Origin of the sequence: Halorientalis brevis (genome assembly GCF_042678165.1) — an archaeon.
Lineage (GTDB): Archaea > Halobacteriota > Halobacteria > Halobacteriales > Haloarculaceae > Halorientalis > Halorientalis brevis.
In genome coordinates this window covers 125806-183241 of sequence record NZ_JBHUDJ010000002.1, presented here as the reverse complement: position 1 = coordinate 183241, position 57436 = coordinate 125806, and the positions used below count along the sequence as shown (strand labels likewise).

General features: G+C 60.7%; 53 protein-coding genes, 1 tRNA gene and 1 pseudogene (1 of these 55 cut by a window edge). 37 read left to right on the top strand and 18 right to left on the bottom strand.

Annotated features, from left to right (window positions below; translation table 11 throughout):
- The 4 genes from ACFR9U_RS04630 to ACFR9U_RS04615 form a co-directional block, all read left to right on the top strand.
- On the top strand, nt 1-5890 hold the 3' portion of the coding sequence (locus tag ACFR9U_RS04630; protein WP_247376246.1) for a hypothetical protein. 203 nt of this gene lie to the left of the window's left edge; 5890 of the gene's 6093 nt are visible here — the last part of the coding sequence; its start codon lies beyond the left edge, outside the window; its stop codon occupies nt 5888-5890.
- Nucleotides 5891-5898: 8 nt separating this feature from the next.
- A complete protein-coding gene (locus tag ACFR9U_RS04625; RefSeq protein ID WP_247376249.1) occupies nt 5899-6657 on the top strand; it encodes an immunity 49 family protein in 759 nt (252 codons plus the stop codon).
- Nucleotides 6658-7114: 457 nt separating this feature from the next.
- Nucleotides 7115-7438, top strand: coding sequence for a hypothetical protein (locus ACFR9U_RS04620; protein WP_247376252.1), 324 nt, complete (start codon nt 7115-7117; stop codon nt 7436-7438).
- A gap of 291 nt (nt 7439-7729) precedes the next feature.
- Nucleotides 7730-8431, top strand: coding sequence for a hypothetical protein (locus ACFR9U_RS04615; protein WP_247376254.1), 702 nt, complete (start codon nt 7730-7732; stop codon nt 8429-8431).
- Between the two features lie 377 nt (nt 8432-8808).
- Here ACFR9U_RS04615 and ACFR9U_RS04610 read toward each other — a convergent pair whose 3' ends face one another.
- Nucleotides 8809-9063 carry a hypothetical protein gene (locus ACFR9U_RS04610; protein WP_247376257.1) on the bottom strand — a complete coding sequence of 85 codons (255 nt, stop codon included), beginning with the start codon at nt 9061-9063 and terminating at the stop codon, nt 8809-8811.
- Nucleotides 9060-9395, bottom strand: a complete 336-nt coding sequence (locus ACFR9U_RS04605; protein ID WP_247376260.1) for a hypothetical protein — start codon at nt 9393-9395, stop codon at nt 9060-9062. The genes ACFR9U_RS04610 and ACFR9U_RS04605 overlap by 4 nt, the downstream gene beginning before the upstream one ends.
- A 151-nt stretch (nt 9396-9546) precedes the next feature.
- On the opposite strand from ACFR9U_RS04605, the gene ACFR9U_RS04600 reads away from it, so the two are divergent.
- From ACFR9U_RS04600 to ACFR9U_RS04590, 3 genes are all read left to right on the top strand, one after another.
- Nucleotides 9547-9780: a helix-turn-helix domain-containing protein gene (locus tag ACFR9U_RS04600; RefSeq protein WP_379813862.1), complete on the top strand. Its 234-nt coding sequence runs from the start codon at nt 9547-9549 to the stop codon at nt 9778-9780.
- Between the two features lie 629 nt (nt 9781-10409).
- Nucleotides 10410-11207, top strand: a complete 798-nt coding sequence (locus ACFR9U_RS04595) for a hypothetical protein (protein WP_247376263.1) — start codon at nt 10410-10412, stop codon at nt 11205-11207.
- 453 nt (nt 11208-11660) lie between these two features.
- Nucleotides 11661-12437, top strand: a complete 777-nt coding sequence (locus tag ACFR9U_RS04590; protein WP_247376266.1) for an Imm49 family immunity protein — start codon at nt 11661-11663, stop codon at nt 12435-12437.
- Nucleotides 12438-12631: 194 nt separating this feature from the next.
- Here ACFR9U_RS04590 and ACFR9U_RS04585 read toward each other — a convergent pair whose 3' ends face one another.
- Complete coding sequence (locus ACFR9U_RS04585; RefSeq protein WP_247376268.1) at nt 12632-13480, bottom strand: hypothetical protein; 849 nt, start codon at nt 13478-13480, stop codon at nt 12632-12634.
- 524 nt (nt 13481-14004) lie between these two features.
- Here ACFR9U_RS04585 and ACFR9U_RS04580 point away from each other — a divergent pair.
- Both ACFR9U_RS04580 and ACFR9U_RS04575 read left to right on the top strand, forming a co-directional pair.
- Nucleotides 14005-14410 (top strand): annotated as a pseudogene (locus ACFR9U_RS04580) (tyrosine-type recombinase/integrase); the annotation flags it as partial.
- Between the two features lie 62 nt (nt 14411-14472).
- Nucleotides 14473-15156, top strand: coding sequence for a hypothetical protein (locus tag ACFR9U_RS04575; RefSeq protein WP_247376272.1), 684 nt, complete (start codon nt 14473-14475; stop codon nt 15154-15156).
- Here ACFR9U_RS04575 and ACFR9U_RS04570 read toward each other — a convergent pair whose 3' ends face one another.
- Nucleotides 15157-15510, bottom strand: a complete 354-nt coding sequence (locus ACFR9U_RS04570) for a hypothetical protein (protein ID WP_379813859.1) — start codon at nt 15508-15510, stop codon at nt 15157-15159.
- A 194-nt stretch (nt 15511-15704) separates the two neighbouring features.
- Here ACFR9U_RS04570 and ACFR9U_RS04565 point away from each other — a divergent pair, with 194 nt between their 5' ends.
- Entirely contained in the window at nt 15705-16688 is a 984-nt protein-coding gene (locus ACFR9U_RS04565; protein WP_247376277.1) for a hypothetical protein, read from the top strand.
- Nucleotides 16689-16692: 4 nt separating this feature from the next.
- Here ACFR9U_RS04565 and ACFR9U_RS04560 read toward each other — a convergent pair whose 3' ends face one another.
- On the bottom strand, nt 16693-17721 hold the full coding sequence (locus ACFR9U_RS04560; RefSeq protein ID WP_247376280.1) for a hypothetical protein: 1029 nt from the start codon (nt 17719-17721) through the stop codon (nt 16693-16695).
- A 133-nt stretch (nt 17722-17854) separates the two neighbouring features.
- Between ACFR9U_RS04560 and ACFR9U_RS04555 the strand changes: the two genes are divergently transcribed.
- Nucleotides 17855-18838 (top strand): hypothetical protein, encoded by a 984-nt coding sequence (locus ACFR9U_RS04555; protein ID WP_247376283.1) that lies wholly within the window; start codon nt 17855-17857, stop codon nt 18836-18838.
- Nucleotides 18839-19860: 1022 nt separating this feature from the next.
- Here the strand turns inward: ACFR9U_RS04555 and ACFR9U_RS04550 are convergent.
- From ACFR9U_RS04550 to ACFR9U_RS04540, 3 genes are all read right to left on the bottom strand, one after another.
- Nucleotides 19861-20400: a hypothetical protein gene (locus ACFR9U_RS04550; protein ID WP_247376286.1), complete on the bottom strand. Its 540-nt coding sequence runs from the start codon at nt 20398-20400 to the stop codon at nt 19861-19863.
- A 172-nt stretch (nt 20401-20572) separates the two neighbouring features.
- Entirely contained in the window at nt 20573-20836 is a 264-nt protein-coding gene (locus tag ACFR9U_RS04545; protein WP_247376288.1) for a HalOD1 output domain-containing protein, read from the bottom strand.
- A gap of 381 nt (nt 20837-21217) precedes the next feature.
- The gene (locus ACFR9U_RS04540; RefSeq protein WP_247376291.1) at nt 21218-25039 is read right to left on the bottom strand and encodes a hypothetical protein; all 3822 of its coding nucleotides are present in this window, start codon (nt 25037-25039) and stop codon (nt 21218-21220) included.
- 289 nt (nt 25040-25328) lie between these two features.
- On the opposite strand from ACFR9U_RS04540, the gene ACFR9U_RS04535 reads away from it, so the two are divergent.
- The gene (locus tag ACFR9U_RS04535) at nt 25329-26054 is read left to right on the top strand and encodes a competence/damage-inducible protein A (protein WP_247376292.1); all 726 of its coding nucleotides are present in this window, start codon (nt 25329-25331) and stop codon (nt 26052-26054) included.
- Here the strand turns inward: ACFR9U_RS04535 and ACFR9U_RS04530 are convergent.
- A complete protein-coding gene (locus ACFR9U_RS04530) occupies nt 26051-27250 on the bottom strand; it encodes a CBS domain-containing protein (protein ID WP_247376295.1) in 1200 nt (399 codons plus the stop codon). The two genes, ACFR9U_RS04535 and ACFR9U_RS04530, sit on opposite strands and share 4 nt — an antisense overlap.
- Before the next feature lie 96 nt (nt 27251-27346).
- Between ACFR9U_RS04530 and ACFR9U_RS04525 the strand changes: the two genes are divergently transcribed.
- Nucleotides 27347-27736 (top strand): cupin domain-containing protein, encoded by a 390-nt coding sequence (locus ACFR9U_RS04525; RefSeq protein ID WP_247376298.1) that lies wholly within the window; start codon nt 27347-27349, stop codon nt 27734-27736.
- On the opposite strand, the gene ACFR9U_RS04520 is transcribed toward ACFR9U_RS04525, so the two are convergent.
- On the bottom strand, nt 27715-28356 hold the full coding sequence (locus tag ACFR9U_RS04520; RefSeq protein WP_247376300.1) for a DUF7979 domain-containing protein: 642 nt from the start codon (nt 28354-28356) through the stop codon (nt 27715-27717). The two genes, ACFR9U_RS04525 and ACFR9U_RS04520, sit on opposite strands and share 22 nt — an antisense overlap.
- A gap of 138 nt (nt 28357-28494) precedes the next feature.
- Nucleotides 28495-28698, bottom strand: a complete 204-nt coding sequence (locus tag ACFR9U_RS04515; RefSeq protein ID WP_379813854.1) for a hypothetical protein — start codon at nt 28696-28698, stop codon at nt 28495-28497.
- 166 nt (nt 28699-28864) lie between these two features.
- On the opposite strand from ACFR9U_RS04515, the gene ACFR9U_RS04510 reads away from it, so the two are divergent.
- From ACFR9U_RS04510 to ACFR9U_RS04485, 6 genes are all read left to right on the top strand, one after another.
- The gene (locus tag ACFR9U_RS04510; protein WP_379814037.1) at nt 28865-29182 is read left to right on the top strand and encodes a cupin domain-containing protein; all 318 of its coding nucleotides are present in this window, start codon (nt 28865-28867) and stop codon (nt 29180-29182) included.
- A 36-nt stretch (nt 29183-29218) separates the two neighbouring features.
- Nucleotides 29219-29347 (top strand): hypothetical protein, encoded by a 129-nt coding sequence (locus ACFR9U_RS04505; RefSeq protein WP_282594174.1) that lies wholly within the window; start codon nt 29219-29221, stop codon nt 29345-29347.
- Between the two features lie 75 nt (nt 29348-29422).
- Complete coding sequence (locus ACFR9U_RS04500) at nt 29423-31477, top strand: DEAD/DEAH box helicase (RefSeq protein ID WP_247376302.1); 2055 nt, start codon at nt 29423-29425, stop codon at nt 31475-31477.
- 48 nt (nt 31478-31525) lie between these two features.
- Entirely contained in the window at nt 31526-33562 is a 2037-nt protein-coding gene (locus ACFR9U_RS04495; RefSeq protein WP_247376305.1) for a hypothetical protein, read from the top strand.
- Nucleotides 33563-33844: 282 nt separating this feature from the next.
- On the top strand, nt 33845-35461 hold the full coding sequence (locus tag ACFR9U_RS04490) for a BCCT family transporter (RefSeq protein WP_282594176.1): 1617 nt from the start codon (nt 33845-33847) through the stop codon (nt 35459-35461).
- Between the two features lie 166 nt (nt 35462-35627).
- A tRNA-Pro gene (locus ACFR9U_RS04485) sits at nt 35628-35700 on the top strand.
- A gap of 344 nt (nt 35701-36044) precedes the next feature.
- Here the strand turns inward: ACFR9U_RS04485 and ACFR9U_RS04480 are convergent.
- Together ACFR9U_RS04480 and ACFR9U_RS04475 are read right to left on the bottom strand one after the other, a co-directional pair.
- Nucleotides 36045-36308: a HalOD1 output domain-containing protein gene (locus ACFR9U_RS04480; RefSeq protein WP_247376310.1), complete on the bottom strand. Its 264-nt coding sequence runs from the start codon at nt 36306-36308 to the stop codon at nt 36045-36047.
- Between the two features lie 283 nt (nt 36309-36591).
- Entirely contained in the window at nt 36592-37734 is a 1143-nt protein-coding gene (locus tag ACFR9U_RS04475; protein WP_247376313.1) for a hypothetical protein, read from the bottom strand.
- Between the two features lie 163 nt (nt 37735-37897).
- Here ACFR9U_RS04475 and ACFR9U_RS04470 point away from each other — a divergent pair, with 163 nt between their 5' ends.
- From ACFR9U_RS04470 to ACFR9U_RS04440, 7 genes are all read left to right on the top strand, one after another.
- Nucleotides 37898-41410, top strand: a complete 3513-nt coding sequence (locus ACFR9U_RS04470) for an LAGLIDADG family homing endonuclease (RefSeq protein WP_247376316.1) — start codon at nt 37898-37900, stop codon at nt 41408-41410.
- Nucleotides 41410-41712, top strand: a complete 303-nt coding sequence (locus tag ACFR9U_RS04465) for a DUF7854 family protein (protein ID WP_247376318.1) — start codon at nt 41410-41412, stop codon at nt 41710-41712. Before ACFR9U_RS04470 ends, ACFR9U_RS04465 begins: the two co-directional genes overlap by 1 nt.
- A 68-nt stretch (nt 41713-41780) precedes the next feature.
- Entirely contained in the window at nt 41781-42374 is a 594-nt protein-coding gene (locus ACFR9U_RS04460; protein WP_247376320.1) for a DUF7504 family protein, read from the top strand.
- A 68-nt stretch (nt 42375-42442) separates the two neighbouring features.
- Nucleotides 42443-42781: a DUF7855 family protein gene (locus ACFR9U_RS04455; RefSeq protein ID WP_247376322.1), complete on the top strand. Its 339-nt coding sequence runs from the start codon at nt 42443-42445 to the stop codon at nt 42779-42781.
- Entirely contained in the window at nt 42778-43593 is an 816-nt protein-coding gene (locus ACFR9U_RS04450) for a DUF7856 family protein (RefSeq protein WP_247376325.1), read from the top strand. Before ACFR9U_RS04455 ends, ACFR9U_RS04450 begins: the two co-directional genes overlap by 4 nt.
- Nucleotides 43594-43623: 30 nt before the next feature.
- The gene (locus tag ACFR9U_RS04445) at nt 43624-44472 is read left to right on the top strand and encodes a DUF7857 domain-containing protein (RefSeq protein ID WP_247376328.1); all 849 of its coding nucleotides are present in this window, start codon (nt 43624-43626) and stop codon (nt 44470-44472) included.
- Entirely contained in the window at nt 44469-45137 is a 669-nt protein-coding gene (locus tag ACFR9U_RS04440; RefSeq protein WP_247376331.1) for a MinD/ParA family ATP-binding protein, read from the top strand. Before ACFR9U_RS04445 ends, ACFR9U_RS04440 begins: the two co-directional genes overlap by 4 nt.
- Here the strand turns inward: ACFR9U_RS04440 and ACFR9U_RS04435 are convergent.
- Together ACFR9U_RS04435 and ACFR9U_RS04430 are read right to left on the bottom strand one after the other, a co-directional pair.
- A complete protein-coding gene (locus ACFR9U_RS04435) occupies nt 45113-45976 on the bottom strand; it encodes a transcription initiation factor IIB (protein ID WP_247376334.1) in 864 nt (287 codons plus the stop codon). The genes ACFR9U_RS04440 and ACFR9U_RS04435 overlap by 25 nt on opposite strands.
- Nucleotides 45977-46136: 160 nt before the next feature.
- Nucleotides 46137-46907: a hypothetical protein gene (locus tag ACFR9U_RS04430; protein WP_379813847.1), complete on the bottom strand. Its 771-nt coding sequence runs from the start codon at nt 46905-46907 to the stop codon at nt 46137-46139.
- Between the two features lie 119 nt (nt 46908-47026).
- Between ACFR9U_RS04430 and ACFR9U_RS04425 the strand changes: the two genes are divergently transcribed.
- The 4 genes from ACFR9U_RS04425 (at nt 47027) to ACFR9U_RS04410 (ending at nt 50008) form a co-directional block, all read left to right on the top strand.
- Nucleotides 47027-47536 carry a DUF7858 family protein gene (locus ACFR9U_RS04425; protein ID WP_247376339.1) on the top strand — a complete coding sequence of 170 codons (510 nt, stop codon included), beginning with the start codon at nt 47027-47029 and terminating at the stop codon, nt 47534-47536.
- 296 nt (nt 47537-47832) lie between these two features.
- Nucleotides 47833-48288 carry a pyridoxamine 5'-phosphate oxidase family protein gene (locus ACFR9U_RS04420; RefSeq protein ID WP_247376341.1) on the top strand — a complete coding sequence of 152 codons (456 nt, stop codon included), beginning with the start codon at nt 47833-47835 and terminating at the stop codon, nt 48286-48288.
- Nucleotides 48289-48338: 50 nt separating this feature from the next.
- A complete protein-coding gene (locus tag ACFR9U_RS04415; protein WP_247376344.1) occupies nt 48339-49289 on the top strand; it encodes an NAD(P)H-binding protein in 951 nt (316 codons plus the stop codon).
- Complete coding sequence (locus ACFR9U_RS04410; protein ID WP_247376347.1) at nt 49286-50008, top strand: DUF7530 family protein; 723 nt, start codon at nt 49286-49288, stop codon at nt 50006-50008. Before ACFR9U_RS04415 ends, ACFR9U_RS04410 begins: the two co-directional genes overlap by 4 nt.
- Here the strand turns inward: ACFR9U_RS04410 and ACFR9U_RS04405 are convergent.
- The 3 genes from ACFR9U_RS04405 to ACFR9U_RS04395 form a co-directional block, all read right to left on the bottom strand.
- On the bottom strand, nt 49995-50168 hold the full coding sequence (locus ACFR9U_RS04405; protein ID WP_247376349.1) for a DUF5786 family protein: 174 nt from the start codon (nt 50166-50168) through the stop codon (nt 49995-49997). The two genes, ACFR9U_RS04410 and ACFR9U_RS04405, sit on opposite strands and share 14 nt — an antisense overlap.
- A 300-nt stretch (nt 50169-50468) precedes the next feature.
- Nucleotides 50469-50756: a DUF5789 family protein gene (locus ACFR9U_RS04400; RefSeq protein ID WP_247376352.1), complete on the bottom strand. Its 288-nt coding sequence runs from the start codon at nt 50754-50756 to the stop codon at nt 50469-50471.
- A gap of 116 nt (nt 50757-50872) precedes the next feature.
- On the bottom strand, nt 50873-51775 hold the full coding sequence (locus ACFR9U_RS04395; RefSeq protein WP_247376355.1) for an ArsR/SmtB family transcription factor: 903 nt from the start codon (nt 51773-51775) through the stop codon (nt 50873-50875).
- A gap of 132 nt (nt 51776-51907) precedes the next feature.
- On the opposite strand from ACFR9U_RS04395, the gene ACFR9U_RS04390 reads away from it, so the two are divergent.
- From ACFR9U_RS04390 to ACFR9U_RS04360, 7 genes are all read left to right on the top strand, one after another.
- The gene (locus ACFR9U_RS04390; protein ID WP_282594180.1) at nt 51908-52039 is read left to right on the top strand and encodes a DUF7859 family protein; all 132 of its coding nucleotides are present in this window, start codon (nt 51908-51910) and stop codon (nt 52037-52039) included.
- Nucleotides 52040-52112: 73 nt separating this feature from the next.
- A complete protein-coding gene (locus ACFR9U_RS04385) occupies nt 52113-53216 on the top strand; it encodes an aminopeptidase (RefSeq protein WP_247376358.1) in 1104 nt (367 codons plus the stop codon).
- Nucleotides 53217-53419: 203 nt separating this feature from the next.
- On the top strand, nt 53420-53593 hold the full coding sequence (gene rpl18a, locus ACFR9U_RS04380; protein ID WP_247376361.1) for a 50S ribosomal protein L18Ae: 174 nt from the start codon (nt 53420-53422) through the stop codon (nt 53591-53593).
- Nucleotides 53590-54060, top strand: a complete 471-nt coding sequence (pfdA, locus tag ACFR9U_RS04375; RefSeq protein ID WP_247376364.1) for a prefoldin subunit alpha — start codon at nt 53590-53592, stop codon at nt 54058-54060. Before rpl18a ends, pfdA begins: the two co-directional genes overlap by 4 nt.
- A gap of 10 nt (nt 54061-54070) precedes the next feature.
- On the top strand, nt 54071-55228 hold the full coding sequence (gene ftsY, locus ACFR9U_RS04370; protein ID WP_247376367.1) for a signal recognition particle-docking protein FtsY: 1158 nt from the start codon (nt 54071-54073) through the stop codon (nt 55226-55228).
- Nucleotides 55229-55329: 101 nt separating this feature from the next.
- Nucleotides 55330-55746 carry a hypothetical protein gene (locus ACFR9U_RS04365; RefSeq protein ID WP_247376369.1) on the top strand — a complete coding sequence of 139 codons (417 nt, stop codon included), beginning with the start codon at nt 55330-55332 and terminating at the stop codon, nt 55744-55746.
- 220 nt (nt 55747-55966) lie between these two features.
- Complete coding sequence (locus ACFR9U_RS04360) at nt 55967-57367, top strand: signal recognition particle protein Srp54 (protein WP_247376371.1); 1401 nt, start codon at nt 55967-55969, stop codon at nt 57365-57367.
- The last annotated feature ends 69 nt before the right edge of the window (nt 57368-57436 follow it).

Below are 57436 nucleotides of genomic sequence, written 5' to 3'. Positions count from 1 at the left end.
CACACCAATAGACCCGGGATACATTGGTCCAGACCTATTCAACGGGGAGACGACGCCGAGTGGGACTACCCCCTACGAGCATCTCACGCAGGCTCAGACAGTCATACAATCAATTAACTCGAGCGACCGACAGGATGTAGATCGCGCGCTCGAACGGGCATTAAACCGGCTTAACGACAGCAGCGATGGGTTCCACGGTGAGTGGCGACGGACAGAGAAGAAGCATTTCCTCAGGGATGCACAGGCAGTAACGTCGTTGGCGCATGTGAGTAAGCGCTCATCTGCCGAGCAACAGGTTAGCAACGCGACCGCGATGATTCTAGCGGCAGATCGAGCCAGTGCACGCGTTGCAATCCGTGACGTCGAGCGAACATTCCAGCTCTCGGATGTCGAGGTTTCGCCAAAAGCATCGAACGCACTTGCGGCTGCTCAGCGTGCAGAACAACGGGCAAATGAGACACTTGCGAAAGCGTCGAACAAACACTCGAAACAGCAATTGCGGTCACGGGCACAAGCCGTGCGAGCATACGGACAGGCCTGGCACCACGCACAGCGGGCACTGACCGCAACTGCTCGGACCACACCACCGAACGTGACGATCCGAACCAGGGCAGATATTCCAAGCGAAGAACCAGGGATTCACCGGAATATCCTCGGGACAGTCGAGTCTGTCCGGCCAGTCGAAAATGTCTCAGTCCGTATCGATGGGGGTGATCCGGTTACAGTCCCCGTCAATGGGACTGCAGCCCCAGGTGCGAACGCGACGTTCGGATTCGAAGTAGATGTCCCCTCGAACCAGACCAACATCACAGTGTCCGCTCGCATGCCTCTCCGGTCGGACACGACGACCACCGCCAAAAATACTGAGCGCAAACCTTCCCCCGGAAAACAACGTGCAGGCGACCGAAAAAAGAGCGCTGGTAAAACGAAGTCCAATGGTCCACAGCAGAAGGGAAACCCTGCACGTGAGAAACAGCAATCCAGGGAAAGAGGTTCTGGAGCCAACGAAAACAGTGGCTCCGGTGGTGACGTGGTCGGCCGTGATACTCTCCTGCTGGATGGCGACTACCTTCCGGGCGAATATGAGCGAACAGTCACCAAGACCGATCCATTAGACCCCGATAGTAACTCTACAGCCACCGATAATGACGAAAGCGACAACGGAATCGTTGATGGGTACGAAGACTTTGACGATGACGGGTTAACGACTGTTCGTGAATATACCCGCAAAACCGACCCACTGGAAATCGATACCGATGGGGACGGACTCCCTGATGTTGCTGAGATAAAATATGACCAGCTGGATCCAACAGATCCGGATTCAAACGACAACCAGCGCCTCGACAGCGCTGAAGATTACGATGGAGACAACCTAACGACTGCCAGAGAGATCACCTTCGGAAGTAATCCATTCAAATCTGACACAGATGGTGATGGACTCAACGATTCACGGGAACGGCAGTTGGAGACAGACCCGACAGCCAAGGATACGGACGAAGACGGACTCACGGATCCAGAGGAGGTCGAACTCGGGACTGATCCAACCGATCCTGACACCGACGGTGACGGAGTCATCGATGGAGATGAGACGTTTACAACGACGACAACTAATGAGACATACGATATTTCAGTCGCAGTAACGGGTCCGGGCCAGCAGGCAGCGGCAGTAGAAATTCGAAACGGAACACGTCTTGGGTTTGAAAGTGGACCAGTGAGTGACGCTCGGGTCACTCCGATTGTGGACCTGACTACGACCCGGGAATTCGAACAAGCAGAGCTCACGTTCGAGTATTCCGACTCGTCTGTGGGCAATGAGTCTGCGTTGACCGTCTACCGCTACAATGAGACGGTCCAGTACTTTGAACCGGTTCCGACAACCGTTGACCAGGCGAATGATACGGTGACGGCCACGACGTCACACTTCTCGCGATACACAGTAATGAACGCGACGGCGTGGCAGAACTATACCGAGTTGCAGACTGCCGGTGAGATACCAGGAACGAATGGCTCCGCTGACAGCCCCGAACCTATCGTCTTCCAGAACCAGTCGTCGTTCACTTGCCAACAATCGTGTGACTTCCAGAATGAAACGACACTCATTCTGGGTGGTGTCCCAAGTGCTCGAAAGATCATCGTTGAACAGAACAACCGTTCGATCGAGGCTGTCCCTTTGAGTAACGGGCAACGAATCGAGACGTTCTACGACTATGCCAACGCGCAGATCAACTCACCTCTCCCGATTGCAGAAAGCGATAAGAGTCAACTGTTCTTCTGGTCTGGACCTGATGGACTGAGCCTTGTTTTGCTCCATGATAAGCCTTATGACGGGTCTGGGGGTGCCGTCACGATGACATTTGATGACCTCCCCACCAGTCAAGGCAGTTGGGTGGTCAAGGACGACCCCGGTGACTTTACCTCGGAGACGCGATTTGATTGGGCCTGGAACTACAAACGGACTGACGGTGGTGTCTTCCGTGGCGGACTGCCGAACCAGACCATATCTATCTCGCCTGCATTCAACGACGCTGCAAGTCAAAGCCCTCTTTCATCAGGTGAACTCACCACGTGGCAGGTGTTAACCGGGCAGGCGACCGACCCGCGTTCGATTTCGCTGGATATGGATGAGCCAGTGACGATTCACATCCCTGAATCACCGAACACTGGTGACAATCCAAACAATACGACAGGTGATACGGGCCAAGCTTCGTGGGAGTACTCACTTACGGACTCGACTGATCAACTTGCGATCTTCTATCAGACAGAACAGACGGACGTCAATCCAAACGCGACAGTAATTGCAACCGATGCGAACGGCAACACTGTCACTAAATCGCTCTCGATCGGGACTGTCGGTACAGTCCGCGAATACCTCAATGTCTCGGAACTAAGCGGTGACACAGCGACAATATCGATCGCTGCGACTGGCGTTAATCTCCGGTCACAGGTTGTTCCCCAGACGGTATCAGCCCCCACATCTAACGACTCCGACAATGATGGAATTCCAGACCGTGTCGAACAACGGCTGGGAACTGATCCGAATGACGCAGACACAGATGGCGACGGGTTGGATGACGGTCTCGAAGTCGGTGGGTTCCATACTATAAATGGGATTATCACCACCAATCCGACCGAAAACGATACCGATGGCGATGGTCTCACCGACGGCCAAGAGGTCACACAGTACTGTAATGATGGCCGACTCAGCTCCCAATACGGAATCTCGGCTGATTGTCCAGACTACCTCCCGGACGATCACTACCTCCTCTCAGGTGACCCACGGAAACCACATTCCGACCGCGACCGGCTGAGCGATGCCGAAGAAGTTGCTGACGCAAGCATCAATATCACCACAACGCCGGAGGCGACGCGCGATTACGTCACTGCCGTCCAGAACGATGAGAGTGGTTACGACCACTTGACTGAGAAGCCACTGGCTGAACTCTCCAATCCAATGGAAGCTCATTCAGATGAGGACGGGATCATCGACCATGAAGAGGTCCGGCGGGGGACATCACCGAAACATACGGATACTGACGGTGATGGAATCGACGATGCCGTCGAACTCGAAGAGGGTTCGGGTGCTACCCTGTACGATGCTGACCCGCCAGAAATCCAATTCAGGTCAGTCACGGTTGAGGAGATCTGTACCGTCGATGTCGATGTCGACGTGGAGTTGAGCTGGGACCCAGTCGATATCGATGGAACAGGGTCCTGTGATGATGAATGGGCGCCCGAGTACGTCGTGGACTACGGAGTCTACGACAATGCCGGACTCCAGCGGATCGAACTCCGGAAGAATGGCAACGAGTTCGAATCGACGTCCGATAGCGATTACAACCTCGATGAGGATTACGAGTCAATCGACAAATTCCGGTTCAATCCAGCACTGAACCTTGAAGACAGTTTACTCGGCGAGAAGGTCACTGTCTACGCCAAAGACGAAAACGGAAACGACCGAGCACAAGAGTTCGTCGGCCGGAACGTCTTCGCTGACACTGCCGGTCTCATCGAACGGGGGACAGATCTGCCACAGGCCACATCGACCAATATCTACACATCACTCGGTCTCACGAGTGGGCTGAGTTACGGCACGGGCCAGTCTATCGATGGACTTGCAACCTTGGCTCAGGAGCCAGGTCAGGTGATCAATGGCTTCAGTCAACTCATCGACATCGCACAGAACGAAACCCTTCGGAACCAGGTGCCTGGTGCCATCGTCGGGTCGGTCCAGCATTCCCAGCGTGCACAGAACCCACTTTCAGCTGGGTCGTTCAACAACGCCTCGTTCGCAGGCGGCTGGTACGTTGGCTACATTGGTGCCTTCGTCGTCGAAGAGGCAGCACTCTCAAAAGGGGCTGGACTCATCGGAAATGCGGCGCGGACGTCGACGACGATTTCGCGCGGGCTTGATGCGGCCGGCGGCTTCAAAGTCCTCGCCAAAGCAAAAGCGACTGGGCTGGCTCGTAGAGCGACCGTCGGGAGCCTCAAACGCGCAAATGACGTCCTCCCGACGCAATTCGCTCGCGGCAGAGCCGGCCGAGCACTCGGGACACTGGACACGGTGAAATCTCGCGCCACTATCGAGGCAATTGACCGCATCCCGAGTGAGCGGCTCCGAACCATCCGAGATGCCGCTGGCGAACGGTCGACGGTGCAGTTTGCAGCCCGCTACGGCAAAAGCGGAGCGAAAGTCGTCAAGAGCATCGGACAGACACCGGCCCGGACGCTCGTTCGCATCCAGGACGACCTTCGATATCAGCGGATGGTCGTCAAGGCGTACAAGAACGATCCTGACGTGACCAAAGCGGACATCGGCCGCTCGATGCGCCGCTACCGGACTTTTGACGGTGCAACCAAAGCACGCTACACGACGCTTGTGGCTGACGGTGGCCCGCGGTCGCTGAAAGCCTTCCGCGAGTTCTCCGATGCGGACCTTCAGCGGTTCCTCGATGCCGATGCGACGGTGGCGGACCAGCGGCTCTTCATCCAGGTCGCTGGTGAGGATACAGCCGACATTGCGAACTCGCTCGACGATACCACGCTGAATGCATACCTAGATCGGCAGTTAGTAACTGGCCGGTCGTCGGGTTCACTTGTCCCGGACGGTGGAATTGATTATCCACTCGCAGCACAGCTCTGGTCGGGAGGGATGGCCCGGAGGGTCGCTGATGCCGATGTGCCGATGGGCTCGCTGAAAACGAACTTCGATGAACTCCGTGATGTCGATGTCGGTGACGGAACAGCTACATTCGATATCACGAATGAAGGCGTGCCAGCGACTGTTCGCTATCCAGATGATGGTCGAGTGTATCTCGACCAAGCGATCGAAGCAGAGGCGCCAGGATTGTTGGACGAATATGGTATCTCGTCACTTGACGAGGCGTCCTCATTGGGGCCCAATCAATTGACGAACCTGAAAGGGGATATTGGTGAAGAGGTAATCGCTCCTCGTATCGCTCGTGAGAAGGGATACGAAGTGGTCGATGTCCCCTTCGAGTCAGGAACAAGCGAGACTGGATTTGACGTCGTGGCTCGTGATCCAAATTCAGACTCAGATGAGCTTATCATCATTGAAGCGAAATACAAGACCTCTAGTGCATCCCAAACGGTGACTAAGGATGGTTGGTTATCCAGCACGGAAACGAAAGGTCACCAGATGGATGATGAGTGGATCGACACTACGATCGACGAGTTGGATGCTGCTGCCGAAACCAGTAAGCAAAGTCAGTTCGTAAATGAACTTGAAGATTCACCACTTCGGAAGGAGCTGGTTGCGGTGCAAGATCGGCCAAAGAATGGATTTACCGTTGACGGTGGATTAAAAGATATAGGGCTTGATATCGACGACGTTGATATAATAAAGCTTGGTCAGATACTGGATCAACCGTAGTAAAGAGAATGGAAATAGATACAACTGAGATTTCCGATGAACTACAGCGACTGAAGGACCGCGTCCAGAAACATCAATCTGAACTTAGCGATTCGAATGTTCCCCCAAAGCGAGTTTACAGAGTTAATGGATTTATCGCCCGTAAAGCACAGCGGATAGCTATATTTCAGATAATCCTCGGAGATCTCTCGCAGGCTAACCAATGGTTCAAACGAGCTGTAGAACATCATATATCGAGATATAAAGCGTATGAAGAATATGCGATTGAATCACATTCTCAATCCCATTGGGATAGTGAGCCAACTGTATTACGTGAGGGGTTTTACTCGGCACTTCTTTCGGGTGATGAAGGAGTGATCCAGGAAATAGTAACCGTCTCGTCGATGATGGATCCCGAGTACCCCAATCACCATCGAGACTTGTTGCATGAGTATTACTATGTGAAAGCGCTGGCGGCATTACTCCAGGATGAAGACGCTCGGCAATACATCGCAAACATGCGGGCATTCATAGAGGATCTCAATCCCGATCTCGTACAGTACTTCGAGCCGTTAGCGATCGCTCTCGAAGGAATCGCTACCCACGATACAGAGCAACTGCATGAGGCCATTGAGCAATTAGTTGAATACCATGCTGCTGATATCGCTGATCAGCCCAGTTCAGCACAGGAGTATGTTTGTCTCCCAGCACTCGCGCTGAGTAAATTGGCCGAAAGACACGGACTGGAAGTCGATATTGAAAGTGAATACATCCCGCAGGAACTTTGAGGAGAGCTCAGTCAGACCCTGTGGCCTGCAGGAAACAGTATGACTCGTCTGAAGTTCAGGACGATTTTCACATGGCAACATGGATGGGTGAACAATTCACGACTGGAAAATCCAACTCCTAAGAACCGAAACACCCGATACATGGTTCCTCGGGAGTGTCCTGTACTGTCTGGTCGCCCAGGGTACCCGGTACAATGCTGGAAAGTACCCCGGAAGATACATCATTTCGCCGGAGGGTTTCGCCGACGAAATCAACGTCCGAGAAGGGGAAATTGACGAGCGGATAGAGAAATTGGGAACGATACTTGAACAGTATGATCGATTCGATTCGGCGAGTACACAGATTGGAGTGGGACTCACCAGGAGAGAGACCAACGAGCCACTCCCGTTTACACTGACTCTGAACCCGACAGACCCCGGTGGCTGTCGGTTAGAAATTGAAACACACAGTTCAGATGTGCAGGAACCGGAGCGGTTCCAACGGGTTGTCGATTTAGCAACCGTTCTCTTCGACCGGTTCAAGTTCGATTTCGGCGCATACAGAAGTGAACACGCGGATCCGATTCCGTCACGGGTGAACGAGATCGGTCCTGACGATGCCAGTCTCGTCACGTACTATTCCTCAGCGATGGTCGACGAAATCGGCCGGGACAAACTCCGCACTGCGCCGGCCGTCGCTATCGAGGAACTGGACTCTGGCGGGGTAATGGTACTTGCCGGTGAGGATATCAACTCGTTCGACGGCGTTGACGATCTTCGAGGATACCTACGCGAGCGCTGAGCCAGCACCAACCACCACTCAATTCATTCTGACTTGAACCCACTCGTTGAGTTCCTCGTGATGAACTCGCGTGATTCGTGTCGGGAATCACTCGAAGTACGGCTTCGGAGAGCTACGAGTGAAGTCAGTCACCGCAGATTAAAGGTAACTCAGCAAATATATAGAACATCTGAAGCCAAAGCACAGACATATGAACAATGACCGGTGCCGATCCCTCAGCGTCCCTGTCGGTCAACCTTAATAAAGTAGATTATATTGTCAACAACTGACAATCAGAAATACTCAAAACACATGTCCAAAGAACCAGTCTCAATCTATTACCTCTACCGAGAAAATCGGGACGACATCGTTGGGGAAACCATTCGCGCGCTTCTCGATAACGGCTGTCGGGCCAACAGTGATGGTGCAACTCACGGCTGGCGAGTGACCGCAAGCCGAGATTGGGACCACGTCGACTCAATCGAAGAGGTGATCGACCTCTTAGATTCCGCAGACAGTGGCCGCTGTGAGGTATGGGCAGAACGCATGCCGATCGAGGTGTCCATCGACATCGAGACGAGTCGTGTGCCAACTGGGTTCCGGCATGTCGCACTCTCGGTATCCAATCTCTATTTCAAGGAGACCAGTCACGATGACGACCGAACCCGTGATGAGTATCTGGGTCGGTTCTTGCAGCTCTCGAATGCTGTCCACCGTCGTACCGAACCGTTCTGCGGATACGGCTTCTACAGAAGTCCACGTATCGAACGGTATGTTCCGACAGAAGAGCAGGTCATTACTGGTGACATCGACTACCCGTGCTGGGCGAACTATTTCTCCCGACGAACAGTCGACAGTATCGGCCGGGAAACTATCCTTTCGGCACCCGTCCACCGAACCGAAACGCTCCACGATGACAGTATCCTTCTCGTCGTCAATCAGTACCCCTATCAGTTCCCCGGGGCGGATCAAGACGCCGTAGTTGACCATTTGGGCCTCTCTCTCCCCACGTAGATCAGGAGTCGGGATTACGTGCGAGCTTGACCAATTTCTGTCTCAAGTACCACCAAGGCCATGAGCGGACAGGTCTCAAAGCGTGTGAATACCGTAGAATCCGTCATTGACTGCTGTCGGCCACTCGTCGTCTTCAGTGTCTGTGAGAACGTGCAATTATGATAATGTATTATAGTATGACATGGACTTGTTTGACCGGAATACTGACTCAGAGGACGAATCGGGGTATCATGACCAGAATGCCCGATCTCGTTCGGAACTTCGTAACAGCCCACGCATTGTGTAGTTCTTGTCTGACTCCACTTACAGCAGATACCATACAGGGATAGTGACCAACTGACGGCTGTCCCGCACCGAAAAATTGGATTCGAGTTCCGCTACTGGTCGACGACGGCGAGCCCGTGCCACCAGTCGCCGCGCGGGCCTGCGTGCCTGAGCGTTAAGCTGTATTCCCCGAAGATCCCACTGACGACGGCGGGGATGCCGTCAGTGCGGAGCGTCACCTCCACGGTCCAGCGGTCGGTGGGGTCGACGCTCGGTGCGACCACGTCGACGCCGATCACCGCGGGGACGGTTTCGAGTGCGTTCACTGCATTGTGTGCTTGGTGACGGGCCTCGACGCGGCAGCTCATGCCGTGGCCTCCTGGGCGGCGTCCTTCGCCAGGTTGTAGCGAATGTCCGCCGCCTGGGCCTTCGCGGCTTGGTGGCGGTCGTGCGCTGGTGTTTCTGCGTTCCACCACTCGTCGATCCAGCCGCACTTCTCCTCGCGGACGTAGTCGATCCAGTGCTGGACGGCCGGGCGAGCGAGTTCTTCGGTGTGGACGACGTCGCCGTCGACGGTGACGGACAGCGTGGCCCGGACGGGGTCCCAGCGGTGGCACCGACCGCGTTGGTCGTAGCCGATCACCGCTGCGTGATTCGAAACGGCGGTACGCTTTTCAGAATCGTTGTCGTAGTCGGTCATGGTTTCTAGCACAGAAACCCGGCTCGCCTGCTGGAACAGGCGGGCACTTTTCCGCGAAAATCGCCCTACAGAGCCGGGTTTCCGTATCTCTAACATGGACCCATAACCCCATAAATTTTTGCCACGCGGAAACTAAACAAGAGGTTGAGTCATGGACTCCGCGCATGGAAATCAGAAGGTATCGGACAGCCGGATAATAGAAGCAGCTGCCAAAACTGAGGGGCCGTTCTTCACCGCTGGCGAGGTTGCAGACGAACTTCCAGTAACTCGTACCGGTCTCTCAAACCGTCTAAAGAGCCTCCAGGAAGAAGGGCGAGTAGATCGGAAAAAGAGAGGAAACTGGGTCGGGTGGTGGCTGACGGAGGACTACTCCGACTCTCGATGAGTTGCTACGCGTTCGCGGCCAGACTCAGTTATCCAAAAGATGCGAGTTCCCGCGACCTTCTTCGAGGCAAGGTCCCCCTTTTCAGCTAGGTCTTGCAGGCGGTTGTGGACGCCTTGGCGTGACAGGTCAAGGGGATCAGTAAGCTCTGTCGGATGTAGAACGGGATCTGGAGTTAAAACAAACTCTCGTAGAATATCAACGTCGGTGACCGTTGGTTTCCGACCTGGCGATCCCATTTGAGGGAACATCTATTCCCATCCCCTAACTGTTCCCCGGTTGATAACAAGCTCCGGGCGGAATCCAGTTTCCGCGTGGCAAGTAATAAGTGCTGTGCGGAAAGTATTCTAGGACACGCCTCTATCGCGCCTACGATACTCGGTGAAATCGTCACCGACCTGTACTGGCAGGTCGGCGCGATGAGGCTTCCAACGAGCAGAAGCCATGTCAGCCTTCGACACCGAGGGGCTTGAAACCTCTCACCGTCAGTTAGAATCATCTCTCGACCATCGCTGGAACCCATTAACCAACATTTCCCCCAGTGATCTGGGCCTGTTGGTTAGATGTGTTCCATCACTCCTCCCCATTCCTCGTGCGTGTAGGGGCATCAGGCTCGCCGGCTCGGAGGTAGCATGACAGCTCCTTCTTCTGCCGACAGTCCCCGAGACAGCCCCGGTCTTGACGGGACCGACGCACCCGCTGGCGACCAGTCTTCCCTCACCAAGCGGCTGCTCGCCGAGTGCCAGCAACTCCGCGAGACCGTCGAAGACCAACAAGAGATCATCGAGAAGCAACAGCAGACGATCACCGACCAGGTCAGCCGGATCAACGCTCTAGAGGATCGCGTCGACGACCTCGAGGACGACAGCGAGAAGACCCGGGACATCGCCCGGAGTGCCAGCGCCAAGGCCGAGCAGGTCGCCGCCGACACGGACCAGCAAGAAGACGCCGAACAACTCCCCCAGGGCGTCGACCCCTCCTCGTCGCCGCTGGATTTCTTCGCAAACTGCCAGCAGTCCAAGGTCAAGGAGCTGTTCGTCGAGCAGTCCAATCGCGCGAACACCTACCGGGCGATCTGTGTGGCGAAACGCTGGCCGGAGTTTGCCCAGCGACGCACCGATGGGAGTGGCATCTTCTTCACTCGGGACCACCTCGAAACAGCCCTCACGGCGCACCTCGGGAAGCAGCCCCACCGGCAGACGATCCATCGCGTGTGGGACCAGTTGGTGGAGTTAGGTGGTGACGACGTCCGGGTGAAACGCCGGCAGGTCGGCCGGAAACAGGAGCCGAAGGAACTGCTGACGATGGACATGGACACCGCGGAGGGCCTGCTGGACAGCCAGTATCTCGGGTTGGATTTGCTGGAGGCAACGGGCGGGAAAACACGGACGGGTGGCGTCACGCCCGTTGTGACGGAGGTGACCGGCTGAGTCCGTGATGAGCTCGGCGTAGGACCGTCGCGATGACGGTCCGCTGAGGGTGGATGCAGTCAGACGCTCCCGCTGGCCGCAGACGCGTTGGTGTGCCTAGCTGCAGGACTATGCGGGACTCCTCTCGTTTCAGGTGCAGTGAGCGTGGTCGTAACACTGGGATGCTCTTGGTGGTTGTCCTCTGCGTCACAACGCCTGTGACGAACCTTGCAATCCGGCGTGGTGGAGTAGTGGCCCCGGATTGTTTGTGGCTCTTTCACTAACTCGGGTACTCTGGTTTCTACTAATGAGTCACCGTAGTTGTCTGGCGTAATAATGGAGTAAGAGAATGAGGTTCGTGCTTTAATCCGTCCTGTCTTGTCGTAGTGATCTTTTTAGCGTGACCGATATAGAGGCTGAAGTCAGCATGGCGTACACTTTTGTTTCACTGTCTTCCGTGGTATATCAGGGAGGATGTCAAGCAACGAACTATCCGAACTGGTGGAGTCAGAACGCGAACGGTTGCTTGACGGCAAAGACGGAATCGACGCCGCGGTCGTCACCCGACCCACTCGGGCACAAACGGTCGCTGTGGGCCTGCTTGCGCTTGATGATGTCGATGGAGCCAGCGACTGGTTTCGGGCGCTAGTCGAAGAATGGCCAATTTATGCAAACAGCAAATGGGAGTCGAAGTACGAGGAGGAACCACGAAGCCCAGCATCACCGGGGCCATGGAGCGACTACATCAATGGGATATTCGCCGTGCTGCTGGCCCGCCAGAACGTCGAAGACATCGCCGACACGGTATATGCCCGGACTACAGAACCGTTCGTAGATGAACTCGATAAGCGTGAGTTCGCTCACCGAATCGATCTCGCGCGGTCGTTGAGTTCGGCTATCCTCGATAACGACTCCGACGAACAGCACCTCGATACGCTCGAACAGTATGTCGTTGAGCACGGAAGCGACTGGGACAGAGCACGCTATAGCGCCTATATCCAATTCATTCAAGGACTTCTCAACGATTCCAAATCGGATATCTTGGCCGGTATAGAGGGGCTCCTCGATTTCCACCAGACTCACGTCGCCAACGCCCGCGATGCCGACGCCGTTCAGAAAGCCGTCGCTCTTGATGCAACGGCCATGCTTGCACTCGCCCGCCGTGAGGGCATGGCCATCACTGTCGACCACGAGGCTATTCCTGCCCCGCTGAACAACGACGAATACTATCCGGTAAGAAAGGAAAAATAACGGCAGGCAGCACAGGTACTGGAGCCAAGCCTGTGACCGATACGCGCGGTGGATTACATCATCCGGTCAAAGAACTGGTTGCTATCGAGTACTCTCGATTATACCCAGAACGCATTAGCCCAGATATTCAGCTACTGCGTTGTCTGTCAGTAGAACAAAGTAGGATTTGACATAGAACGGTAAATCTCACTGAGTTAATTTTCTCCCTTCCCGCGGTCCACTATGTGTACGTCAACATCATCTTTGGATCGTAACCAATCGATCCTTCGTTCTTGAAATATCTCAAAGTACAATTGACATAAAGGGACAACAGGAAGCGACTTTGCAATCGGAGAGTCAGCATATGCAGAGCACGAATCGGCCAACGTGAGATCATCAAGGTCCTCCCCGATCGCCTCTATAATGGACCCCGGAACGTCTAAGAACAGATGCCTTTGTGAGGGATTGGTCTGTTCCTCCTCTGAACCAAAATTAATTGATTGAGAATGGCCTGTCCCTGGTCGGTATCCAGAATCCACCGGTTTTCCCAGGTGCATTGCATTATTCCGGTTGTCTCTCATATAGGCGTTCAAATCAACAATCCAGCTCTCTTCTGCCCAACTCTCTATACCGAAATCAGATTTGCTCTCGAGTATCTCTTCGATTGATATCGCACCGGCAAGAAACCCTGATAAATTGTATCGAAATGCGCTCTTATCTCCATTCTTCAACTGGTGGAGGAAGTAGTTCATTTGTCCATGCTTGTCCATGATAGCCCGCAGATCCATCTGAGAATTTTCTGAGTAACCAGGAGTGAGTAAGCTGAGTGATGACACTGAGGGCGAAACGTCGACTGAATCCCGCTCAAAATTAATGTCGGTGCTGTACCGACTGTCACGCTTTCCAGTTAACCCGTCCAAAATATAGAGAAATTCTCCCGTCTCAATCAAAATAGAGTCTCTCTGTTCGACTGTCCCGTCTGAATCAATATCCTCGCAGACTTCGATTTCGATAGTCGAACCTTCTGGTACCTCCGCTTCACATATCAGCCCAACATTTGACATTATTAATCTCTATCCCCAATTCCTTATGGATATTCCGACCATCTGAGGTTGCCAAGCGTTGATACCATCCAGTATCTTCTGACCGAAAACTACTGCCACCACGACGCATGAACTAAATCCGATGTGTCTACTCAAATGTGGCGTATTTCCATATTTTAACTGGTTGTCTGGGCTATGGATGTTGTTGGCCAAGTGTGAATTTTAGAACTAGAACTTTGGTGTCGACTGATATAACGGACTACTTATCTAATCCATCGACAGGGTGATATGAGGGCTCCTACTCCCGGCTGCAGCGCCAGCCCCCACGAGACAGACGCCGCCGCAGGCGATCGCTTCAGACTGGCCTATCGGCGAGTATTGTATCCCGGGAGGAGACCGCCCCGATTACTGCGGTGGAAACTACGAATCGGCTGATAAGAACCGAGCGACTGCGCTTGAGTGGTTCCGGCATGTTTACCTCCTCGTGAACAGCAACACGACACTGAGGTCGACGGCGGGTGCCCCGACACCCCGACGGTGGACATACCGAGATTCAGAAAGACTACCCGAATGACAACAGCCCGACCGTGGCGACGTTCGAGCTGGACCCAAGCGGTGACCTACGGTCCGTACGGACGCTCCGAGCGTACCTCGCCGCACGATCTGGTGACAGTCCAGCGTTGTTCCCCTCGCGGAAGTCCGACCGGATGACTGGGAAAGGAATCAATGACGTCGTAAAGCGGTTGGCTGACCGTGCAGGCGTTGAATCCCTACGCCTACGCCGGTCGAGGGAGTGCAACCGATGTGAGCGCCCACACGCTTCGCCACAGTGTTGCGTGGCGGATGCTCCGGGATGAGGACGAAAATAGTCTCTATGATGTGCGAAATCGTTTACGACATGCTACAATTTTAACGACAGAACGGAAGTACGATCACTTTGAGATGATATAGTCATTGACCAAAAGGTTTCATTGCTAGCATTTAAGTTAGAATCGTCTGATGGTTATATCATCATGAAATCAGGTGTCATTGGGATTATTGATGGTGACTTTTCTTCACTTGAATCTGAGCAATACTCGACAACCCATGATGAACAAGAATTAAAGCGTTGTATCGATGTTGAGAATTCTATTGATTTGTCTGATGGCACTCGGGCGATCTCAGGAAGAGCTGCCATTGAGAAGGTAATAAATAAAGAATCTGGACTCATTCAGGGTGGAAAAATCGGGACGACAAAAGAAAAAGAGATAATTGTTGAACAGACTGAGTTCTTGGCTTTCCCTCCACATGTTGTATTGATTAAAAGTGGATCTGGATCATTTACTTTCGATCTTATTGGCCGTCAGACAGGAACACTAATTGACCGTGGAAATCTTAACTTGCGTTCCTTCTATGAAGACCACAAAGACGCTAATGTATGGCAGGCTGGATTCTATGGTACAGACAATAAAGCTAGTAATGGCGTAGTTTATGGGGAAGGAGTAATGGGAGATTCTGAATTTGAGCGTGTGCTTGAAGTCTCAGATCTAAACCAACTGGGTGTTGAATATCCCTATGAAGATGAGCATGTTGCAAAAATAGCTCTAACTGAAAGTGGATATCTCAACCTGCATCAGCCCAGTGACTTTGAGGTTGAAGATTTTGCTGAGTTTTTCCGAGAAGAGGTTCTTAATTACGTAACAAAAAGTTCGGATTAGTCATCTAAGAACCTGGAATGTGGCCTTTTTAACACACTCACCATGGACATCAACTTGAATCATAATACTGCCTTGGAGTTCCTTTTTCCACGGTTCAAGTCTGATAAAAACTGGGAGTATTAAGTCCCGATCAGGGCGGAGAGGTTCAACTAGCTCCCAAGTATCATTTTCCTTTTGAATGGACATACCGATATCGGTATTGACACCCTCTGGAGATTCAACGGATATATTGACTTCGCCCCTTTCAAGAACTCTATCGGTGGTATTATGCAGATGTAGCTTAGCATCTGCCCCAGATGACCTCTGGCTAGGGTATTTTCTAACATCTGCGATAGATGTATTGATAGAGTTCATTTTTTCTAGCGGGGCTCCAATATGTTTCGCCCCTCCAAGGAACCGAAATCTTAAATCACTGTCGAAAGTTTCCACCCATAACTTATTGCTAACCTATATGTCTCTAGCAGAGCTTCAGTAGGGGCTTTCTACACGTGTCATGCCAAATTTTTTTCTAAGTGGCATATGATTGGGTAGCAAGGATGCCGAGTAATATGGACCCTGTTGACAGGGTCATCCGAGTTATTGAAGAATTTGTTAGAGAGAATGGGCATTTACTGACGATGGAAAGAATCCATCGGTCATACTTTGGAGAAGAAGTAGAATTCACGTCATGGTCGGACGCTTACGAGGATTATCATAACCGTAATTGGTCAGAACATGAGGCCAGAGATTTCGTCCGACAGTGTAAACAAATTGTTGAGGGGCCTGGCGATCTTCCTGAGACATACTTCAAAATCATTGACCCCGAGAATATCGATCTACAGACGGTAGAAGAAGAGCTATCGGATATTGCCTATGACCCAGATGCAGAAGGAAGTGACAGAGAGGGGTTTGAATATCGTATTGTCGATGGAGAAGTGGATGGACGATATATCTATACAGATGTCGAAACTCAGGTATCATTTTCTGGCGGCGTCAATGACTATGTTAGTGAAGGTGCAATCGAATTTAGGATAGATCCGTCACAAAATCTCCTAATCCTGGAAACGACACGAGTTGTTGAAGTACAGAAGGCAAAATCGTACTTTAACAGGACAAATTTCAACATTGTCGTTTGCAGAAATCTGACCGCGATGCCAGACGATGCCGTTGATCGAGTAAACTCATTCATAGATTCATTTGCTGAAGAAGTGGAAGAAGAGGGGCCTACCCTGCTAAGTGTTGATGGCGTGAAATTGCATAACCCTCCTAATATGCGTGATGACGAGGAAGATGAAGAAGAAGTATCTCTAAAAAATATCGATTTTAATGGTTCAAATGTTCGGGAACATCCAGAAATCAGGGACCATCTTGACCGGAATTGGATAATCAAGAACATCGAAGCTGCTGTTCACTACGATGATAGCCTGTTCACATTAAAAATGGCTGGTACTGAGGTGATGGGGTATTCAAAAATTGAGGATGTGAATAATTACGACAAGGGGAATGAATTAATAAATGAGGTACGGAGCCGGTATCTGGAGCACATCGCTTAATTGATCATACTTCCCGAATTTCATAGTATACACGTTCAAGCGCATCAGAATACGTCTCTGTTGGTTGCTTATCTAAGTCTTCCTCACTAAACCCTTCAATACGGTTTAAATATGAAATATCGATGCCGCTTGGAACTTCTAGTATTCTGTGTCCCATCTCGTTATATAAAATCACATAATCTTCATTGGGATTATTCTTTAGCGATTTGATCACATCCCAGTCAGTAGCTCTTTCTATAATATCCTCAGGAATTGATAGCCGATCTTCTTCTCCAAGACGAATGTTGAATTCCTGTTTCGCCATATTACTAGCACTTACCACTGATTTCAAGCAGTGACGGCTACTAGACAGCTCTGGACGGATTTGTTTATTGTACTCTCCTGGTGGGTAATGTTCTTCATCATCCCCAATTTCAGGAATTGCAGTGCTGACCGATTCATCTCGGAGATCTACCCAAAGAAGATCTACCTTTTGTCTTTCACCAGGTGAAAGATTCTTTGAAATCTTGTTTTTATCCGCCCATCGTGTATGATATCTCTGATCTCCTACTAAGTCACTCTTCACATGAACAGTACAGTTTTCTGCTGTCCCTCTTCCCTCGTTTTTGACTACAGCGTGTACTCCAACACTGTTGGTAGCTGTTTTATCGTCTCGACCACCACCGAATACCCACCACTGTTCTGGATATTTTACTAATCTCAAATCTTCTAAAACTACATAGGGATTTGACCACTCTTTGTTTAACTCGAATAAGAGAGGTGGCAACGCGCCCAGAAATGAACCGATTATTACGGGCTCTGTGCCCATTATTACTAACACCCAGATGATAACTAAATAAAGGACGAACGTTGTGGTAACCTTTAAAAACTGATAGGACCCCCTCGTTAGCCCTATTAAATCACAAAAGGCCCAGGGGACACTGAAAACAGAGATGTCGAAAAAGTATCTTGCAATGCTATGTTGAATACCAAGCAAGAATACAAATAGTATTAAATGAAATGTGATATGTTGTAAAAGCCCTATGTATGGCACACTCCAATTCCAGCCAAACATCTCGAAAATTTTATTGCTGGCTCCGACACCTACAATACAGCTATACACGGTTTCTATCAAATCTGACTCATTGCCGCAGGTTATTATAACATTGGATGAAAAACATTGACCAATGAATGATGTCGCTGGTTCAGATCCTGTAGATCAGGTTCGAAAGGTCATCCAGGATTACATCCGGCCTAATAACCATCTACTTACGATGGAACGAATTTATGAGAACCAGTTCGGTGAAGAGATATCTTTTAATTCTTGGACTGAAGTATTCGATGAGTACTCTAGTATTGAATGGACCGATACAAAGGCAAAAGAGTTTATCATTCTGACAAAGCATTTTGTTGAGGGGCCTGATGACATATCAGAGACATATTTTGACATCCTGTCTCCCCCAGAACTAACCGTTGACGATCTCTCTCATGAATTGGAACGGGTTCAGTATCAGCCAGAGGCAGAAGGAAAAAATAGAGAAGGATTCCAATTCTCTGTAACAGATGATTTGATCAAAGGAAGATATGTGTATGTAGATATTGACACTCAAGTAACTTTTACCGGAGGGGTGAACGATTTTGTTACTGAGGGGGCCATTGAATTTAGAATTCGACCTGAAGATCAGCTACTCATTATTGAAAGTACTCGCGTTATAGACGTTCAAAAGGCGAAATCTGTATTCGGAAGCCAAACGAACCTCGAAATCTCAGTTTCTGCCAATCTAGTTTTACAACCTGATAACGCTCATGAACGGATGAATTCATTCCTAGACTCTTTCTCAGATGATCTTGAGGAGGAGGAGGGTCCCTCATTGGTCGAGGTGAATTCTGTCTCACTCTATCACCCCGATCCCCAGGAAGACACAGAAGAAATTGACTTTTCTGGATCAAACCTGTGGGAAAGCGAAAACGTTCAAGAACACATTGACAATGGTTGGATAATAAAAGGGATAAAACTAACAATATATTTCCGAGACTCATTATACGATGTTCGTATAGGTGCTGGTGATGTTATGAGCTATTCAACGATTTCAAGCATCAAGAATTTTAAAGACGGAAATGAGTTAATGGATGAAATCAGGGGAAGATTCTTGACACATCTGCGGTCGTAGTCCTGCAACTTGCTATGTTTGTCTAATGGGCCATGCAATATGCCCTTTCTTGTATTAGAGATTGGTCCACTGGGGCGGTGCGGGGAACCGATCGTCGTCGAGAACCAACCGCGTCGGCTTGTGACGTGCGTCCAACTCCCCACGGATGTACAGAAGGCCGTCCATCGTAATATCGTATACTGAGGCTGACAGCGGGGCGGCTAACTCGGCGTATACTAATCGGTCGCATCGATCTCGAATCCTGCCTTCAGAAGCAACGATACTCCGTTCCCGGGCAAGTACGGAGGGCGACGCCCAGCCTTCACTTCGCATGTATTCGAGGATTTTCTCATCCACCTGTTCCATCCAAGGGGCGGACTTTCGACGTGTCATAGGGGGGTGGGGGCTACAACGACTCTTCCGTACCAGCACTGGGACCGCCGTTTGTCTCGAAGGGAGACTCGACATCGTCGGGCGTGCCCTCTGTGGTGTCGATCTCCCCGTCCAAGTACCCCTCTCCCCGTTCTGTGATGACATAGTCGCCATTTCCGAGATGATCGAGAAGCCCGTGCTCAACGAGCTTCTTACACCGGGTGGAAATGTACTGCCGAGAATACCGCACATAGCCGCTATCTTCCCTACGACGAGCACGTCACCCCCGGCCGCCTGTACCCGAATCTCGACGATCTCGGTGACCTGGACCTCGTCGAGAATGGTCGGCGCGACATGCGGACTAACGAGCCACGCTGCCGAAAGCCGGCATTGACGCATTTGCCTGCCGCCGAGAGTGGACGGACACTGAGGAGGTGGTAGTGTGACGGACGAACTGGAACCCATCGCATCCGAGGCGGCCGTCGACCTGTCTCTCGATCAGCGACAATTCGAACTGACGAGGAAATCGTTATTCCGGCTATTGGACGAGTATGGGTCTGCTGTGCAGAGCCTAAACTCGTGAGAGTGATGGAGATGTTGTAATACTCTGCCTCTGCTTCTCGACTCCGTTGTCGTCGGAGATCCCAGACTCACGTCCCCAATCACCCACCCTACTCCCCCGCACCCCTACTCTCACACCGCCGATCAAGCTCGTTCACCACCCACGTCAACCCGGCCTCTTGGTACACCTCGCGCAGCGGGAGCTGCCGGGCGAGCCGAAAAATCCCCCAATCGTTGTCGTGGCCCTGCGTCTGGATCACTGACAGCGGCAGCCGAGGTGGATCCTGTCCCTCGTCGGCGGGCGAGTACTCCACCAGCTCGATCGACGGTCCGTCCACAGCGTACCCCTCCTCGGCAACGGGCGTCAGTTCCAGCGACAGGAGCGCCTCGTCGTACCCGTCCGTCGGGGACTGCAGCGACTCCACTGCGTGGCCGGGACAACGGGCCGCGTCGAGCACCCACCCGTCCGGCGGCGGCGTCAGCGGCGGGGAGACCGTGAGATCGCCGACGCGGATGGCCTCGTAACAGATCCGCGTCTCCGGGTCGATCGGGGTGGCGCCGGAATGGGGATAGTCACACAGAACCTGCCGTCCCATCCGGCCGACTAGCTCGCCGTGCAACTCGCGACGAAGCCGCTCTTCGAGTTCCATCGGGCGGCTGGTCAACGAACTCACGAATATAGGTTCTCATCAAACAGGTCGGGAAGAAAGGACGACACGTCCCGGCCAAGCGGGAGTCGACCGACGTGCGGCCGCAACGCGTGCACGCTGGTGGCCCGATGCCACGGTCCGTCGTGCGAATCCGACTGAGTGCAGTGTCTCGTCACTCACACGGGGCGGCCTCGACGTAGCCATCCGCGTGGACGGTCACGTCATAGCCGCTGTACTGAAAGGACACCGTGCCACGCATCCGCGCGGCATCGCCGGTCGGGGTGAACAACTGGTCGAGCCCAGCAGGATCCACGACGTCGTGGAGCGGGGGCAGGTCCAGCGGCGAGACGTCTTCCTGTCGGGCGATCTCTGTCACGACTTTCTCGGTTGGCGACAACCGTTCGGCTGACTCCGTTACCGACTCAGACTGCTCCATAGCCTGGCTTCTCGCACTGATAGTATGAAGGCCTGACACGTTTTATCCCGCTCGAAGCACACCGGATATTACATATTGTACTGATACGTCCTTGGCGCACCAGTCGGCCCTGTGGCGGGTGGGTGGCGAACACCGCCGGAATGGGTGCTGCTCACACCGATCTGTACCGTGTAATCGACTCTTGCCCCTGTCCCGGTGGTGCTAAGCACCGAATATTATCAGCCCTGACAATCGGAGCGGGTAATAACCCTGGTCGATGACGCCGTCCCTCGGTGCTACCGACCGGGGAACGTAGCGCCCTAGGGTCGCGAGAGCCGGACAGCCAGTGGGGATCACCTGCGCCGACCGGAAGGGTGCAATCGTTCCCACGCGACCGCCCCGTCACGCTCGCCAGTCGGCTTTCGCCAGTTTCCCGCTGAGATGGCGCACCGTGAGGATGTCCGTCGCGCCGTCGGCGTCCAGCTTGAACTCCCGGGGCGCGGTGTTCCGGCTGTACTCCTTCGTCACGCGCGGCTCGTCGTCGGGCGGGTCGTTCAGCGCCGCCAGCACGTCGTGGGCGGCGTCCCGGTTGAGCGTGACCCAGATCGCGGCCTCGGGCTCGCAGGCGGCCATCTTGTCGTAGTCGGCCGGGATCGCCTCGTGACTGTCGTGGTTCAATCGTTCGGCCTCGCCGGTGACGACGACGTTCCCGTCGGCGTCGAGCCCGGCGACGTCCAGCCGGCGCCGCCCGGACTCCCCGCCCTCGGCCGCGTCGTCCCCGCCCATGAACGCCGCCGCGGAGACGCCCTCGGCGAGTTCGTAATAGGGTTGGACCTGGACGACCGGCGAGTCGGGGTCGTCCCGGAACGTCTGGCGGATGTAGCGGTCGAGGACCTCGACCATGTGGACGTGCTGGGCGGACTCTTCGAGGTCGCCCACGCCGTGGCCGTAGTTGACGCCCCGGCGGTAGCTCTCGCCGATGACGTCCCGGTGGTCGGGTGCCACCGAGTACAGCTTGTGGGGTTTGTCGCCGTCCTCTCGGATGACGCCGGCGTCGAGGAGTTCCCGGACGGCGTCTTGCTCGATGCCGACGTACTCGCGCAGCCGGATCATCGAGTCCCAGACGAGGTCGTACTCCAGGCGGTCGAACCGGCCCTGCTGGGCGTTGTAGACGGCCTGGACGAACAGGAGCTGCGTGACCGACCACTCCGACGCGGTGATCTCTTCCGGCGAGAGCTTGAGCGTCAGCTCACACACCGGGACATCGTCCGGGTCGACGTCGGCCAGCGCGTGACAGCACTCGATGGCCCGGCGCATCCCGTCGCTCGTCGGGTCGTAGCGGTTCTCACAGGCCACACACAGCAGGGCGTGGGCCGACTCGTCGTAGCTGACACAGTCGGGCAGGCGCTTGGTGTGCGGGAGCAGCGAATCGACCCGCGTGTCCAGGGTGGCTGACTCGACGTTCTCGTCGCTCACGTCGGGGTCGCCGTCCGCGTCGTCGGTCGACGCATCGTCGTCCTCGTCGTCCGCGAGGTGGGCGGGCGTCTCGTGGGCCAGGACGTACTGCTCGTGGGTGCGCTCGCGAACGCGGGCCAGCGCCTGCTGGAAGGCCCGCTCGTCGGCCCCGGTGAGTGGGTCCGACCCCGCAGGGTGGCCGGCCGGCAACGGCAGGGACTCCGCGAGGAACGGCTGGGGCACCTCGTCGTCGTAGTCCGCACCCGGGCGGACCAGCCACTCGCCAGGTGCCTGCCGGCGCAGCCGCTCGGCGACGTCGTCGACGTCGAGGTCCGCCGAGGACAGCACCCGGGCCAGGCCAGGGTCGTTGCCGACGTTGCCCGCGACGAACGTCCCGGTCTCGTTCAGGATCTCGGTGTAGGTGTCGTTATCGTCGGGGGATTTGAGCTGGCTCACGAACTGCAGATCGAGCGTCAGCGAGAGGCCGAACGACCGCCCCTCCGAGAGGAGCGTGTCGACGATCGCCTTGGCCTCCTCGAGATAGAGGTTCACCAGCGGCAGGTCGGCGTCGTCCGGCGTCCGCTCGTTGCGGCTCTTCAGGGCCGCCCACAGCTGCGAGAGGATGAGCAGCGTGAGCGGATCCTTCACGCGGTCCTCCATGCCCCCGTAGTCGAAGATGAGGACTGCGTCCTCGTCGAGCAGCTCACCGAAGTCCAGCGCCGGGTCATCGGGGCCGGGGACGTGCTCGAACGCCGGGGCGAGCCGGCTGTTGGTGGTGATCTCCTCGGCGCGGTTGAGGGCGCCAGACATCACGTTCTTGAACTGGTTGCGGTCCTTCGCGAGCTGGTTCCCGAAGTACCGGTGCAAGCGGTCGTCGGTGATCGGCGGCGAGCGCTCGGCGAGCGTCTGTCGTAGCGCGGCCTCGAGCGCCTCGTGGGAGTACGCCTTCTCGCCGTGGAGCGAGTCGAACAGCGCCTCGACGTGGGCGCGGAGGGCCTTGCGGGCCTCGGGTCCCCGCTCGTAGGTGTCCTTGGGCATCAGTCCGGCGACGATCTCGACGTACTGGCCGGCGACCCGCGACCGCGCCTCTGGGTACTTGATGCCCGCGTCGAGCAGGCCCTGGATGTCGAAAAACGACAGCGCCGGCACGCCCTCGGTCAGGTCGACGTAGTGGACGTCCTCCAGCGAACCGAACGTCGCGTAGTGAGCCCGGAGGTACTCCCCGGCTGTCGTCCCGCCCTTGGTGGCGAACAGGACGTCGAGCCCGTCGGTCGCCGTGACGTTCGACAGCAGTCCGGTCTGGACGAGGGCGGTCTTCCCCGCGCCGGTGCTCCCGGTGACGACGAGGTGGTGATCCTGGACGTCCGGGCGCAGGAACAGCGGCCGGCCGTACGGCTGGCGGTCATGGGTCAGCGGCATGCACAGCGCCATCCCCGGGGCGCGGTACTGGGCCAGTTGTGCGGGCGGCGGCAACGTGAGGCCGGTCCGGTCGGCCGGCCGCGTCCCGATCGCCCGCTCGCCGTGCGGTGTCAGTCCGTCGCCGTCGACCAGACAGAGCTCCACGAGTTCGTCGGCACCGACGACGATCCCCCGGCTGACGTTGCGCGTCACGGGGAGGTAGGTCCACCACGTTTCGTACGTCGGTGGGTGCAACCGCTGGGCACAGAGATCGTCGAAGAGCTGGTGGCCGGGCGGCTGCTCGTTCAGGGCGTGTGGTTCGTCATCGGTCCGGACGTGACCCCGCAGGTCGTGCGTTTTCGTGCCGAGATGGCCGACGGCAGAGGCCAGGCGCCGGGCCACGTCGTCGGCGTGACCCGGCCGGTCCCGGGTGAGTGCAACCGCGCGTGCGGAGACACAGAACGTCCGGCTCGGGTCACGCTGGCGGATCCCGTCGATCCGTGCCTGGGTGGTCACCGAGGGTTCGTACTCGCGGCGCTCCTCTTTGTCCCGGGGGGAGACCTCCTCCCAGAACTGGTCACCCACCGTGACCAACCCCTCGCGAAGCCCCTCGATGTACGCGTCGGCGTCGACCGACCAGTCGTCGTAGGGGCGACAGACCACCTGATAGAGCACGGGCACCTCGGCGGTGCAGATCGTCTCGACCAGCCTGGCCAGGGGTGCTTTCCCGCCTGCAGACGTCCTCCGCTGCCCGTCACGTGCAGCCCTGTCCTGGATCGTGCCCCCGTCCGCGTCGACTCGCCGGAGCGGCGTCTGCCAGTCCTGGCGATACTCGGCGTGGCCGCGGAACTCGACGCCCGCGGCGTACGGCTCGGTCGGCGTGATCGCCGGGTGCGGGTGCGTGTCACCGGGGGTGGGGAGCGGCAGGTGCTCGTGGCAGCGCCGGGGGTGCCACTCCACGGGGGTCAGTTCGTACGTGTCGGGGAAACACGTCCGCAGGACGGTTTCGAGGGCCGACATGAGGTCGGGCGTGTCCGTCCCGACGAGATAGCGGATCGTTGGGTCCGGCCGGCCATCACTCACGAGCAGCCACTCGACCACCGGCCCATCGCCGCCGTCCGTAAGTCCGTCGAGCAATCCCGTCTCGCTTGCCTCACGCAGCGTCGTGTACAGGTGCTCCATCGCCCGCCTGACGGTCGGGGGATCGAGTGGCCGTTCGCTCGGCCGTACCTCGAGATACGGGCGGTCCTCGATCGGTTCCGGATCGGTCGGTCTCTGTGGCTCATCGTCGACGGGCAAGACGTCGTCGACACTGGCCGGGAGCAGTGCTGTGCCGTCGCTCTCGCGTGTCCGTGCGTGCTCTCGTCCCATTCCTGTCCCCCCTGCAGGACGTTAGCTGGTTATTTTCCACCTCCATGTTCGCTAACTTAAGCGTTCGCGGACCAGCAACATCTCGCGTCGCCCGGGACCGTGACTGCCACCGGAAGGCGGACGTCGGCGTGATACCGAAACCGCGGCTGCTCGCTCGTGTGCCCAGGGGACTCCGGCTCGGGCCACACGCTGACGGGGTGCCGTGTCCCGTCGTGAGTGGTGGCGGCGTTCGCAAACCGGCGTTCGCACAGGGCAATCCCTAATTGCGTGCCGCCCGAGAACACGACAGATGCAGGTCGCACTCGTGACGGTCGGTGACGAACTGCTGGCCGGCGATACGGTGAACACGAACGCCACGTGGCTTGCAGACCAACTCTCAGAGCGTGGCGTCTCGGTCCCGCGCGTCCTCGTGGTCCCCGACGAGCGCGCACCGATCGCCGAGAACGTTCGGGCGTACAGCGACGCGTACGACGCCGTGATCGTCACCGGCGGACTGGGCGGGACGCCCGACGACATCACGATGGCCGCCGTGGCCGAGGCGTTCGACCGCGAGTTGGCCGTCGACGAGTTGGCGCTGGCGGACGTCGAGGAGACGCTGTCGGCTATCGCGGAGAGCTACCCGAACCTGGACGTCGACGCCGAGGCCGAGGCGACCATCCCGGCGGGGAGTCGACCGCTGCTCAACCGCGGCGGGCTCTCGCCGGGCTGTGTCGTCGAGAACGCGTACGTCTTCCCGGGGATTCCCGAGGAGATGAAGACGATGTTCGACACCGTCGCCGACGAGTTCGAGGGCGACGCGGTGTCGGAGTTCCTCTACACCGAACGCCCGGAGGCGAACCTCGTGGACGTGTTGACCGACGCGGACGCGCAGTTCGATGTCTCAGTGGGCTGTTATCCCGACCAGTCGGCGGGGCACAACCGGTTGAAGGTGACCGGGGACGACCCGGACGAGGTCGCGGCCGCTGCCGACTGGGTCGTCGACCAGATCGACGCGAGCGAGGAGCCGCTCGACTAGAAGCGACTCTCGGGCTGGCTGGCGGACGGTTCCGTGCTCTCGTCGCCCTCGTCGGGCTGGCCGCGGTAGGCACCGCTCTGCTTGATGATCGAGAGGGCGGTCATGATGTCCGAGCGCGTGATGATGCCGACGAGGTCCTCGCCGTCCATCACCAGGAGGCGACCCACGCTATTCTGTTGCAGTTGCGTGAGCGCGTCCATCACGTCGGCGTCAGGACTGACCGTTTTCAGGTCGGTCGTCATGATCTCCTCGACGCGGTAGGCGTCGCGTTCGATCTCCTTGACTTCGAGCGCGTCGTCGAGTGCGACGAGGCCGACGATCTCGCCACCCTGCACCACGGGATAGCCGGTGTGCCGCTCGCGGAACATCTGTTCCAGGAGTTCGGCGACGCTGGTCCCGGGGGCGACGGTTTGGACCTGCGTTGCGGGGGTCATGATGTCGCTGACGGTGACGCCCTCGAAGGCGGCGCGCATGACCGTCTGCTGGGCCTCGCCCGAGGCGCCGATGTAGATGAAGAAGGCGATGGCGACCATGAACAGGCCGCCGCCGCCGAACAGGCCGAACAGGCCGAGCAGGATGGCGAAGAACTTCCCCACCTCGGCGGCCCACTGGGTCGCCTTCGCGTAGGGGATCCGGGAAGCGAGCAGCGCGCGGAGGACGCGGCCGCCGTCCATCGGGAAGCCGGGGAGCAGGTTGAAGCCCGCGAGCGCGACGTTCATCAGCGCCAGGTAGCCCAGCAGGAACTTGGCGGCCGGCAGGCTGGTCGGCGTCTGGGTGAACGCGACGTAGGAGCCGACGCCGAGGCCGACGCTGACGATGGGACCGGCGATGGCGATGGCGAGCTCTTGCTTCCAGTCTTCGGGCATCTCGGTGAGCTGGGCGACGCCGCCGAACAGCCAGAGCGTGATGGAGTCGATGGGGTAGCCAAAGCGCATGGCCACCAGCGAGTGCCCCAGTTCGTGGAGGACGACGCCGACGAACAGCCCGACGGCCGCGACGATCCCGAGGACGATCGTCGTCTCGGGGGCGGTGAACGCGTCGGCCGGGATCGCTGCTCCCCAGACGTCGTTCAAAATACCGACCCACTCTCCGACTTGTGCGCTGATGATCCAGGCGAACAGCGGGAGCACCAGCAGGAAGGTCAGGTCGAGTTTGATCGGGATGCCGAACAACTTCCCGATCCGGAAACTTTGCATAAGCGACCCTAGGTGGGGAGTCCCCTTAAACGCGTGTTTGGCGGGCCATCTCCGGGTCGCCACAGACTCTTTGTCTGGGCGCTTCCTCTCTCGGGTATGAGCGACAACAGTGAGCAACCGACGCCGCTGATTCGGGACGCGGAAGACATCGAGTATGAGGACGTGGGGGCAGCCGACGGGATGCGGAAGGGCGTGCTCATCAACGAGGATCACGGCGCGCCGAACCTGGCCATCCGGCGGTTCACGCTCGCGCCCGGCGGCGAGGTGCCGAAACACACCAACGAGATCGAACACGAACAGTACGTCCTGGCCGGCGAGTACACCGTCGGTATCGAGGAGGAGGAGTACACGGTGTCGGCCGGCGACTCGCTGTTCATTCCGGCTAACACTGTTCACTGGTACCGCAACGAGGGCGACGACGAGGGCGCGTTCATCTGTGCCGTGCCGACTGGCGACGACGAAATTCAGGTGTTGGACGAGGACTGATCGTCGACCCCTTCTGTCAGTATGATGGGCACCACGACAACGAGGACGATGAGGAAGAACCACGCCCAGACCGGCAGGAGTACGCCGAGCATCCTGTCGAGGACCCAGTTGAGGGCGACGAGAATCGCGGACCCAAGGAGAATACCGAGTGTCACAACAGGCGGGCGAAGCCGCTGCGCTCGGAGCGACTCGCTTCCGATTCCGAGGAGTACCAGGCCGACCACGCCGAGGAGACCTTTGAGCGCGAGCCACATGACTGCGAGCGGACCGCCACCGATCTTTCCGGTCCAGATTTCGTAGTACGAGCCGTTGTATCGAACGGAGTAGACTTTCTCCTGATCGCCAATGTAATCGAACTCCGGCGGTTTCTGCTCGGCGTCAGTTACGATCGCTTCGTTGTCCGGCGCATTCAGGGCGTCCTGGAAGACGGCTCGTGCCTCCGGTGAGAGCTCATCGTACGCGCGTGGTGTCGAGTCGTTGGGAACTGAGTCGTTTGGCACACGCTCGACAGCGTGATAGTACTCTACCTTCCCCGCGTCCGGGGACAGAACGAACGCGCCACCGAGCGCTGCCAGTCCGATGAGACAGAGCACAACCGCAGGGGCCACGTACCGTTCCATCGCCCGGTCCTTTCTGACATCGAGATAAGTGTTTTCTGCACGTTGACTGGCGGTGTCAGTTTCCGGTGAGTGTCCTTCCCTGTGACCTTCGTGGCTTTCGAGGAACTGAAATACTCGTATCGTCTATCGCGGCACTTGTCACAGCAGGCCGCGCAGGTCGACACGTTGTTCCTCCACGAGGTCGGCGACGACTACCGGGCCGTCGTCGAGCGTGACGACCAACGGCTCTTCCAGGCCGTTCTGGAACTGAAAGAGACCAACGCCGGTCCCCGGCCCGCGAAGTTCCGCATCAAGGAGGGAACCAGTGAGGAGCCGCGCAACCCCGGACGAGTTCGTCGACATCGCGCGCCGAGCGAACCGCATCCGCATCTCCCAGCAGACCTCGCCGCAGGGCCGGGAGGAACTCCAGGCGATGCTCGACGGCTACCAGCTCGACGCCAAGGTCGTCCGCACCTGTCGCCACTGCGCCAGCGACGGCTACTACTCGCCGATCACCTCCGAAACGGCCATCGAAGCCAAGGACGAGCACATCTGTCCGAAGTGTGCCAGCCAGGAACTCGACCGCCAACTGGCGATCCGGCGGTTCACGCTCGCGCCCGGCGGCGAGGTGCCGAAACACACCAACGAGATCGAACACGAACAGTACGTCCTGGCCGGCGAGTACACCGTCGGTATCGGTGACGAGGAGTACACCGTCTCAGCGGGCGACTCGCTGTTCATTCCCGCCAATACTGTCTACTGGTACCGCAACGAGGGCGACGAGGAGGGCGCGTTCATCTGTGCTGTGCCGACCGGGGACGACGAGATCAATCTGACAGAGGAGTGAACCTAGGTTTATTCCCTTCCGGGAGAAGGCCACACTATGGGAAACGATCACGTTTCCAAACCGGACGTCGACGCGCTCGACGACCCTCATCCCATCTGGAAGGTTCTGTTCGTTCTGTTCTGTGCATTCATGCTGCTGTTCTGGGGAGCTGTCTTCCTCGGCTGACTGTAGGTGGGTGTGGTTGTCTCACGCGCCCTCGGTTCCGAGCGCTTGAAATAGCACGATTACATACCACTGGACGTGTCACAGCAGGTCGCGCAGGTCGACACGTTGTTCCTCCACGAGGTCGGCGACGACTACCGGGCCGTCGTCGAGCGTGACGACCAACGGCTCTTCCAGGCCGTTCTGGAACTGAAAGAGACCAACGCCGGTCCCCGGCCCGCGAAGTTCCGCATCAAGGAGGGAACCAGTGAGGAGCCGCGCAACCCCGACGAGTTCGTCGACATCGCGCGCCGAGCGAACCGCATCCGCATCTCCCAGCAGACCTCGCCGCAGGGTCGCGAGGAACTCCAGGCGATGCTCGACGGCTACCAGCTCGACGCCAAGGTCGTCCGCACCTGTCGTCACTGCGCCAGCGACGGCTACTACTCGCCGATCACCTCCGAAACGGCTATCGAAGCCGAGGACGAGCACATCTGTCCGGACTGTGCCAGCCAGGAACTCGACCGCCAACTGGCCATGCGCGGGTCGATGAGCGCGAGCGCCCGCGACCGCCTCGAGGAACTGCTCATGGACGTCCAGGACCTGGAACGGATCACCAACCTGCTCTCCGGGCGCCTGGACCCGGACCTCACCAAGTTCGACGAGATCAGCGCGACCGTCGACGAGATCGATCCGGTGCCCGTCAACTCCCTGTCGATGCACCCGGGCATGCAGTCCAAGTTAGAGGGCCGGTTCGACGAACTGCTCCCGGTCCAGAGCCTCGCCGTCGAGAACGGTGCCCTCGACGGCAAAGACCAGCTCGTCGTGAGCGCGACCGCGACGGGGAAGACGCTCATCGGCGAGATGGCGGGGCTCGACCGCGTGCTCAACGGGAAAGGGAAGATGCTGTTTCTCGTCCCCCTCGTGGCGCTGGCCAACCAGAAACACGAGTCCTTCGAGGAACGCTACGGCGACATCGCCGACGTGACGATTCGGGTCGGCGCGAGCCGCATCAACGACGACGGCAACCGCTTTTCCCCTGATGCGGACATCATCGTCGGTACCTACGAAGGTATCGACCACGCGCTCCGGACCGGCAAGGACCTGGGCGACATCGGGACGGTGGTCATCGACGAGGTGCACACGCTCGGCGAGGACGAGCGCGGCCACCGACTGGACGGCCTGATTTCTCGTCTCAAGTACTACTGTGAGCAGAACTCCAGCGGTGGCGACGCCCATAGCGACACGCAGTGGATCTACCTGTCGGCGACCGTGGGGAACGCGAGCAATCTGGCGGAGAAGCTCCGCGCCCAACTCATCGAGTTCGAGGAGCGGCCGGTGCCGATCGAACGCCACGTCACGTTCGCCGACGGTCGGGAGAAGATCGACACGGAGAACAAACTGGTCAGGCGGGCGTTCGACCAGAAATCCTCCAAGGGGTATCGCGGGCAGACGATCATCTTCACCAACTCGCGGCGGCGCTGTCACGAGATCAGCCGGCAACTGGAGTACTCGGCAGCCCCCTACCACGCGGGGCTGGACTACAAGCGGCGCAAGCGGGTCGAATCCGACTTCGCCGATCAGGAACTCGCGGCGGTCGTGACGACGGCGGCGCTGGCGGCCGGCGTCGACTTCCCGGCGTCGCAGGTCATCTTCGACTCGCTGGCGATGGGGATCGAGTGGCTCACCGTCCAAGAGTTCAGCCAGATGCTCGGCCGCGCGGGCCGGCCCGACTACCACGACAAGGGGACGGTCTACCTGCTGGTCGAACCGGACTGCTCGTACCACAACAGCATGGAGATGACCGAAGACGAGGTGGCGTTCAAACTCCTCAAAGGCGAGATGGAGCCGGTCATCACCCGCTACGACGAGGCGTCGGCCGTCGCGGAGACCCTGGCGAACGTCACCGTCGCCGGCAAGGGAGCGAAACGGCTCAACGACCGGATGGTCGGCGAGGTGCCGACCAAGCACGCGGTGGCGAAGCTGCTCGAATACGAGTTCATCGACGGCTTCGACCCGACGCCGATGGGTCGGGCCGTCACCCGCCACTTCCTCGCGCCCGACGACGCCTTCCTGATGCTCGACGGCATCCGGAAGGGGAAAGACCCGAAGGGCATCGTCGCGGACATGGAGCTGAAAGACGAGGACCAGTAGCGCTCGTCCTGCCACAACGCCTATTCTCACCGCGTGCAGAGCGAACGTATGGGGCTGTTCGATTCGGTCCGCGGATTCCTCGGGGACGAGGCGTCGGCGGACGCGAGCGACGAGTTGTCGGCGGCTGGCGCTGACGAGATACCGCGACTGGACGTCCGGGACCCGACGCCGATGGACTTCCGGAACAAGGCCGTCGACGCCGTCCAGGAGTGGGACGCGGTCGACCTGGATTTCTCCCTGGCGTCACTGGAGCGACTCGACTCGTTCGCGAGCAAGCAGGGCGCTCGCCTCGACGTCCTCCGTGACGAGAGCGACGACGGCGGCGAGCGCGTCGCGGACATGCACACCGGGTTCACCATCCGGGCCGGCAGCTACGTCGGCGAGGTGCTGGTCCGCGAACTCGACGGGGAGTGGGTCGAGACCGACGACTACTGGGCCGTCCGGGTCGCGGTCGGTGACGACGCGACGACCGTCGACGTGTTCGAGGTGGCGAGCCACTCCTTCGCCGAAGAACCGGTGTTCACCGACCTCACCGAGAATCTCGTGACTGACCCGGACGACGACGAGGGCGACGCGGACGACGCTGCCGACGTCGATCTCCGGGCCGACTTCCGGCCGGACGCCGAGGAGTTCGCGGCGTTCTGGGACGCTTACGAGCTCGATTTCTCGGCGCTGTCGCTCGCGCGCCTGGACGTGCTCGTCGAGAGCGAGTGGGACGACGGCGAGTTCAGCGACGTCGAAGCCGGCGGCGACGACATGGACTCGAAGATGTACACGGAACTCGTCAAACAGCTCGGCTGTTACTACGGTGAGGTGCTGGTCCGGGCACTCGACGCCGAGTGGACTCGGCGCGACGGTGCGGTCGTGATCGTCGTTCCGGGTGCCGACGACTCGCCGGTCACCGTCCCGATCTTCGACGTCGCCGAGGCTGCTCTCACCGGTCCCGGGCAGTTCGCCGCGGACGCCACGACCGTGGCCGAAGAGGCTGACCGGGAACTGCCGGCGATTCCGTCGCGGGCACCGGCACAACCCTCGCCGGACGAACCGCTCGACGAGATTCCGGACGGAACGTCGACCGACGACGCGCCGGACGAACCCACGTCGACTCGGGCCGACGCTGCGTCGACCCCTGACGAACCTGTCGCGAACGACGTTGACGAGACAGCCGCGGACAGCCCGGAGAGTCCGGGATCGCTGTCACCGGCGGAGATCGTGGGCATGGACGCAGCGGACGAGGCAGCCACTACAGACGCAGCAGCAGCCGACAGCAAGTCAGCGGAACCCGCCGACGCGGTGCCGACGGAACCTGACACCGACCCCGATGCCGGTCCGTCCGCGACGGAGGGCCAGCCTGTTGACGACCGCGTCGAGGCGGACGGCGACACCACGGCGACGGACGACGAGACGCAGGCCGACGAGGACGCTCCCCGGTCCGAACAGGACGACGGGGCACCAGCGGAAACTGACGACGAAAAGTTGGTCGATTCGCTCGTTGGCTCGTCGCAAACGCCTGCCGACGAAGCGGAGCCGGAGCCGGCTGCGGAGGGCGAGTCGATGGACGACGCGATTCCGCGCGCGGAGCCTCGCGACGCGGCGGCCGAGTCACCGTCTGAGGACGCCGACGCGGACGCGCCGGCGGAACTGGACCTCGCCGAGGGCACGCCGGACGGCGACGACGGGCTCACGCCCGCGGAGATCCGCGAGGACGCGGCGGCGTTCGCGGCGACGTGGCCCGGGCACGACCTGGACTTCTCGCCGGAGTCACTGGAGCGCCTCGACGCGCTCGTCGCCGAGGAGTATCCGGCCGAGGACGTGCCGGACGTGGACCTGTCTGCCGGGAACGCGGCCGACGCGGGCTATCTGGCCGCGCGGGTCGTCGAGGCGGGCGGCTACTTCGCCGAGGTGCTTCGGCGGACGGTCGGCGGCCGGTGGCGGGACGACGACGGGCTGACGTTCGTCGTCAGCGGCCAGGCGGGCGACGTCAGCGTCGATCCGGCCGCGGTCGCGACGGAGTGTTTCCGCGGTGACGACTCGTTCGCAGCCCGCTACGGGGCGGTTCGGGGACGGATCTCGCCGTCGGGCTGAGGGGACCGGTCACTTTCCTGTCTCCCTCGGGTTCGACTCTCTCTGTCGCACGAGTCCGCGGCTGCGAGACCGCCCGCGCGTCGTCCGACTTCGTCTGTCACCGTGCGTGCCGCTCGACGTATACGGACGAGTACGACCTGCCGACGAGAAACGCGTGTGGGAGAACATGTAACGTAGCGGTGAGTGAGTCCCAAAATTGAAACCTCGCAAGGAGCGGATACCGATTGAATGATCCCAGCGACGCGAAAGAACGGCACGGCGAGTGGATCTTCAGGGTGAATTATGCGTCTGGTAACTGAGGCTCTGGAGGAGACGGACTCGACGATATTTGTCGGATCGATTTCAACCCTCCTCGTGATGACGGCAACAATCATCGCGTGGCCAGAAGCGACCACCTCACGCCTGGCGGCCATTAACTCCTACGCCGTCTCGAATCTCAGTTGGTTCTTCCTCTGGCTCGTCTTTCTTTCGTTCTCGTTTTTGATGTACGTACTGCTCGGGCCGTGGGGGAACATCAAGTTGGGCGGCCCGGACGAAGAGCCCGAGTTCTCGTATCTCGGGTATCTCGTGATGATATTCACTGCGGGGCTGTCTTCCGGCGGCCTCGAGTACTGGGGGCCGGTGGAACCGTTGGTGCATTATCAAACCGCGCCGCCGTTCGTCGGTTCGACTGGAGGGACCTGGGAGGGAATGGTGAGTGCGCTCCAGTACGCTCTCTTCCACTACGGGACCTCGGCGTGGTCCGTGTACCTGGTTTTCGGCATTGCTATCTCCTACTTCGCGTATCGCAAAGACATGGCGTTTCGTCCCGCCGTGATCCTCGCCCCGTTTCTCGGACCGAACAACGTCGACGGCTGGATGGGAAAGACGGTTGATACGCTGGCCGTCGTCGTTTCGGTGAGCGGAATCACGATCTCGTTCGGACTCGGCGTCGATCAGTTCTTCGCTGGTCTGTCGTACAACTGGGGCGTCCAGGTCGGGAAACTCGGGGAAGTGCTGTTCATCCTCGTCATAACGACCCTGTTCCTCCTCTCCGTTACAGCCGGGATACGGGAGGGCATACAGCGGTTTGCAAATCTGAACGTCCTCCTCCTCTTGCTTCTCATGACGGTGTCGCTGGTGTTTGGTCCGCTGTCGTTTCTGCTCAATCTGGGGACACGGGCGCTCGAAGGATACGTGACTGAATTCGTCGGAATGAGTCTCTACTTCACGCCGGATGCCGCCGGCTGGTTCGGCTCCTGGACGGTGTTTTTCTGGGCGTGGTGGCTCACGTTCGCACCCATGGTCGGCGTGTTCATGGCTCGCATCTCCCGCGGGCGGACGCTCCGGCAGCTCGTGTTCGCCGGAATTCTCGGTTCGTTCGCGCTCACCGTTCCCTGGTACGTAGCTACCGGCGGGTCGGCGCTCTGGTTACAGACGACTGGTCAGGCTGACCTGCTGGGCGTGTACGCTGACGTCGGTCTCGCCGGTGTCAGTTTTGCCCTGTTCGATCAGCTGCTCCCGTTTGCCGATCTGTTTTCCGCGATTCTACTGCTGCTCGTGTTGAGTTTCCTCGTTACGACACTCGACTCGGCCACGTTTAGCTTCTCTATGATCGCTAACGAAGGCGACTCGTCCCCGTCGACACTCAACCGGATCACGTGGGGCCTGGTACTGGCGTCGCTGACGATTGCGCTCAGCCTCGCCGGCGGCGTTTCCGTCCTCCGCTCGTTTACTGTCCTTGCCGGAATCCCAGCCGCTGGATTGTGTCTGATCGCTCTGGTCGGGATGATCGTTCAACTCGAACGCCACGCCCCCGTTTTGGTCGAGGAGTTCGAGTACACGGACGACGACATCGTGTCGACCGTTCGAGAAAAATTACCGGACCTGGTGACTGAGAGACAGCCAACGGATGACTAGCACGGGCGCGATGCCGTCAGTGTCGGTCAGTAGGACACCGCCTGCACCGCACTGTGACAGCGGTAACGAGGCGACCGCTCACCCGTTCACGGTTGCCGCGTGAACGCGTGCCGTGGTCGGTTCGCAACGAAACGCTTACGACCGACCAACGGCGAGTTGTTCGTGCGGGACCGTGGGTTAGCCTGGTATACTTCGGGCCTTGGGTGCCCGTGACCCCGGTTCAAATCCGGGCGGTCCCACTGCTGTTCTCGCGACGCTCACTCTCGAGCGTCGCGTGTCCGAAGCGGCCGCCCGGAGTTGCGCTCTGGAAGTCACAGCCCGCACAGCCGAGCAGAGTGAGGCGAGCAGGACTGTCTTCCTCAGGGTCACAATCCGGGCGGTCCCATGAACGGAGTGAATGGGTCCTCGTCGCGTCGGTGGCGCGACGGTGGTCCCATATTGCCGTCGCGAACGACGCCGTGAGCGACGGCAATCTGTAGAGCACGGATTCGGCAGCGGATGGGTCCGCAGCCTCTCCACTTCTTGAGACCCGATCAGTAGCCCAGGGGCCTCATTCGCCCACGCGTCCGATGTTCGATACGGATCACGACATCGGTGAGAGCCCGACGTGCCCGTCGGCGTGGACGATCACGTCGTATCCGCTGTACTCGAAGGAAATCGGCCTTCCACTCCCAACCGACTCTGTTCCCGACTGGAACAGTCGATCACACACGTCGGAATCGAGCACGTCGTAGAGCGGAGGGAGCGAGAGCGGTGACACGCCTTCGCGACGAGCGATCTCCGTGATGACCGTCTCGGCGGGCGATACTCGCTCGTCAACAGTCAGCGCCGTTTCGGAGTCGGCCATGACATCGGACTATCGTTCTCACATGACATAATTATTTTGATACTTTTAATTCACACTGTCGAAATATTATACTTAGTATTGATACTATGTCCCGAGGGGGCTGGTCGATGCAATCATCGAAATTGGGGCATCTGTGGGTTTTGACGCCGCTCCTCGACCGGTCTCCATAACAGACGTGGTGACCTCTCCGATGGGTTTGAAAAAATGATAATTGGTGTCGCTGTCAGAAGTCCTGGTCGAGAGCCCACGAGTCGGGTGGACGGCGTCGGTCGACTCGCCGTCGTCAGTTCGTCCGCTCGTGGTACTCGATGATCTCGGTGACGCTATCGAGCCTGTCGACGGCGACCTGGGAGGTTTGCAACGCCGAGATGGCGTCGTCGAATCGCTCGTCGCGTGTCTCCCACTCGAACTCGTCGCCGGCGCGGGACGCCGCTTCGAGGTCAGCGGCACCGCTGGCGACGGCGTCCGCGACTCCGGTCAACTCTGTGACCGCCGATTCGACTGCAGTCGGAGCGTCGAGCGTCTCCAGCGTCTCGGTCGCTGTACCGAGGCGTTCGGACGCGGTCACGTACTGTTCCGCGGCGTCGCCGTAGCTGTCGTCGGTGAACTCCCCGTTCGCGTCCGTGAACGCTTCGAGCCCGTCGCTGATCGCGGAGATCGCGTCCGCGAGCGTCTCGAAGCCCGTCATCTCGCGGTCGAGCTGTGCGACCTTCTCGTCGTAGATAGTCGCCGAGATCGCATCGAACGACTGGACGTCGTCGCGGTCGGTCTCGGACTGGAGGGTGTTGCGGAACTCGTTTGCCGTGTCGCGGTTCGTGCGGAGCCGCCCGATCTCGCCGGGGAGAACGGCGAACGCTTCGGCGTAGAGGCGATCGAGGACGAACGTGAACTTCGAGTAGGCGGCGTTAGCGCTCGACTGATACCGAATCCCCGTCGCGAGGAAGTCCGCGACGCCGGACAGCCGGTCGACGGTCGTCTGCTGGGCCGGGCTGGTCGTGTTCGGTGCCTCCTCGAGCGCTTGCCGTGCCTTGCTGGCGTGCCGCGTGACGTCCGAGACGCTGACCTGCGTCGCTGCGGTCACGTCCACCAGCGTCGGGTCGGTCGCGTCCGCGAACGCGAGGTACGCAGCATGTGCGTCCGTGAGACGAGAGCGTGCCGTCGTGATCGCCTGAGCGACCTCTCGATCGCCCTGTGTGGGCGTGTCGGTCTCCGTCTCGGTCGGGTGGTCGCTGGTCCGTCCGTCGTCGGGGGCCGTCGTCTCGGAGCCGTCCGTCGGCACGGTTTCGCTTCCGGTCCCGTCGGGGCCGGTCGTCTCGTTGGGGCCGGCGGCGTCACTCCTGACGGTCGTTTGCGGCGGGGGAATGATTTCGGAGCAGCCGGCCGAGAACAGGGCTCCGGTGGTCGCGAGGAACGTTCGGCGGCGCATCATTTCCCAGATATATCGGGCACAGTGTTAATTCTGACTATCGGACGTATCGTGGCCGGCCGTACGAGGACGCGCCCGCTGTCAGCTCACCCCCCTTCGTTTCACTTCCAGTCCGCCTTGCGAAACTTCTTACCCGAGTGCGCACAAGCCCTGCAACACTGCAATGGCACGTGCGGAGGACACCGAGGTAATCGATCTGTTCGAGGAGTTCTACCGCAACTACTACCGCAACGAGATCGGCGACCTCGCCCAGAAATACCCGAACGAGAAAAAGTCCCTCTACGTCGACTGGCAGGAACTGTACCGGTTCGACCCGGACCTGGCGGACGACGTCCGGAACCACCCCGAACAGTTCCAGGACTACGCCGAGGAGGCGCTGCGACTGTACGACCTGCCCGTCGACGTGAAACTCGGTCAGGCACACGTCCGCATCCAGAACCTGCCCGAGGCGACCGAGATCCGCGAGATCCGCGCGGACCACCGCGGCAAACTCATCAGCGTCCAGGGGATCGTCCGGAAAGCCACCGACGTGCGCCCGAAAGTCACCACGGCCGCCTTCGAGTGCCAGCGCTGTGGCACCCTGACGCGGATTCCCCAGACCGCCGGCGACTTCCAGGAACCCCACGAGTGCCAGGGGTGTGAACGCCAGGGACCGTTCCGCATCAACTACGACCAGTCGGAGTTCGTCGACGCCCAGAAGCTCCGGGTCCAGGAGAGTCCCGAGGGCCTGCGCGGCGGGGAGACGCCCCAGAGCATCGACGTGAACATCGAAGACGACATCACCGGCGAGGTCACCGCGGGCGACCACGTCCGCGTCTCCGGCGTGCTGAAACTCGACCAGCAGGGCCAGCGCGGCGAGAAATCGCCGATGTTCGACGTCTACATGGACGGCCACTCCGTCCAGATCGAAGACGAGCAGTTCGAGGACATGAACATCACCGACGAGGACAAAAAGGAGATCATCGCCCTCTCGGAGGAAGACGACATCTACGACCAGATGATCGAGTCCATCGCGCCCTCCATCTACGGCTACGAACAGGCCAAGATGGCGATGATCCTCCAGTTGTTCTCCGGGGTCACCAAACACCTCCCCGACGGCTCTCGGATTCGTGGGGACCTGCACATGCTGCTGATCGGGGACCCTGGTACAGGGAAGTGCGTCTCGGGCGAGACGAGTGTGACGCTCGCTGACGGTACTGAAATGCCGATACAGGAACTGGTCGAGACTCATCTCGACGACCCGAAACCGATAGACGATGGCGTGTATGACCAGGTAGATTTCGAGGTTCCCTCGCTCAAGACGGACGGCTCATTTGGGCTGGAACGGGCGACCAAGGTCTGGAAACGTGAAGCTCCCGAGCGGATGTATCGGATTCGGACAGCGAGTGGTCACGAGGTCGAGGTGACGCCATCTCACCCACTGTTCGTCCAGTCTGATGGAGGGTTTGGTGCCATCAAAGCCGAGAACCTGGCAGAGGGACAGTTCATCGCGACCCCGCGTGAGCTGCCCACCGTTGGTGACGACACGCTCGATGTCGAGTACCGTCGCTCGAAATCGATGAACGCCATCCGTCTCGACCTTCCGGAGGAATGGACTCCGTGGTTCGCTCGACTACTCGGCTACATCGTTGCGGAAGGATACGTCGAACAGCGCGACGATAAGACGGGCTTCGTCTCGATTACCAACGAGGATCGGGAGGTACTCGACGATATTACCGATGCACTGGAGCGGCTCGGATTGAACTACACGGAGCGGGAGCCACACGACGGGAAAACCGCTCGCGAGATCATGTGCTCGTCCGGTGAGTTCGTCAGTTTCCTCCGGACACTCGATCCGTCACTTCTCGAGTCCTCGCGTGAGCAACGAGTTCCTGCGGAAATACTGAGCGCGAGCGATCAGACCAAAGCGGCGTTCGTCCGTGCCTTCGTTGAAGGTGAAGGCCACGTTTCGGCGAAACAGCGGGAGATTTCGGTGGCCTCGATGAGCAAAGAACTCCTCGCAGGACTTCGGAGCTTGTTGCTTTCGTTGGGGATCACCTCACAGCTCGCCGAGCGCCACAACGATAGCTACCGACTCCGGATAAGTGGATCACAGTTCGGTCGGTACGTTGAGCGAGTTGGCTTCGTGACTGACCGGAAGGCGACAGCAGCCGAGTCGTACGCCGACGTTGCCGGAAACACGAACCGTGACGTCATCCCGAACATCGGTGACGAACTTCGCCGGGTTCGCGAGGCCCTCGGGCTTACACAGGCTGACTGTGGGATCCCACGGTCGACGTACCAACACTACGAGCGTGGTGACCGGAATCCGAGCAGAGACAGTCTTCAAACTGTCGTGGAAACATTCGAAGATTGTCTCGCCCAGGCCAGCCCACCCTCAACAGTCGCGACTGACGGTGGGTCCACCACGCTACAGCGTGATGTCAATGCGCTTCGATCGCTCGCAACAGGCGCAATTCACTGGGAGAGAATTGAGGATATCGAGACGGTCGAACCGGAGGACGACTGGGTCTACGATCTGGAGATTGAGGGAACCCACAACTATCTGACGAACAACGTGGTCTCACACAACTCCCAGATGCTTCAGTATATCCGAGAGATTGCGCCACGTTCTGTCTATACGTCAGGTAAGGGTAGCAGCTCGGCGGGTTTGACCGCAGCTGCGGTTCGCGACGATTTCGGCGAAGGGCAACAGTGGACATTGGAGGCAGGAGCGCTCGTACTCGCCGACCAGGGCATCGCAGCTGTGGACGAGCTCGACAAGATGCGTCCGGAAGACCGGTCGGCCATGCACGAAGCATTAGAGCAGCAATCGATTAGTGTCAGTAAGGCTGGTATTAACGCCACACTGAAAAGTCGCTGCTCACTCCTCGGAGCAGCGAACCCGAAGTACGGTCGGTTCGACCAGTACGAGCCGATCGCCGAGCAGATCGACCTCGAGCCCGCCCTGATTTCGCGATTCGACCTCATCTTCACGGTGACGGACAAGCCCGACGAGGAGGACGACCGGAACCTCGCGGAGCACATCCTGACGACGAACTACGCCGGGGAGCTGAACACGCACCGCGAGCAGACCAGCGCGTCCGATTACACCGAAGAGGAGGTCGCGCGGGTCACGGACGAGGTCGCGCCGACCATCGACGCGGAGCTACTGCGCAAATACGTCGCCTACTCGAAGCGGAACGTGTTCCCGACGATGACCCAGGAGGCAAAGGAGACGATCCGGGAGTTCTACGTCGACCTGCGCTCGCAGGGGACCGACGAGGACGCGCCGGTCCCGGTGACGGCCCGGAAACTGGAGGCGCTGGTGCGGCTGGCAGAAGCGAGCGCCCGCATTCGGCTGGCCGACACCGTCGAGGTCGAGGACGCCGAGCGCGTGATCCAGATCGTCCGGTCGACGCTGGAATCGATCGGGATGGACCCCGAAACCGGAGAGCTCGACGCGGACGTCATCGAGACGGGGACGTCGAAATCCCAGCGGGACCGCATCAAGAACCTGAAGACGCTCATCGGCGAGATCGAAGACGAGTACGACGAGGGCGCGCCGGTCGAGCGAGTGCTAGAGCGCGCCGAAGAGGCCGGGATGGAGCGGTCGAAGGCCGAACACGAGATCGAGAAACTCAAACAGCAGGGTGAGGTGTACGAGCCGAGCCACGATCACCTGCGCACCACATAATGGACCGGATTTCCGCCCTGCGAAACGTCGAGGAGGCGCTGGCGGCTTTCGAGTCCGGCGAGGCGGATCTCGAAGCCGTCGAGCGCCAGGTTCGCGGGGTGTTGCGGACCTACGCGACCGAGTTCGAGGGCGACCTCTCGGCGTATCGGGCCAGCGGTGACGAGTCGGTCGACGGGATGGTGGTGATGGCGACCGGCCAGCAGCAGGCACGCGAGCGCGTGCGGTCGTTACTCGACGGGGACGACGCCGTCGAGTTCGAGGTCGAGTCGGTGACCGTGGCTGGCGGGAGCGACGGGGACTGAGCGGTGACACACCCGAAGGATTTTAGCGACGACAGGTCTCACTACACGACGAATCGGGGACAACCGCGATGCCAGAACTGAAAGAGCAGTTGGGGGATGCGGCGAACATCCTGTTGGGTGCGCCGTCGATGAGTCAGGGGACCGAGGGCGTCTGTGTCGACCTCCTGGCCCAGGGACCGTCGGAGGACGCGAGCGTCCTGTGGGTGTCGTTCAGGAAATCGGCCAGCCAGTGTCTCGCCGAGTGGCGCGGCGAACACGACGTCGACCCCGGCAGCTACGGGGTGATCGTCGTCGGCGACACGGCCGGGACCGAGGACGACGGCGAGGTCGAGCCGGGGGCGGTTCAGCACATCTCGAACCCGAGCGATCTCACTGGCATCGGGATCAAGGTCGGCGAGTTCGTCTCGGGGCGCTCCGGACAGATCGTCGTCTGCGTCGACTCGCTGACGGCGCTGCTCCAGTACGTCGACCTGGAGACGGCCTACGAGTTCGTCCACGCCCTGACCGGCCAACTCTACAGCGCCGGTGCCGTCTCGCACTTCCACGTCGACCCGACCGCCCACGATCGGGAGACGATCGACACGCTGCTGTCGCTGTTCGACGCCAGCGTCGACCTCAGCGACGGGGACGTGGACGTCCGGACGCGGTATCCGTTCGAATAGCCACAGCGGGCCCGTTCGTCGTAGTTTACACAGATTTTTCAGTCGTACTTTCGACAACTCTGCCAGTCGTGCTCCTGGTGGTGACGTTCTCGCGTGCAGCCCGGCGAACGCTCCGAAACGCGTGTCGCACACACGAAGACACCGTCGTCAGGAGCTTCGGTCGTGCGGCGCTGTTCGAGGACACGGAGTTCGGTGCGTTCCTCGCGCTCCGCGTGCGGGCAGCACACGGTGGCGACGTCCAGATCGAACGGACGCGGCCGCTGAACGAGTTCGCGACGGTTCCCGAATCGGTCAGGGACGCCGTCGCCGCCTACGCTGATCGCGAGCACGCCAGCACGCCCTACGCCAAGTTCGCTGTCGGCACCGACCATCCGGACCCCGAATCGATGAAAGAACGGGAGCTATGATTCTCTCCTTCGAAGGTACAATTCGTGAGGGGAGAGCGCTCGACGTTCGCGACCTCGATCTGACCGCGGCGGCGGTGGTCGCGGCCGTGCGTGGTCGGGAGTCGTCCGTCGACGTGACCGCCCCCGAACACGGCTCGGTTCACGAGCGCGTCGGGCACGTTCGACCGGGGATGGGACTTTCGACGCGGACGGCGCTGGCGGCGGCCGCCCGGTCGCGGGGGCTCTCGGCACCGCAGGACGAGCAACTCGCCGCGGTGCGCGCAGAGCTGTCGACGCTGGACTGCCCGTCTGTATCGACGCGCGCGGAACGGCGATCGGTCAGCGAGCAGGGCGCCGAGACGGAGCGATTGCGCGAGCGAGTCGCGGCGTTGCGCGGGCGCGTCCAGGCGGCACGTGAGCGGGGGGACGATACCGAGGAACTGGAAGCCGAACTCGCGGCGGCGGTCCGGGACCTCTCGGAGGCGGAAACCGAACGGGTCGCGGCCCGCGAGCGATTCGACGCCGCTCGGGACGCGGCGCGCGAGGCGCGCGACGTGCGCGAACAGCGGCTCAAACTGGCGGATCGGCGGGCGAATCTCGAACGGGCGGCTCGCGCCCATCTCGTCGAGCAGGTCGACACCGAGTACGCCGAGGCGGTCGCGGCCGTGCCGGGGCGGACGCCGACGAATCCGTACGAGGCCGACGGCGTGACGGCGGCGCTCGCGGTCGGTCGCGTCGCGGCCCTGAACGCACCGGTCGTGCTCGACTGTGACCGCTTCGATAGCCCCGAGGCCGCGGCGTCGTGGCTGGACGCACCGGTCGTCCGGCTGTAGTTTATATCAGAAGCCGGGGCCAGACGGCGTATGGTCTCGCTCGTCTGTACGACCGCCGAAACTGACGGCGTGACGCTCGTCACGGGTCGGATCGAGAACCCCGACCGACCGCGACGCGTCCGCCTGGAGAACGAACTCGACGGGCCGGTCTGGCCGCCGCGACGCCGGGGCGTGCCGGCCGCTGGCTGGACCGACGCCGGGTTCGAGTGCGTCCTGGCCGCCGACGAGACGCGCGGAGTGGGATACGCCTGTCCGGCGCCGGCCGAAGAGCCACCGCTCGTCGTCGCGGAGGCGGACCCGGTCGATCCCGACGCCGACGCGTCGGCGTTCGAACCGCGGGGACCCGTCCCGTCCGTCGAGGAAACGCCGGCAGGCGTCGTCCGTGCGCTCGGCTCGCCCCGGCCACCGCGCGATGCCGTCCCGGTTCCGGACGCGACCGCCGAAAGAGATGGCCCGGTCGCGGAAACGATGGAGGCGACCCAGGACGATCCGCCGGAGACACCACCGTCTGCCGGGTCGGCTACTCCTGCCGACCGTTCGCCCGAGCAGTCGACGGCACGGTCGGAGTCCGAAACACCACCTGGCACGGCGGACGGTGGGGGACACTCGGTGGAGACACGCGTCGAGGCGGTCGAGGCATGGTTCGCCGGCGTCGAGGCACGCCTCGATCTCGCCGCGGAGTTGTCCGGGACGACGCGGTTACCGGTGGTCGCCGACGCGCTCGACCGTGCCGGCGGTGTCGCTGGCGTCCGCGACGTCGACGCGCAACTCGACGAGGACGCCGAGGCGCTGCGCCGGGTGGCCGAGCGGGCGCGGACGCTCGCCGATCGTGCGGAGTCGGCGACGATCCCCCTCGCGGAACTCGACCGGCTCCGATGATCGTCGCTGTCATCGGCGGGAAAGGCGGCGTCGGCAAGACGACGGTCGCGTACAATCTGGCGGCGGCGCTAGAGGCCGTGGTCGTCGACGCCGATCTCGGGATGGCCGACCTGCCGTCGGCACACGGCCCCGATCTCCACGACGTGCTCGCTGGTCGTGCGAGCCCCATCGAGGCAGTCCGCGAGGAGACGCCGGTCGCACTGCTGCCCTGTGGGCGAACGCTGGCCGGGGCACGAGCGACGGATCCGCGGAAACTCGTCGCCGCCATCGAGGCCGTCGCGGCGGAGTACGGACGCGTCGTCGTCGACTGCCCGGCGGGCATGGGCGGTGACGTCGGGCTGGCGCTTCACGCGGCCGACGCCTGTGTGCTGGTGACGGCACCGACCGAGGCCGCCCTCTCGGACGCAGTCCGTGCACGTGCCCTCGCGCGCGAACTCGACGCTGGCCTCGTCGGTATCGTGTTGAACCGCGCCGATGGCTCCGTCTCTCGGGATCTCGTGGCGCGCGAACTCGGTGCGCCGGTGACGCCGATTCCGCCGTCGCAGTCGCTCGAACGGGCACAGCGTGACGGCGTGCCGGTGACGCAGGTGGCACCGGAGAGTACGGTCGCAGAACGACTCCGTTCCGTCGCGAACGCGGTTCAGTCCTCGCTCAACTCCTTGTAGGTCGCCCGGAGGGTGACCGGCGTGACGTCGGCGACCTCAGCGGTGGCGGTCTGGGTGAGATCGTGGCCGGCTTCGACGGCCGCCGCGTACAGACAGCCGGCCGCGACCCCCGAGGGGTTGCGGCCGGAGACGATGTTTCGCTCTTTGCTCTCGGCGACGAGTTCCTGTGCGCGCCGCTCGACGGCCTGCGGGAGGTCGAGCTGACTGGCGAATCGCGGGAGGTACTCCGCCGGATCGATGGGACCGGTCGGGAGGCCGAGTTCCCGGTTCAGGGCGTCGTAGGCTGCCGTGAGTTCCGCCTCGCTCGCGCGAGCGACCGCGCTGACTTCGTCGAGCGTGCGGGAGATCGACGCCGTCCGACAGGTCGCGTACACGGCCGCGGCGGCGAACCCTTCGAGCGAGCGACCGCGCAACAGGTCCTCCGACTGGGCCGACTCGAACAGGACGCACGCCCGGTCGCGGACGTGGTCGGTGAGGTCGAGTCGGCTGACCAGCCGGTGGATCTCGCCGAAGGCGTACACCTGATTGCGCTCGCGCTTCGAGGAGATCTGCGCGCGGTTGTGCTGGCGCCGCATTCTGGCGACCTGCCGACGTTTGCGGCCTTTCAGTCGGGTCTTCCTGCCGATCTCCGTCGAGAGGCCGCGGTCGTGGCGGCTCCGCGTCAGCGGCGCCCCCGTCCGCTCGCGGTTCGTCTCGTCGTCTTCGAACGAGCGCCACTCCGGCCCGCGGTCGATGCTATCTTCGGCGACGACCAGCCCGCAGCTGGCGCACACTGTCTCGTTGTCCCCTTCCCGGAGCTGTCCCTCGCATTCGGGACAGCACTGCAACGATGTACTCATTCTACATTCGAACGTTCGCTCCGTTTGGCATTTAAAGAAACGACGCAGCCCGGGGGTTCGACGCGCTTTCGCGAGCAGAAGGCACCGGTAACCGGTACCTTCCGGTGGCCGGCGATTCGGTCGCGGTGGCTGTGGCAGTCAGCGCCGTGCCGGCGAACACTCAGTGTCGCATGGGTTCGTCCTCGGCGAGGACGCCGAGCGTGTCGCCGACGGACCTGAACTCCTGGGCGACGCGCTGGTACGCCGGGTCGCTGTCGAAGGTGAGCGTCGTGGGTCGCGACGGCCGGAACTGGGCGGCCAGGCGGCTGAGAAAGCCCTGCTCCGTCGCGTCCCAGGCGAGATAGATCCGGTGGCGATCGCGGTCGAAGCTCACCGACGCCAGGTTCGAGAGGTCGAACGCGGCGTCGTCGACAGTGACGGCCGGTGGGTGGAGCGCGTACTCGCGGCCGTCCTGCCGCCACTGCACGATCTGTGTCGTCTGGAGCAGGCCGGCCGGATAGTCGCTGATTTCCGGGCGAACGTCCGCGGCGGCACCGTCCGTCGCCCTGTCGTCGAGTTCGACCAGTCGCTCGTCCGGTCGGTACACCAGGACGGGCGTCTCGTCGCGACGGAGCACGATCCGCTCGATGGCGGCGATCTCATCGAAGGTGCGGACGTCGAGCAACTGGGCGAGCGGCGCTGCGTCCTCGGGGAGCGATCCGCGGTACTGCCCGTCGGTGACGAGGGAAAACGCCTCGCCGACGTCGGCCAGCGAGCCGAGCGAGACGCCGGCGATGCGGTCAGCGTCGAGAAACACGTCCACGGCCGTGGCGTGGTCGAGGGCCGCCAGAACGGCAGTGTGACAACTCACGAGCGCGTCGCGCTCGGGGTCGTCGAGCGCCCCCAGGACGAGGACGTGCGTCGGGTCGATGCGAGTTGCGTGGTCGGCCACGGGTGAGTGCTCGTGGGGCGACCGCTTGAGGCCACCGACTGCGACGTCGACTGTGCCTCGGACTGGCACAACTGTCCCGAACACGAATACTTTTCAATCAGATGGCATCACTGCCGACTATGGGGTTGTCGGACATCGCGGCGGGGATCGAGGTCACTGCCGAGCAGCGCGACCGCGGCGTGGCGACGGTCGACGAGACGGCGTCGTCGCTGGCCGAGCGACTCGCCGACCACGCCGATGCACTGCCCTGTGCCGTCGGCGAGGCGGCGACCGTCGTCGAGGTCTACGCCGAGGGCCGCGCGATCGGCACGGCGGCTCGCGTGGCCGGGATCGCGCCGATGACGGCCGCGAAGACCCTGCATCTCCTGGGCGAGCAGGTCACGCCGCTCGGGCCGACGGCCCGGGACGTCCTCTGCGACTGGTTGCACGGCGAACTCGCTCGCACCGACGCGCTGGAACTGACCGGGGCGACTGAACGGGAGTTCGCGCTCGCCGCGTACGTCGAAACACACGACCCGATCCCGGAGGCGCGCGAGGCCGTCGCCGAAACGTTGTCGTCGGGGCTCGGCGGGGACGGGGACCCACTGGCCGAGACGATGAGCGATGTTGGCGATCTCCGCGAGTTGTAGCTGAGCGGTTCGTCGCCACCATCGCGAGTGAGCGGTGTTTCCGACCTCGGGGAGTTGTAGACGGGCGGTTCGTCGCCACCATCGCGAGTGAGCGATGTTGGCGATCTCCGCGAGTTGTAGCCGAGCGGTTCGTCGCCACCATCGCGAGTGAGCGATGTTGGCGACCTCGGGGAGTTGGAGACGAGCGGGTCTGCGTCACCAGCGCGATGGGGGCTCGACACGCCCGAACTTCGGCCGAACCCGTCGATACCCGTGCCCACCGTGCCTTTTTACGCCAGAACGCCGAACTATCAGGTATGGCAAACACTCGCACGGTAGAACTCGACGAGGGCGAACGCACCGAGTTCCTGGGAACCGGTGGGACGGGGGTCCTCTCGTTTGCGACGGGGAGCGATCAGCCGCCGTACTCGCTGCCCGTGTCGTACGGCTACGACGAGACTGACGGGACGTTCTACTTCCGGCTCGGGTTCGTCGCCGACAGCCGGAAGGCCGACGTCGTCGACGAGGGACGCCGCGTCTCGTTCGTCACGTACGACGAGAGCGACAACCGGTGGCAGAGCGTCATCGCGACGGGGGACCTCGAGGAGGTGACGGAGTCGGCGATCAACTCGGACGCCATGCAGGGGCTCAAGCGCGTCGAAATCCCGATGGTCGACCTCTTCGAGCGGGAAACCGAGGACGTGACGTTCCGCTTTTTCCGACTGGCAGCCGAGGACGTCTCCGGGCGAAAGGAAGCACGGTCCGACCGCTGAGGACCGCGACCTGCTTGACGCTTAAGCCACGTCGGCACTTGTGAGGGTATATGCGAGTGCTGGTCACGGGCGCGACGGGATTCGTCGGGGGTCGGCTCGTTCCCGAACTGCTGGCTGCGGGCCACGAGGTGCGCGTCCTCGTTCGGGACCGAACCGGGTACGATGGTCCCGAGGCAGTCGAGGTGTTCGAGGGCGACCTGCTGAAATCGGGGAGTTTCGACGCTGCCCTCGCCGACGTCGAGGCGGCGTACTATCTCGTCCACTCGATGCGAGCGGGCGGTGATTACGCCGAGCGCGACCGGGTGGCGGCCCGAAACTTCGTCGACGCTGCGGACGCGGCGGGCGTCTCGCGAGTGGTGTACCTCGGCGGACTCGGCGAGGAGCGCGACCGCCTCTCCGAACATCTGCAGTCGCGGCGCGAGGTCGAACACGTTCTCGAATCCGGTGGGTCCGAACTGACGAGTCTGCGGGCGGCCATCATCATCGGTCGGGGGAGTGCCAGCTTCGAGATGGTGCGCCAGTTGGCCGTGCGACTCCCGGTGATGGTGACGCCACGGTGGGTCGACACGGCCTGTCAGCCCATCGCGATCGACGACGTGATCACATATCTCGTCGGGGTCCTGGACGAACCCGCGACGGCAGGACGGACCTTCGAGATCGGCGGGCCGACGGTCCTGACCTACCGGGAACTGATGGCGCGGACGGCCGAAGTGGTCACTGGCCGCCGACCGTTCATTCTCCCGGTGCCAGTGTTGACGCCGAAGCTCTCTGCCTACTGGGTGAACCTCGTGACGGACGTGCCGAAGGCGGTCGCGTATCCGCTCATTCTCGGGCTGAAGAACGCGGTCGTCGTCCGCGACGACAGCATCCGCGAGCACCTCCCCATCGAACTGACGCCGTTCGAGACTGCCGTCGCACGCGCGGTCGAGGACGCTGACTCGGCGGCTGGCGACGAAGCTGCTGTCGCCGAGCCGGCGACGGGGACGGGTGACGACGGGTGACCGACCCCGACTACGGCGAAACCTGGGCCTACGAGAGCATCATCGGCGCACTCCCGGGCATTGACGTGTCCACGCGGCTGGCGGTGCTCATCCAGTTCGTCGTCTTCGAGGCCGCAGTGTTGGTGTTCGCAGCGGTCTACGACCTCTGGTCGGCAGTCCCGGCCGCCACGGCAGCGGTGGTCGTCGCGACCGCGGGGAGTATCGAGATGGTGCGGATCGGGCGGGTCGCCCGCCGGGCGGCGGTCCCGGACGCGTACCGGCGCCTGCTCTTCGGGTCGAGCATCGAGGTGGTGCTGACGGTGTTGGCGTTCGTGGCGCTGATCACGCATCTGTTCGTGTTCGCGCCGCGGTACGCCGAGGTCGCGCCGCTCACTCGACTGTTCGGCCCGGACCCGCCAGTCGTCGTCGTGTATCTCACGCTGCTCGTGCTCTGGGACCTGTGTTACCGGATCGGGACGGGCTGGTGGGCGAGCGTCGTGGCGCTCTGGCGGACCGCCCGCTACGAGTGCGATCCCGAGACGGCGGCGACGCTCCAGCGGGCCGATCTGGAGACCATGGGGTTCGGGCTCTTGCAGCTCGTGCTCGTTCCGTTCCTCGTCGACTTTCCGGTCCTGGCGGTCGCGGTTCTGGGGCACGTCCTGGCCGTCACGCTGGTAACCGGCACGTCGGTCGTCTTGCTGCGGCGACAGACGGCGTCAGAAACAGCTACTCCGATTTGATCTGCTCGAACTGATCCAGCAACTCCTCTGCGGATTCGCCGCTGTCGTACTCGATGGACCCCTGGTAGTTCGTTCGCTCGTCGTCGAAGTCGGCGTCCACCTCGCTGTTCTTGCGTTCACGCCGCTCGTGTTCTTCTTCGTCGTAGGCTCCCATCGACATTGGTACTCACACTCATACTAATCAGTAGCTACGTATGAATCTAACGGCGCGGCTACATTCGGCTATTTATATCTATTGGCCGAAACCGTGCTGCAGCGTCCTGGTACAGGGTGGCCGTGAGAACGACCACCGCGATTGTGGTCGTAATAAACCCCGTCAGTCGAGCGGGACGGTGTCGGTCCGGTTCCAGGTGGTTTCGTCGACCTCCGGCTCGCTCGTCGGTCCCGTGCTCGTGACGGGCAGCTGGTCGGTTTCGACCGGACGTGATGGTAGTGGTCCCCGCTTCCCACCGGACGCGGTTCAGAAGGAGATCTGCTCGTGGCCGTCCTCGCCGATGCAGGACGGATCGCGGTCGCTGTACCCCTTTCGGCCGATGGCGTTGTTGCTCATGGCACTCATCGCGGCCAGTCGGAGATCCTCGTGGTGCTCGAACGTCTCCGAGTCCAGGCGGCTCAGCACGGTTTCGAGCGTCTCGTTGCCGTTCGGCAGCTCCAGTTCGAGGTCGCCGTACTCCTCGATGACTTCCTCGGTCGTCGCCGGATAGCTGTGGGCACCCATCGTCTCGTCCAGGTCACTCAGTAGTCGCATACGTCACGGTCGTTCAGGATTGTTCATAAACGTTTTCTATCGATTCTATCGATGCGATTCATTCTCCCTAGTGTCATTAAGGTCCGCGATCCGAGACCCGCCGAGCCGGCGACGCGTCAGTTGGTGACGTACCAGACGCCCGCGACGACCGCCAGTGCGGTGACGCCGCCGAGGAAAAACAGGACGCCCGGCTGGAGCGACGTGGCGGCGGCCGCGACGTCGTGACCCCCCGAACCAGCGGCGTCCGTGGCGTTCTGGACGGTCGCGTTGACGGTCTCCGTCGCCGTCCGGGTCGCTTCGCCCGTCGTGCCCTTGTCCACGGGGGTGTCCCTCGCTATGTCGACGGTTTTGGTGGCCGCGTCGGCGGCCTCTTCGGTGACCTGGTCCGTGCCGTCGGTCGTCGAGGGCTCGCTGGCGATCTGGATGCCGGTGTCTCCGGTTTCGTTCCCACCGGCACCGCCCGCCGGCGTCGGCGTCGCAGTTTCGTTCCCGCTCGTCGGGGCGGGCGCGGGGGCGGGCGCGCCACCGCCGCCACCGGCGGATTCGGTGCCACCGCTGCCGCTGCCGAAGAGGTTCGTGAGGCCGCCGCCGAACACCTCCTGGATGACGACGCTCGCCAGCGCGATGATCCCGAGGCTGCCGAGGAACCGAGAGAGGGCGGCGCGCAGGCCGGTCGACTGCTCTTCGGCGCCGGCGAAGATGACCAGCGGCTGATCGGCGGGCGCGTAGACGTTCATCTCGCGGCCCTTCTCGGAGTAGATCTGGTCGATCACCTCGATCGCGCCGGCGTCTTCGAGTTTGTTCAGGTGGTACTGGACGTTCTGGAGGGACGTGTCGACGCGGTCGGAGAGTTCCGCGGGCGGTGCGGGATCGTCGTGGAGTTCCGACAACACCTTGCGGGCGGTGTCGGACGTGAGCGCCGAAAGGACCTCGTCGGCGTCCTCGGAGTTGACGTCGATGACGCGTGGCTCGGTCTCGTCGACCGCCGACGTGTCCGGCTCGGAGGGCAGGAGCGACATCGTTGACCCGTTTGCTGTCATCAGGCATCAACTTTGTTCCTGACTCCTCCCACGTAGGTACCATCCCAGTCGACGGATACTGTGTCACTGGACCCCGAAACGTCTTTGCCGTCGGGCCAGCAACCTGGTCGCATGGTGGACCCGATCCTGGTGGGGATGGTGGCGATCATGCTCGCGTTCGTCTTCGCCGTCTATCTGTTCCTCCGGCGGATCGTGACCGGCTTCAAGCAAGGCGTCGAGAAGGGACGCAACGATCGCCGCTGACCGGCGGCAGTCGTCCGGGCGAGCACTTGACGTATCCGAAAACTGTTTTCGCACACCGACCGACGGGAGCAACATGGATCCACGTATCCGCGAGCACGCGCAGGTGCTCGCCGACGCGATCGACCTCGACACCGGTGACAACCTCATCATCAAGTCCGAGCCGGCGGCCGACGATCTCGTCGTCGCGCTGTACGAACTCGCCGGCGATCGCGGCGCCAACCCGCTCGCCATCCGCACGAACCGGAGCGGACGCGCCATCCGGGGCTACCTCCGCGCGGCCGACGGGGCCGGCGTCGAGTTCGAGACGCCCGCCCACGAGCAGGCGCTGGTCGACGCCGCCGACTGTCACGTCGTCATCCGCGCCAACGAGAACGTCACCGAGACCTCGGACGTCGACACCGAGGTCAACTCCGACTACGACAAGGCCCACAGCCCCATCCTCGACGAGCGACTCTCGGACCGCTGGACGCTCACCCAGCACCCGACGCCCGCGAACGCCCAACTCGCCGAAATGAGCACGGAAGCCTACGAGAACTTCGTTTACGACGCCGTCCTCAAGGACTGGGACGAGCAGGAGGCGTTCCAGGAGCACATGGTCGACATCCTCAACGACGGCGAGGAGGTCCGCATCGTCTCCGGCAACACGACGGACGTCACCATGTCCATCGCGGGCAACGTCGCGCTCAACGACACGAACACCCACAACATCCCTGGCGGCGAGGTGTTCACCGCGCCGATCCCGGACTCCGTCGAGGGGGAGGTCCTGTTCGACAAGCCCGTGTACCAGAACGGCAAGGAGGTCAACGACGCCCATCTCGTGTTCGAGGACGGTGAGGTCGTCGACCACGACGCCTCGAAGAACGAGGAGGTCCTGACGTCGATCCTCGAAACCGATTCCGGGGCGCGTCGCCTGGGCGAACTCGGCATCGGGATGAACCGCGACATCGACCAGTTCACCTACAACATGCTGTTCGACGAGAAGATGGGCGACACCGTCCACATGGCCGTCGGGCGAGCTTATGAGGCCAACGTCGGCGAGGACAACGAGCAGAACCAGAGCGCCCAGCACGTCGACATGATCGTGGACATGAGCGAGGACTCACGGATCGAAGTGGACGGGGAGGTCGTCCAGCGCAACGGCGTGTTCCGGTTCGAAGACGGATTCGAGGACGCGTAGGAACCGGCCGCGAACGAAGTGAGCGGTCGGCTTTTTCATCGACGTTTTTCGTCCCGTTGGCTCTCCCGCCGGGTAACTCCCGTCGTCAGTGTTCCGAACCGCCTTTTTCGCGCTCGTTGCCACGTCTGCGGCCGGACAGCGTCGCGGTGGGCCAAAAATCCAGATGGGCAAGGTTCTTCCCCGTCGGAACCGCACCCATGGACATGACCGAGTTTACCGTTAGTGGTCGCTGGCAAGCCCGCGATGGCTGGGAGTCGTTCGAGAAAGAGATTCAGGCGGAGAACGAGGACGTCGCGACGGAGCGAACCTACACCGAGTTCGGGTCGAAGCACGGCCTGAAGCGTACGCAGGTGGAGATCGAGGAGGTCGCACAATGAGCCTGGGTGGCGGCGGCGGCGGTCAGCTCCAGCAGCTCGCCGAGGAGATTCAGGCACTCGAAGAGGAGATCGAGACGCTCGAAGCGGAGATCGAGGACCTCCAGGACGAGAAGCTCGAAGTCGACGAGGCGATCGAAGCGATCGAGACCCTCGACACGGGCGAGACCGTTCAGGTTCCCCTCGGTGGCGGCGCGTACCTCCGCGCGGAGATTCAGGACATCGACGAGGTCATCGTCAGCCTGGGCGGCGGCTACGCGGCCGAGCGCGACCAGGACGACGCGACCGTGACGCTCGAGAACAAGAAAGACACGCTGGACGACCGCATCGAGGACATTCGCTCCGAGATCGCCGAGATCGAGTCCGAGAGCGAACAGCTCGAACAGAAGGCCCAGCAGATGCAGCAACAGCAGATGCAACAGCAGATGGCCCAGATGCAACAGCAGCAGGACGAAGGCGACGACGAGTAAGTAAGGCCACATGTTCGACGGACTGAAAGACAAGCTCAGTAACTTCAAGAAGAGCGTCGAGGAGGAAGCCGAGGCCGACGAGGCCGACCTCGACGAGGCGGCCGAAGAGCCGGTGGATGCCGAGGCGGAAGCCGAACCCGCTGAACCCGAAGTGGCCGAGTCCGAACCAGAGCCTGAACCGGCGGCCGAACCGGAGCCGGAGGCCGATGCGGCCCCGACCGCCGATGAGGAGTCGTCCGAAGCGGACGACGCCGAGGACAGCGGTGGGTCGAGTCGTGGCATGCTAGAGCGGGCGAAACTGGCCGCGACTGGGAAGACCGTCATCGAGGAAGAAGACCTCGAAGAGCCGCTGGACGAACTCGAACTCGCGCTGTTGTCTTCGGACGTCGAGATGAACGTCGCCCAGAACATTCTGGAGGGCATCCGCGAGAACCTCATCGGCGAGACCCGCGCGCAGGTGAAGACGACGGGGCACGTCGTCGAGGAGGCACTCCACGACGCGCTCGTGGACGTCATCAGCGTCGGCCAGTTCGACTTCGACGAGCACATCGCGGCGGCGGACAAGCCCGTCACCATCATCTTCACCGGCGTCAACGGCGTCGGGAAGACGACGACGATCGCGAAGCTCTCACAGTACTTCGAGGACCGCGGCTTCTCGACGGTGCTGGCCAACGGTGACACGTACCGCGCCGGCGCGAACGAGCAACTCCAACAGCACGCGGAGAACCTCGATCGGAAGATCATCTCCCACGAACAGGGCTCGGACCCGGCAGCCGTCATCTACGACGGCGTCGAGTACGCCCAGGCGAACGATATCGACATCGTGCTCGGTGACACTGCCGGACGACTCCACACGAGCAACGACCTGATGGACCAGCTGGAGAAGATCGACCGCGTCATCGATCCGGACATGACGCTGTTCGTCGACGAGGCCGTTGCCGGCCAGGACGCCGTCAATCGCGCCCGCGAGTTCAACGACGCCGCGGAGATCGACGGGGCCGTCCTGACGAAGGCCGACGCCGATCCGCAGGGCGGCGCTGCGATCTCGATCGCGCAGGTCACCGGGAAGCCGATCCTCTTCCTCGGCACCGGACAGGACTACGACGACCTCGAACCGTTCGACCCCGAGGTCATCGTCGACCGCCTACTCGGCTTCGAGGAAGAGTAGGCGCTCGACGGCTGTTCTGCTCATTAGGCGTGCATACTGATCGTACTTGGAGGCATGTGGTGCAGGAAACAGTTAATCAGATAGGATAACTACTCGATCACGTGGACACACAGCCACTCCGCAGGTTTTTCTTAGGCCAGCCAACGCAACGACGGTCGTTGTACTTTCTTAGCGCTGTGGCCTTCACACTCGCTATATGGCTGCTTGGACACACGGTTTTCCCGTCTTCGTGGTTTCCATATAACGTCTGGAAGGCCGCGATCATCGGGAGTGTCATCGGCATCCTCGCTGGGTGGAACAACCAAGGGCTTGTAAGCGGATCTCTCGGGACTGGATTATACGTCGTCGTCATCTGGCAGAGCTTCTATGTCCTCTCCACTAGTAGGGACTACTCGCTTTTCACTCACTTCCCTCGAAAGATTATGGTGTTGGGCACAATGACCGCTGTGCTAAGCATTCCGAGCTATTTCGTCGGCATTGGATTCCGCATCTTGGGGGCCAGATTTGACCCTTCGTAACGGGCACAGTCGATGAATAGATACACTGGACTGACCGCCAGCATCCGCGCGACCGAAGGGAGCGCGGTTCACCGACGGCGAACGAAGTGAGCCGTCGGCCTTTTTCACCCATGTTTTTGCCGCGAGTGGTGCCCGCAGCGAAGCGAGGACACCCGAGCGGGAAAAAGATGGACTGGAAAAAGTCTTTACCTGCTGAGGGACCTACTACTGGTAACTAACTATGGTACTCGACAATTTGGGGAGTTCGCTCCGGGGGACGCTGAACGACCTCCGTGGGAAGTCCCGCATCAGCGAAGACGACATCGACAACGTCGTCAAGGAGATTCAGCGCTCGCTGCTCCAGGCCGACGTCGACACCAGCCTGGTGATGGACCTGTCAGACTCCATCAAGACGCGGGCGCTGGAAGAGGAACCGCCGAGCAGCACGTCCGCCCGCGACTGGGTGCTGCGCGTCGTCTACGAGGAGATGGTCGACCTCATCGGCGAGTCGACCGAACTCCCCCTCGAACCCCAGACCATCATGCTCGCCGGCCTGTACGGGTCGGGGAAGACGACCACCGCCGCCAAGATGGCCTGGTGGTTCTCGAAGAAAGGGCTGCGCCCGGCGGTCATCCAGACCGACACGGACCGTCCCGGTGCGTACGACCAGTCCAAGCAGATGGCCGAGAACGCCGAGGTGGACTTCTACGGTGATCCCGACGAGAACGACCCCGTCACCATCGCCGAAGAGGGGCTCGAGGCGACCGCCGACGCCGACATCCGCATCGTGGACACCGCGGGGCGGGACGGCCTGAACCAGGAACTCATCGACCAGATCGAGCGCATCGACGACGCCGTCAACCCCGACCGGAACCTGCTCGTCATCGACGCCGCGATGGGGCAGTCCGCGAAGGAACAGGCCCAGGAGTTCGAGGAGTCCATCGGGATCGACGGCGTCGCCATCACGAAGCTCGACGGGACGGCGAAAGGTGGCGGTGCGCTCGCCGCCGTCAACGAGACGGACTCGTCGATCGCCTTCCTCGGGACCGGTGAGACCGTCCAGGACATCGAGCGGTTCGAGCCCTCGGGCTTCATCTCCCGCCTGCTCGGGATGGGCGACCTCAAACAGCTCACCGAGCGCGTCGAGCGCGCGATGGAGGAAACCCAGGCCGAAGACGAGGACTGGGACCCCGAGAACATGCTGGAGGGCGAGTTCACCCTCAAGGACATGCGCCATCAGATGTCCGCGATGGACAAGATGGGGCCGCTCGACCAGGTGATGGACATGATCCCCGGTATGGGCGGCGGACTGATGGACCAGCTCCCGGACGACGCCATGGACGTCACCAAAGACCGCATGCGCGAGTTCGAGGTCATCATGGACTCGATGACCGAGAAGGAACTTGAACAGCCCCGCTCGATCGGCGCGAGCCAGGTCAAACGGATCGCCCACGGCTCGGGCACCTCCGAGGAGCGCGTCCAGGAACTGCTCGAACAGCACAAGATGATGTCGAAGACGCTCAACCAGTTCCAGGGCATGGGCGACGCCGACATGGAACGGATGATGAAACAGATGGGCGGCCAGGGCGGCGGCGGTATGGGCGGCATGGGCGGCGGCCCCGGCGGTCCCGGTCCCTTCTAAACCACTTTTTTACGTCGACGGGTTTCCTCACGCGCCTCCGGCGCATTGCGGGAACCCGCCTCGTAAAAA

What these genes read in the sequence shown, in the direction of transcription:
- ACFR9U_RS04600 (WP_379813862.1), top strand. Translation starts at nt 9,547, where the DNA reads ATGGACTCCGCGCATGGAAATCAGAAGGTATCGGACAGCCGGATAATA.
- ACFR9U_RS04540 (WP_247376291.1), bottom strand. Translation starts at nt 25,039, where the DNA reads ATGGGACGAGAGCACGCACGGACACGCGAGAGCGACGGCACAGCACTG.
- ACFR9U_RS04595 (WP_247376263.1), top strand. Translation starts at nt 10,410, where the DNA reads ATGACAGCTCCTTCTTCTGCCGACAGTCCCCGAGACAGCCCCGGTCTT.
- ACFR9U_RS04550 (WP_247376286.1), bottom strand. Translation starts at nt 20,400, where the DNA reads ATGGAACTCGAAGAGCGGCTTCGTCGCGAGTTGCACGGCGAGCTAGTC.
- ACFR9U_RS04490 (WP_282594176.1), top strand. Translation starts at nt 33,845, where the DNA reads ATGCGTCTGGTAACTGAGGCTCTGGAGGAGACGGACTCGACGATATTT.
- ACFR9U_RS04400 (WP_247376352.1), bottom strand. Translation starts at nt 50,756, where the DNA reads ATGCGACTACTGAGTGACCTGGACGAGACGATGGGTGCCCACAGCTAT.
- ACFR9U_RS04480 (WP_247376310.1), bottom strand. Translation starts at nt 36,308, where the DNA reads ATGGCCGACTCCGAAACGGCGCTGACTGTTGACGAGCGAGTATCGCCC.
- ACFR9U_RS04545 (WP_247376288.1), bottom strand. Translation starts at nt 20,836, where the DNA reads ATGGAGCAGTCTGAGTCGGTAACGGAGTCAGCCGAACGGTTGTCGCCA.
- ACFR9U_RS04415 (WP_247376344.1), top strand. Translation starts at nt 48,339, where the DNA reads ATGCGAGTGCTGGTCACGGGCGCGACGGGATTCGTCGGGGGTCGGCTC.
- rpl18a (WP_247376361.1), top strand. Translation starts at nt 53,420, where the DNA reads ATGACCGAGTTTACCGTTAGTGGTCGCTGGCAAGCCCGCGATGGCTGG.
- ACFR9U_RS04390 (WP_282594180.1), top strand. Translation starts at nt 51,908, where the DNA reads ATGGTGGACCCGATCCTGGTGGGGATGGTGGCGATCATGCTCGCGTTC.
- ACFR9U_RS04525 (WP_247376298.1), top strand. Translation starts at nt 27,347, where the DNA reads ATGAGCGACAACAGTGAGCAACCGACGCCGCTGATTCGGGACGCGGAA.
- ACFR9U_RS04605 (WP_247376260.1), bottom strand. Translation starts at nt 9,395, where the DNA reads ATGACCGACTACGACAACGATTCTGAAAAGCGTACCGCCGTTTCGAAT.
- ACFR9U_RS04565 (WP_247376277.1), top strand. Translation starts at nt 15,705, where the DNA reads ATGGACCCTGTTGACAGGGTCATCCGAGTTATTGAAGAATTTGTTAGA.
- ACFR9U_RS04585 (WP_247376268.1), bottom strand. Translation starts at nt 13,480, where the DNA reads ATGTCAAATGTTGGGCTGATATGTGAAGCGGAGGTACCAGAAGGTTCG.
- ACFR9U_RS04515 (WP_379813854.1), bottom strand. Translation starts at nt 28,698, where the DNA reads ATGTCGACGAACTCGTCCGGGGTTGCGCGGCTCCTCACTGGTTCCCTC.
- ACFR9U_RS04435 (WP_247376334.1), bottom strand. Translation starts at nt 45,976, where the DNA reads ATGAGTACATCGTTGCAGTGCTGTCCCGAATGCGAGGGACAGCTCCGG.
- ACFR9U_RS04570 (WP_379813859.1), bottom strand. Translation starts at nt 15,510, where the DNA reads ATGAACTCTATCAATACATCTATCGCAGATGTTAGAAAATACCCTAGC.
- ACFR9U_RS04625 (WP_247376249.1), top strand. Translation starts at nt 5,899, where the DNA reads ATGGAAATAGATACAACTGAGATTTCCGATGAACTACAGCGACTGAAG.
- ACFR9U_RS04555 (WP_247376283.1), top strand. Translation starts at nt 17,855, where the DNA reads ATGAATGATGTCGCTGGTTCAGATCCTGTAGATCAGGTTCGAAAGGTC.
- ACFR9U_RS04535 (WP_247376292.1), top strand. Translation starts at nt 25,329, where the DNA reads ATGCAGGTCGCACTCGTGACGGTCGGTGACGAACTGCTGGCCGGCGAT.
- ACFR9U_RS04440 (WP_247376331.1), top strand. Translation starts at nt 44,469, where the DNA reads ATGATCGTCGCTGTCATCGGCGGGAAAGGCGGCGTCGGCAAGACGACG.
- ACFR9U_RS04470 (WP_247376316.1), top strand. Translation starts at nt 37,898, where the DNA reads ATGGCACGTGCGGAGGACACCGAGGTAATCGATCTGTTCGAGGAGTTC.
- ACFR9U_RS04475 (WP_247376313.1), bottom strand. Translation starts at nt 37,734, where the DNA reads ATGCGCCGCCGAACGTTCCTCGCGACCACCGGAGCCCTGTTCTCGGCC.
- ACFR9U_RS04520 (WP_247376300.1), bottom strand. Translation starts at nt 28,356, where the DNA reads ATGGAACGGTACGTGGCCCCTGCGGTTGTGCTCTGTCTCATCGGACTG.
- ACFR9U_RS04425 (WP_247376339.1), top strand. Translation starts at nt 47,027, where the DNA reads ATGGGGTTGTCGGACATCGCGGCGGGGATCGAGGTCACTGCCGAGCAG.
- ACFR9U_RS04505 (WP_282594174.1), top strand. Translation starts at nt 29,219, where the DNA reads ATGGGAAACGATCACGTTTCCAAACCGGACGTCGACGCGCTCGACGAC.
- ftsY (WP_247376367.1), top strand. Translation starts at nt 54,071, where the DNA reads ATGTTCGACGGACTGAAAGACAAGCTCAGTAACTTCAAGAAGAGCGTC.
- ACFR9U_RS04360 (WP_247376371.1), top strand. Translation starts at nt 55,967, where the DNA reads ATGGTACTCGACAATTTGGGGAGTTCGCTCCGGGGGACGCTGAACGAC.
- ACFR9U_RS04495 (WP_247376305.1), top strand. Translation starts at nt 31,526, where the DNA reads ATGGGGCTGTTCGATTCGGTCCGCGGATTCCTCGGGGACGAGGCGTCG.
- ACFR9U_RS04395 (WP_247376355.1), bottom strand. Translation starts at nt 51,775, where the DNA reads ATGTCGCTCCTGCCCTCCGAGCCGGACACGTCGGCGGTCGACGAGACC.
- ACFR9U_RS04385 (WP_247376358.1), top strand. Translation starts at nt 52,113, where the DNA reads ATGGATCCACGTATCCGCGAGCACGCGCAGGTGCTCGCCGACGCGATC.
- ACFR9U_RS04405 (WP_247376349.1), bottom strand. Translation starts at nt 50,168, where the DNA reads ATGTCGATGGGAGCCTACGACGAAGAAGAACACGAGCGGCGTGAACGC.
- ACFR9U_RS04445 (WP_247376328.1), top strand. Translation starts at nt 43,624, where the DNA reads ATGGTCTCGCTCGTCTGTACGACCGCCGAAACTGACGGCGTGACGCTC.
- ACFR9U_RS04590 (WP_247376266.1), top strand. Translation starts at nt 11,661, where the DNA reads ATGTCAAGCAACGAACTATCCGAACTGGTGGAGTCAGAACGCGAACGG.
- pfdA (WP_247376364.1), top strand. Translation starts at nt 53,590, where the DNA reads ATGAGCCTGGGTGGCGGCGGCGGCGGTCAGCTCCAGCAGCTCGCCGAG.
- ACFR9U_RS04530 (WP_247376295.1), bottom strand. Translation starts at nt 27,250, where the DNA reads ATGCAAAGTTTCCGGATCGGGAAGTTGTTCGGCATCCCGATCAAACTC.
- ACFR9U_RS04465 (WP_247376318.1), top strand. Translation starts at nt 41,410, where the DNA reads ATGGACCGGATTTCCGCCCTGCGAAACGTCGAGGAGGCGCTGGCGGCT.
- ACFR9U_RS04460 (WP_247376320.1), top strand. Translation starts at nt 41,781, where the DNA reads ATGCCAGAACTGAAAGAGCAGTTGGGGGATGCGGCGAACATCCTGTTG.
- ACFR9U_RS04450 (WP_247376325.1), top strand. Translation starts at nt 42,778, where the DNA reads ATGATTCTCTCCTTCGAAGGTACAATTCGTGAGGGGAGAGCGCTCGAC.
- ACFR9U_RS04575 (WP_247376272.1), top strand. Translation starts at nt 14,473, where the DNA reads ATGAAATCAGGTGTCATTGGGATTATTGATGGTGACTTTTCTTCACTT.
- ACFR9U_RS04610 (WP_247376257.1), bottom strand. Translation starts at nt 9,063, where the DNA reads ATGAGCTGCCGCGTCGAGGCCCGTCACCAAGCACACAATGCAGTGAAC.
- ACFR9U_RS04420 (WP_247376341.1), top strand. Translation starts at nt 47,833, where the DNA reads ATGGCAAACACTCGCACGGTAGAACTCGACGAGGGCGAACGCACCGAG.
- ACFR9U_RS04615 (WP_247376254.1), top strand. Translation starts at nt 7,730, where the DNA reads ATGTCCAAAGAACCAGTCTCAATCTATTACCTCTACCGAGAAAATCGG.